This window comes from Rhizobium sp. NLR8a (assembly GCF_019685235.1).
Classification (GTDB): domain Bacteria; phylum Pseudomonadota; class Alphaproteobacteria; order Rhizobiales; family Rhizobiaceae; genus Rhizobium.
The window spans coordinates 52669-109537 of record NZ_JABDWI010000004.1; the positions used below are offsets into that span (position 1 = coordinate 52669).

Annotated in this window: 52 protein-coding genes (2 of these 52 running past the window's edge); 12 read left to right on the plus strand and 40 right to left on the minus strand. The window is 63.4% G+C overall.

Annotated elements, in window-relative coordinates; genetic code table 11:
- From guaA to HJC04_RS08525, 3 genes are all read right to left on the minus strand, one after another.
- Nucleotides 1-1105 carry the 5' portion of a glutamine-hydrolyzing GMP synthase gene (gene guaA, locus HJC04_RS08515; protein WP_210629509.1) on the minus strand. The gene continues 458 nt to the left of window position 1, outside the view, so only the first 1105 of its 1563 coding nucleotides appear in the window; the start codon lies at nt 1103-1105; its stop codon lies off the left edge, out of view.
- 112 nt (nt 1106-1217) lie between these two features.
- Nucleotides 1218-1856 (minus strand): 5'-methylthioadenosine/S-adenosylhomocysteine nucleosidase, encoded by a 639-nt coding sequence (locus HJC04_RS08520; RefSeq protein ID WP_011423682.1) that lies wholly within the window; start codon nt 1854-1856, stop codon nt 1218-1220.
- Nucleotides 1853-2302: a PaaI family thioesterase gene (locus tag HJC04_RS08525; RefSeq protein WP_064707699.1), complete on the minus strand. Its 450-nt coding sequence runs from the start codon at nt 2300-2302 to the stop codon at nt 1853-1855. The genes HJC04_RS08520 and HJC04_RS08525 overlap by 4 nt, the downstream gene beginning before the upstream one ends.
- A 241-nt stretch (nt 2303-2543) precedes the next feature.
- On the opposite strand from HJC04_RS08525, the gene HJC04_RS08530 reads away from it, so the two are divergent.
- A complete protein-coding gene (locus HJC04_RS08530) occupies nt 2544-3620 on the plus strand; it encodes a DUF2252 family protein (protein ID WP_210629508.1) in 1077 nt (358 codons plus the stop codon).
- Here HJC04_RS08530 and HJC04_RS08535 read toward each other — a convergent pair.
- The 9 genes from HJC04_RS08535 to HJC04_RS08575 form a co-directional block, all read right to left on the minus strand.
- Nucleotides 3602-4699 carry a DUF1513 domain-containing protein gene (locus HJC04_RS08535; RefSeq protein ID WP_221145745.1) on the minus strand — a complete coding sequence of 366 codons (1098 nt, stop codon included), beginning with the start codon at nt 4697-4699 and terminating at the stop codon, nt 3602-3604. The two genes, HJC04_RS08530 and HJC04_RS08535, sit on opposite strands and share 19 nt — an antisense overlap.
- 4 nt (nt 4700-4703) lie before the next feature.
- The gene (locus tag HJC04_RS08540) at nt 4704-5804 is read right to left on the minus strand and encodes an imelysin family protein (protein ID WP_221145747.1); all 1101 of its coding nucleotides are present in this window, start codon (nt 5802-5804) and stop codon (nt 4704-4706) included.
- Nucleotides 5804-7579, minus strand: coding sequence for a di-heme oxidoredictase family protein (locus tag HJC04_RS08545; RefSeq protein ID WP_259668830.1), 1776 nt, complete (start codon nt 7577-7579; stop codon nt 5804-5806). The genes HJC04_RS08540 and HJC04_RS08545 overlap by 1 nt, the downstream gene beginning before the upstream one ends.
- A gap of 43 nt (nt 7580-7622) precedes the next feature.
- Nucleotides 7623-8897 (minus strand): imelysin family protein, encoded by a 1275-nt coding sequence (locus tag HJC04_RS08550; RefSeq protein ID WP_210629505.1) that lies wholly within the window; start codon nt 8895-8897, stop codon nt 7623-7625.
- A gap of 203 nt (nt 8898-9100) precedes the next feature.
- Nucleotides 9101-10390 (minus strand): RsmB/NOP family class I SAM-dependent RNA methyltransferase, encoded by a 1290-nt coding sequence (locus HJC04_RS08555; protein WP_221145749.1) that lies wholly within the window; start codon nt 10388-10390, stop codon nt 9101-9103.
- A 143-nt stretch (nt 10391-10533) separates the two neighbouring features.
- Complete coding sequence (locus HJC04_RS08560; RefSeq protein WP_184457978.1) at nt 10534-10896, minus strand: septal ring lytic transglycosylase RlpA family protein; 363 nt, start codon at nt 10894-10896, stop codon at nt 10534-10536.
- A gap of 398 nt (nt 10897-11294) precedes the next feature.
- Complete coding sequence (locus tag HJC04_RS08565) at nt 11295-12164, minus strand: SDR family oxidoreductase (protein ID WP_221145760.1); 870 nt, start codon at nt 12162-12164, stop codon at nt 11295-11297.
- On the minus strand, nt 12164-13315 hold the full coding sequence (queG, locus tag HJC04_RS08570; RefSeq protein WP_210629502.1) for a tRNA epoxyqueuosine(34) reductase QueG: 1152 nt from the start codon (nt 13313-13315) through the stop codon (nt 12164-12166). The genes HJC04_RS08565 and queG overlap by 1 nt, the downstream gene beginning before the upstream one ends.
- 12 nt (nt 13316-13327) lie before the next feature.
- Nucleotides 13328-14020: a glutathione S-transferase family protein gene (locus tag HJC04_RS08575; RefSeq protein ID WP_210629501.1), complete on the minus strand. Its 693-nt coding sequence runs from the start codon at nt 14018-14020 to the stop codon at nt 13328-13330.
- 258 nt (nt 14021-14278) lie between these two features.
- Between HJC04_RS08575 and HJC04_RS08580 the strand changes: the two genes are divergently transcribed.
- On the plus strand, nt 14279-15076 hold the full coding sequence (locus HJC04_RS08580; protein ID WP_210629500.1) for an undecaprenyl-diphosphate phosphatase: 798 nt from the start codon (nt 14279-14281) through the stop codon (nt 15074-15076).
- A 232-nt stretch (nt 15077-15308) separates the two neighbouring features.
- Here HJC04_RS08580 and HJC04_RS08585 read toward each other — a convergent pair whose 3' ends face one another.
- The 8 genes from HJC04_RS08585 to dnaN form a co-directional block, all read right to left on the minus strand.
- A complete protein-coding gene (locus HJC04_RS08585; RefSeq protein ID WP_041678526.1) occupies nt 15309-15461 on the minus strand; it encodes a hypothetical protein in 153 nt (50 codons plus the stop codon).
- Nucleotides 15462-15789: 328 nt separating this feature from the next.
- Nucleotides 15790-16770, minus strand: coding sequence for a complex I NDUFA9 subunit family protein (locus HJC04_RS08590; protein WP_210629499.1), 981 nt, complete (start codon nt 16768-16770; stop codon nt 15790-15792).
- A 110-nt stretch (nt 16771-16880) separates the two neighbouring features.
- Nucleotides 16881-17168: a DUF1330 domain-containing protein gene (locus tag HJC04_RS08595; protein WP_221145761.1), complete on the minus strand. Its 288-nt coding sequence runs from the start codon at nt 17166-17168 to the stop codon at nt 16881-16883.
- A gap of 25 nt (nt 17169-17193) precedes the next feature.
- Nucleotides 17194-17901: an orotidine-5'-phosphate decarboxylase gene (gene pyrF, locus HJC04_RS08600; protein WP_210629497.1), complete on the minus strand. Its 708-nt coding sequence runs from the start codon at nt 17899-17901 to the stop codon at nt 17194-17196.
- A complete protein-coding gene (locus tag HJC04_RS08605; RefSeq protein ID WP_221145763.1) occupies nt 17880-18488 on the minus strand; it encodes a histidine phosphatase family protein in 609 nt (202 codons plus the stop codon). Before HJC04_RS08605 ends, pyrF begins: the two co-directional genes overlap by 22 nt.
- A gap of 1 nt (nt 18489) precedes the next feature.
- A complete protein-coding gene (gene pmtA, locus HJC04_RS08610; protein ID WP_210629495.1) occupies nt 18490-19089 on the minus strand; it encodes a phospholipid N-methyltransferase PmtA in 600 nt (199 codons plus the stop codon).
- 96 nt (nt 19090-19185) lie between these two features.
- Complete coding sequence (locus HJC04_RS08615) at nt 19186-20091, minus strand: DUF72 domain-containing protein (protein WP_221145765.1); 906 nt, start codon at nt 20089-20091, stop codon at nt 19186-19188.
- Nucleotides 20092-20147: 56 nt separating this feature from the next.
- Nucleotides 20148-21266 carry a DNA polymerase III subunit beta gene (dnaN, locus tag HJC04_RS08620; protein WP_004673935.1) on the minus strand — a complete coding sequence of 373 codons (1119 nt, stop codon included), beginning with the start codon at nt 21264-21266 and terminating at the stop codon, nt 20148-20150.
- A gap of 259 nt (nt 21267-21525) precedes the next feature.
- Here dnaN and rsmI point away from each other — a divergent pair, with 259 nt between their 5' ends.
- The 5 genes from rsmI to HJC04_RS08645 all read left to right on the plus strand — a co-directional run bounded on the left by rsmI (nt 21526) and on the right by HJC04_RS08645 (nt 26144).
- On the plus strand, nt 21526-22443 hold the full coding sequence (gene rsmI, locus HJC04_RS08625) for a 16S rRNA (cytidine(1402)-2'-O)-methyltransferase (RefSeq protein WP_210629493.1): 918 nt from the start codon (nt 21526-21528) through the stop codon (nt 22441-22443).
- The gene (locus HJC04_RS08630) at nt 22433-22801 is read left to right on the plus strand and encodes a YraN family protein (protein WP_221145767.1); all 369 of its coding nucleotides are present in this window, start codon (nt 22433-22435) and stop codon (nt 22799-22801) included. Before rsmI ends, HJC04_RS08630 begins: the two co-directional genes overlap by 11 nt.
- A gap of 117 nt (nt 22802-22918) precedes the next feature.
- On the plus strand, nt 22919-23422 hold the full coding sequence (locus tag HJC04_RS08635) for a cupin domain-containing protein (RefSeq protein ID WP_210629491.1): 504 nt from the start codon (nt 22919-22921) through the stop codon (nt 23420-23422).
- Between the two features lie 87 nt (nt 23423-23509).
- A complete protein-coding gene (gene gshB, locus HJC04_RS08640) occupies nt 23510-24457 on the plus strand; it encodes a glutathione synthase (protein ID WP_210629490.1) in 948 nt (315 codons plus the stop codon).
- 154 nt (nt 24458-24611) lie between these two features.
- Nucleotides 24612-26144: a YifB family Mg chelatase-like AAA ATPase gene (locus tag HJC04_RS08645; protein ID WP_221145769.1), complete on the plus strand. Its 1533-nt coding sequence runs from the start codon at nt 24612-24614 to the stop codon at nt 26142-26144.
- Nucleotides 26145-26253: 109 nt separating this feature from the next.
- Here the strand turns inward: HJC04_RS08645 and cysK are convergent, their stop codons facing one another.
- The 3 genes from cysK to HJC04_RS08660 form a co-directional block, all read right to left on the minus strand.
- On the minus strand, nt 26254-27216 hold the full coding sequence (gene cysK, locus HJC04_RS08650; protein ID WP_221145771.1) for a cysteine synthase A: 963 nt from the start codon (nt 27214-27216) through the stop codon (nt 26254-26256).
- Between the two features lie 144 nt (nt 27217-27360).
- Entirely contained in the window at nt 27361-27978 is a 618-nt protein-coding gene (locus HJC04_RS08655; RefSeq protein WP_210629487.1) for a LysE family translocator, read from the minus strand.
- A 114-nt stretch (nt 27979-28092) separates the two neighbouring features.
- Complete coding sequence (locus HJC04_RS08660; protein WP_221145772.1) at nt 28093-28992, minus strand: DMT family transporter; 900 nt, start codon at nt 28990-28992, stop codon at nt 28093-28095.
- A 112-nt stretch (nt 28993-29104) separates the two neighbouring features.
- Between HJC04_RS08660 and HJC04_RS08665 the strand changes: the two genes are divergently transcribed.
- Nucleotides 29105-29569, plus strand: coding sequence for an Lrp/AsnC family transcriptional regulator (locus tag HJC04_RS08665; protein ID WP_221145774.1), 465 nt, complete (start codon nt 29105-29107; stop codon nt 29567-29569).
- Nucleotides 29570-29654: 85 nt separating this feature from the next.
- Here the strand turns inward: HJC04_RS08665 and HJC04_RS08670 are convergent, their stop codons facing one another.
- Both HJC04_RS08670 and dut read right to left on the minus strand, forming a co-directional pair.
- Nucleotides 29655-30449, minus strand: a complete 795-nt coding sequence (locus HJC04_RS08670; RefSeq protein ID WP_259668831.1) for a hypothetical protein — start codon at nt 30447-30449, stop codon at nt 29655-29657.
- 32 nt (nt 30450-30481) lie between these two features.
- Nucleotides 30482-30952: a dUTP diphosphatase gene (dut, locus tag HJC04_RS08675; protein ID WP_221145776.1), complete on the minus strand. Its 471-nt coding sequence runs from the start codon at nt 30950-30952 to the stop codon at nt 30482-30484.
- A 90-nt stretch (nt 30953-31042) separates the two neighbouring features.
- Between dut and HJC04_RS08680 the strand changes: the two genes are divergently transcribed.
- Nucleotides 31043-32626, plus strand: coding sequence for a peptide chain release factor 3 (locus tag HJC04_RS08680; RefSeq protein ID WP_221145778.1), 1584 nt, complete (start codon nt 31043-31045; stop codon nt 32624-32626).
- Nucleotides 32627-32656: 30 nt separating this feature from the next.
- Here the strand turns inward: HJC04_RS08680 and HJC04_RS08685 are convergent, their stop codons facing one another.
- From HJC04_RS08685 to HJC04_RS08715, 7 genes are all read right to left on the minus strand, one after another.
- A complete protein-coding gene (locus HJC04_RS08685; RefSeq protein WP_259668832.1) occupies nt 32657-33994 on the minus strand; it encodes an HlyD family type I secretion periplasmic adaptor subunit in 1338 nt (445 codons plus the stop codon).
- An 18-nt stretch (nt 33995-34012) separates the two neighbouring features.
- Complete coding sequence (locus tag HJC04_RS08690; RefSeq protein WP_221145780.1) at nt 34013-35737, minus strand: type I secretion system permease/ATPase; 1725 nt, start codon at nt 35735-35737, stop codon at nt 34013-34015.
- 82 nt (nt 35738-35819) lie between these two features.
- On the minus strand, nt 35820-39377 hold the full coding sequence (locus HJC04_RS08695; protein WP_221145783.1) for a DUF5801 repeats-in-toxin domain-containing protein: 3558 nt from the start codon (nt 39375-39377) through the stop codon (nt 35820-35822).
- Nucleotides 39378-39992: 615 nt separating this feature from the next.
- On the minus strand, nt 39993-40388 hold the full coding sequence (locus HJC04_RS08700; protein WP_210629480.1) for a GFA family protein: 396 nt from the start codon (nt 40386-40388) through the stop codon (nt 39993-39995).
- Between the two features lie 10 nt (nt 40389-40398).
- Nucleotides 40399-41925, minus strand: coding sequence for a S10 family peptidase (locus HJC04_RS08705; RefSeq protein WP_210629479.1), 1527 nt, complete (start codon nt 41923-41925; stop codon nt 40399-40401).
- An 88-nt stretch (nt 41926-42013) separates the two neighbouring features.
- Complete coding sequence (locus HJC04_RS08710; RefSeq protein WP_221145785.1) at nt 42014-43303, minus strand: MFS transporter; 1290 nt, start codon at nt 43301-43303, stop codon at nt 42014-42016.
- The gene (locus tag HJC04_RS08715) at nt 43300-43977 is read right to left on the minus strand and encodes a FadR/GntR family transcriptional regulator (protein ID WP_210629477.1); all 678 of its coding nucleotides are present in this window, start codon (nt 43975-43977) and stop codon (nt 43300-43302) included. Before HJC04_RS08715 ends, HJC04_RS08710 begins: the two co-directional genes overlap by 4 nt.
- Before the next feature lie 506 nt (nt 43978-44483).
- Between HJC04_RS08715 and HJC04_RS08720 the strand changes: the two genes are divergently transcribed.
- Nucleotides 44484-45296, plus strand: coding sequence for a class II glutamine amidotransferase (locus HJC04_RS08720; protein ID WP_221145787.1), 813 nt, complete (start codon nt 44484-44486; stop codon nt 45294-45296).
- A 37-nt stretch (nt 45297-45333) separates the two neighbouring features.
- Here the strand turns inward: HJC04_RS08720 and coaBC are convergent, their stop codons facing one another.
- Together coaBC and HJC04_RS08730 are read right to left on the minus strand one after the other, a co-directional pair.
- The gene (coaBC, locus tag HJC04_RS08725; protein ID WP_221145789.1) at nt 45334-46542 is read right to left on the minus strand and encodes a bifunctional phosphopantothenoylcysteine decarboxylase/phosphopantothenate--cysteine ligase CoaBC; all 1209 of its coding nucleotides are present in this window, start codon (nt 46540-46542) and stop codon (nt 45334-45336) included.
- A gap of 198 nt (nt 46543-46740) precedes the next feature.
- Nucleotides 46741-47505 (minus strand): SDR family oxidoreductase, encoded by a 765-nt coding sequence (locus HJC04_RS08730; RefSeq protein ID WP_210629474.1) that lies wholly within the window; start codon nt 47503-47505, stop codon nt 46741-46743.
- 126 nt (nt 47506-47631) lie between these two features.
- Between HJC04_RS08730 and HJC04_RS08735 the strand changes: the two genes are divergently transcribed.
- On the plus strand, nt 47632-48537 hold the full coding sequence (locus tag HJC04_RS08735; protein WP_210629473.1) for a LysR family transcriptional regulator: 906 nt from the start codon (nt 47632-47634) through the stop codon (nt 48535-48537).
- A 33-nt stretch (nt 48538-48570) separates the two neighbouring features.
- Nucleotides 48571-49809 (plus strand): MFS transporter, encoded by a 1239-nt coding sequence (locus tag HJC04_RS08740; RefSeq protein WP_221146012.1) that lies wholly within the window; start codon nt 48571-48573, stop codon nt 49807-49809.
- An 80-nt stretch (nt 49810-49889) separates the two neighbouring features.
- On the opposite strand, the gene HJC04_RS08745 is transcribed toward HJC04_RS08740, so the two are convergent.
- The 6 genes from HJC04_RS08745 to HJC04_RS08770 all read right to left on the minus strand — a co-directional run.
- Nucleotides 49890-51551 (minus strand): urocanate hydratase, encoded by a 1662-nt coding sequence (locus HJC04_RS08745; RefSeq protein WP_210629472.1) that lies wholly within the window; start codon nt 51549-51551, stop codon nt 49890-49892.
- A 67-nt stretch (nt 51552-51618) separates the two neighbouring features.
- Nucleotides 51619-51948 carry a TfoX/Sxy family protein gene (locus tag HJC04_RS08750; protein WP_064800414.1) on the minus strand — a complete coding sequence of 110 codons (330 nt, stop codon included), beginning with the start codon at nt 51946-51948 and terminating at the stop codon, nt 51619-51621.
- A 3-nt stretch (nt 51949-51951) separates the two neighbouring features.
- The gene (locus HJC04_RS08755; RefSeq protein ID WP_221145791.1) at nt 51952-53049 is read right to left on the minus strand and encodes a DUF917 family protein; all 1098 of its coding nucleotides are present in this window, start codon (nt 53047-53049) and stop codon (nt 51952-51954) included.
- Nucleotides 53030-54310 (minus strand): Zn-dependent hydrolase, encoded by a 1281-nt coding sequence (locus HJC04_RS08760; RefSeq protein ID WP_210629470.1) that lies wholly within the window; start codon nt 54308-54310, stop codon nt 53030-53032. The genes HJC04_RS08755 and HJC04_RS08760 overlap by 20 nt, the downstream gene beginning before the upstream one ends.
- Nucleotides 54307-55686 (minus strand): dihydroorotase family protein, encoded by a 1380-nt coding sequence (locus tag HJC04_RS08765; protein WP_210629469.1) that lies wholly within the window; start codon nt 55684-55686, stop codon nt 54307-54309. Before HJC04_RS08765 ends, HJC04_RS08760 begins: the two co-directional genes overlap by 4 nt.
- Before the next feature lie 131 nt (nt 55687-55817).
- Nucleotides 55818-56869, minus strand: partial view of an aromatic amino acid lyase gene (locus HJC04_RS08770; protein WP_221145793.1) — the 3' portion only. 526 nt of this gene lie beyond the right edge of the window; 1052 of the gene's 1578 nt are visible here — the last part of the coding sequence; its start codon lies beyond the right edge, outside the window; its stop codon occupies nt 55818-55820.

Consider the following 56869-nt stretch of genomic DNA (forward strand, 5'->3'; position numbering starts at 1 on the left):
CGACGAGCTGCATCTTCATGCGCTCCGGCAAGCCGCCGACATTGTGATGCGACTTGATCGTCACCGACGGGCCGCCGGTGAAGGAAACGCTCTCGATGACGTCGGGATAGAGCGTGCCCTGGCCGAGGAAATCGGCGCCGCCGAGCTTCTTCGCCTCTTCCTCGAAGGTCTCGATGAAGAGCCGGCCGATGATCTTACGCTTGGTCTCCGGATCGCTGACGCCTTCGAGCTCGCCGATGAAACGGTCCGACGCATCGACATGCAGGAGGTGCAGATTGTAATGCTCGCGGAACATGGCGACGACATTGGCCGCCTCGTCCTTGCGCATCAGGCCGTGGTCGACGAGGATGCAGGTCAGCTGGTCGCCGACGGCCTCATGGATCAGCAGCGCCGCGACGGAGCTGTCGACGCCGCCCGAAAGCGCGCAGATGACGCGCTTGTCGCCCACCTGCTTGCGGATCTCTTCGACCGCCTTCTGGCGATAGGCCGACATCGACCAGTCACCCTTGATGCCCGCGACATTGTGAATGAAGTTGCCGATCAGCTTGGCGCCGTCGGGAGTATGGACGACCTCCGGATGGAACTGCACGCCGTAATATTTGCGCTTCTCGTCGGCGATGAAGGCGAAGGGCGCATTGGAAGAGGTGGCGACCACCTCGAAACCATCCGGCAGCGCCGTGACGCGGTCGCCATGGCTCATCCACACCTGATGGCGCGAACCGGAGGACCAGAGGCCTTCGAACAGCTGGCAGTCCTTGTCGACGTCGAGGAAGGCGCGGCCGAATTCGCGGTGATGGCCGCTTTCGACCTTGCCGCCGAGCTGCATGCACATCGTCTGCTGACCGTAGCAGATGCCGAAGAGCGGCAGGCCGCTGTCGAAGATGATCTGGGGTGCTCGCGGCGACCCTTCGTCGACCGTCGAAGCCGGACTGCCGGACAGAATCACCGCCTTCGGCTGCAGGCGCTTGAAGCCCTCTTCGGCGGATTGAAAGGGAACGATCTCGCAATAGACGCCGGCCTCGCGCACGCGCCGTGCGATGAGCTGGGTCACCTGGCTGCCGAAATCGACGATGAGAACGGAGTCGGGATGTGCTGTCTGGGTCATGGCGAGGCTTTAAAGAAAAGCGCTTCGCCTGGCAATCCGGGAAATCGGCGGCGTCGAGTTTTTATTGTTCCGATTGTCCCCGCGCGTCGGAGAAGACGCGCGGCGCTGAACTCTAAAACCAGAAAACCCCGTCCTCCAGCGCCGTGAACAGGCTGTCGACGCCGTAGGAGAGCTTGCGATCGACGATATGCAGATATTCTGTCCAGCCGGAGATATGCTGCAGTTCGACCGCACCGTCGGAAATGCCGCGCAGGCCGATCAGCGGCAGCTTGTAGCCCTGGCAGGCGCGCAGCACTGCATAAGTCTCCATGTCGACCATGTCGGCGTCGATGTCGCTATAGGCGGCGCCCGAGATGACGTTGCCGCCGGTGGAAAGGCTTGCTTCGGGAATGCCGGGGATGCGCAGCGGCAGCTCGAGCGCCGCGGGCAGGTCGAGAAACGGCGTCCTACCCTTTTCGAAACCGAGCGGCGAAGCGTCCATGTCGCGATAGGAGACCGAGCTCACCTGATAGACTTCGGTCTGCTCCAGTTTCGCCGAACCGGCCGAGCCAAGCGAAACCACGAGATCCGGCAGGTCGTCGGCCGCATCCAGCCGTGCCAGGGTCTTGGTCAGCGCGACCGCCGCCTCGACCGGGCCGACGCCGGTCATCAAGGGTTCGATGCGCGAACGCAGGAAGGAGCCGTATTCGGCCTCCGCCGCCATGACGAAAAGCATGGATTTTCCTGCGACCGACTTCAGCTCGAACTTCATCCTGTGATTCCTTCTCTGCCGCGGATGACCATCATCGTTCCGGTCATGGAGGCGATGAGTTTCGCCGGCCCGTCGCTGATCGCGTAGCCTCGCCCGTCGGCGACGATAATGGTGGAGCCGGGTTTGGTGATTTCGCCGCGAAACAGGAAGCGCTCGCCACGCCCCGGCGACATCAGGTTGACTTTGAACTCGATCGTCAGGATCGAGGCCTCGGGATCGATGAGGCTGTAGGCCGCAAAGCCGCAGGCCGAATCCAGCGCCGCCGAAATGATGCCCGCATGCAGGATGCCGTGCTGCTGTGTCAGTTTGACGTCGAAGGGAAGCTCGATCTCGACGACGCCGTGCTCGACGCGCGTCAGCTCCGCGCCGATCGTCTGCATCGCCGCCTGGCGCGCAAAATTGCGGCGGATTCGCGCGCGGAAATCGCCCCTGTCAGTCTCGCTCATGGCTGCCCCTCTCGAAGCCGGGAAAGTGGCATGACGGGCCGGATTCGACAAGCTGGACCTTGCCGAAATCCGTGCCGATGCCGCCGGAAACCGGAAACCGTGTCGCTGGGGCAACCTTTCGCCGTGCCGTCGCTCCACAAGCCTGCTTCATCAGCACCACCGAAACCGTGCAATGGCGATTGCAGCCTCGCGCGGAGCGCGTATTCTCGCGTCGAACTCGAAATGATGGTGCATCAGCGGCATGACGACGATATCGCAATCGGTGCGGAATTTCGAGAACTGGCTGGCTGGCGAACTCGGCAACGATCTCGTCAAGAAGGATCTGCGGGAGAAGCACAAGAAGATGCGCAGCAACGCGTTCGTCTTCCTGCGCGCCACCTATTGGCGCTGGTGCGAAACCATCCTCGATATCTGCCCGGACCTCGCAGGTGCGCCTGAAGTGCTGGCAGTCGGCGATATGCATCTAGAAAATTTCGGCACCTGGCGCGACGTCGAGGGCCGGCTTGTCTGGGGCGTCAATGATTTCGACGACGCGGCGGTCATGCCTTATGCGCTCGACCTCGTTCGTCTGGCGGCAAGCGCCATCCTGGCGCGCGGCGACAACGGCCCGTCCGTCCGCATGGTCGGCGAACTGATCCTCACCGGCTATCGCAGGGGCCTTGAGAATCCGCTGCCCGTCATCCTCGAGCGCGACTACAAATGGCTCCGCAAGGCATTGGTGCTGCCGAATGCCGAACGCCGGGAATTTTGGGAGAAATACGAGACCCTGCGTCCCGGCGAGAAACCGGCGCCTCCCGCCTATATCAAGGCGCTTACCGGTGCATTGCCATCCGGCTCAGGTCGCTTCGTGGCCAAGCCGCATCGCGCCGGCACCGGCAGTCTCGGTCGGCCACGTTTCGTCGCCTATTGCGAATGGCAGGGCGGGCCGGTTCTGCGCGAGGCGAAGGCGCTGGTGCAGTCGGCCTGGTCGCTTTGCCACGGGCCGCAGCACGGGACGATCCATGCGGACAAGATTGCCGGAGGGCGTATGCGCTCGGCCGATCCTCACTATACCGTCTCCGGGCATATCCTCCTGCGCCGGCTCTCGCCGAACAGCCGCAAGATCGAGATCGACAAGCACCCGGAAATCCTGCTTGCGCCGACGATGCTCGAGCTGATGGGCTTTGAGATCGCCAACTGCCATTCCGACGATCCGACGGCGGCGGTGGCGATCCTGGACGATCTGCGGGTGCGCGGGACCGAATGGCTGCATGAAGCGGCAAGGGCCGCGGCGTCGGCGATCAGTGCCGAGCAGAAGGCCTATGCGCGCGTCGGCTGAGAGATCCGAACGATGTGCTGATCCCAGGCGACGGCGCTGCGGGTCGACAGGAAGTCGCCATCATAGGAGGAGACGGCAAAGCCCTCTCTTGCCGGCGCGATGCCCGCGGCATCCGCAATGACCGTCTCGGCCAGCACCTTGCCGGTTTTCGCGTCGATCGTCACCGAGGCGCCGCCTTTCGGGGAGGTGATGCCGACGAGGCCTTCGCTGCGATTGACGGCGATCGCGCCGACGTAGTTGGCAAGCCTGCGCGTCGTCTCTTCCGGCAGCTCGACGAAGGAAAGATCTTCGCCCTTGGCGAAATGACCGACAAGCGGCGGCAGGTCCTTGCGGTGGCCTTCATACTGGCAGGCGAACCAGATGCGGCCGTCGCCGTCGAGGTCGACGTGGCGGGTCGACAGCTGCGACCATTCGGCCGGCAGCACATGTTTTTCGATCAACGCGCCCGTCGCCGCATCGATCAGCACAAGCGATGGCTGCATCGCCCCGAGATTGAGCTTGGTGCGGCCGAAATCCGGATGCGTCTCGATGCCGCCATTGGCAACGATGAGCAGGCGTCCGTCATCGGAAACGGTCATGTCGTGCGGGCCGATGCCGTAGGTCTCGAATTCGCCGATGCGGGTGAAGCGGTCGGTCGCATCGTAGATTCCGATCATGCCGCGGTTGGCGTCGAAATCGTTCTCGCTGGCGTAGAGAATGCGGCCGTCGGGCGAGAAGACGCCGTGGCCGTAGAAATGCCGGTCGTCCCGGGAGCTGATGACGATCGGCTGACCCTTATTCCGCGGATCGAAGATCATCGCATAGGTGCCGGGCCGGCGCGCAAAGGCGACGGTCTTGCCGGTGGCGGCGCTGAAGGCCATGCCGTGAGCCCGGGCGGGAAGCGCCACCTGATCGATGATCTCGCCGCGTTCCGTCACCGTCGCGATGGCAAAGGAGCCGTCGGCGGCGCGAATGCCCGAGGCATAGACGGCGTCCGAGCGCTCCAACGCCATCAGCGACCTTGGCGTCAAGGCCGCAAGGAAGCCGATCCCTGCCGCCTTGACGAAGCTGCGTCGATCGATCGTGGTGCTTCGTATCATCGCTTCAGTCTCCGTCCGAAAAGGAAAAGCCGGCCGACAGGCCGATGGCCGAGCCATATTCGTCGCTTATACTGGTAATCAGCTGGCGGCTGTCGGCAAGCAGCGCATCGAGCTTGGCCTTCTCGGCATCGCTCACGGCGACGGCGATGTCGGGATTGAGCTTCGGCACGCTGTCGAGCAGCGATTTGAAATCCGCGTCGATCGAGGCGGCAACCGACCGCTTGTCTGCCGGCAGAAGCTCGGCCATGCCGGCCTTCTGCCAGAGCGTGCGCAGGCCTTCCAGATTGGCAGCCATCGCTTTCCAGGTGTTCTTCGAACGCCAGTAGATGGCCATGCGCGGGCGCGGCGCGGTGTCCTTGCCCTTGTAGAACTGCTCCAGCCGCTGATCGCGGACATTCTCCGCACCGTGGACGAGAATGCCGAGCAGTGCGGTCACGGCTTCCTTGTTGTCCATGAAATCATTGCTCTGCGGGCCCGGATGTTTCCAGCTCGCCTGCACGCCATCGGGTTTTTCCCAGGCAGCGACGACTTCGCCGGCCTCACGCTGGATATTGCCGGCGACCGCTGCGCCGTAAAGGCAGCGGAAGCCGCCCTTCTGCTTGACGAGGTCCTCCGAGCCGTTGCCGTAGAGCACATATTCCAGCGCTGTCAGGCCCTGCAGCGCCACACTCTTGCCGGCGATCGCATCGACGGTCGCGTCCTTCGGATCGGCCTTGGCGATCAGCGCCTGCACCTGCCTCAAGCCGACACCCTTGCGGTCGGGATAGAACAGGATGTGCTCGAAGAGATTGTCCTGGATAACGGGCCCGGTCTGGACGATCTCGATGATCGACCAGTAGCGGATCGTGTCGTCGAAGGCCGATTTCGCTTTGTCGAGCGTTTGCTGCGTGCCGCCGTCGCAGAGATCCTTCATCGCCGTCGTCAGCCGGGCGGCCGATTGCTGCATGTTGCGATAGCCGGGGCGGATCACCTCGTCGACGGCGCGCTGCAAGACGGCGGGAACGGCATCCTCGTTCAACCCTGCCGGAGGCGCGGCGGTCTGGGCGGCCCCCGATGTGGCGAGGCCGATCAGAGTGAGGCAGAGCAAGGGGTGCCAAAGGCGCATCAAAGTGACTCCAGGAACGTAATCAGGGCCGCCCGGTCGTCTTTAGACAGGGAGGAGAAAGCGTTGCGGGCCTTTTCAGCTTCGCCGCCATGCCAGAGAATCGCCTCGGTGACGTTTCGCGCACGGCCGTCATGCAGGAAAAAGCTGTGTCCGCTGACAGTCCGGGTCAGTCCTATACCCCATAGCGGCGGCGTGCGCCATTCACGTCCACTTGCAAGCCCGACCTGTTGCCCATCAGCAAGGCGGTCGCCCATGTCGTGCAGAAGAAAATCGGAATAGGGCCAGATCAGCTGGAAGGATTGCGCCTCGTCGGGCGTATTCCGGGCGGTGACGAATTTCGGCACATGGCAGGAAATGCAGCCGGTTTCGTAAAAAATCCGCTTTCCCCGCAGCGTGTCGGGAAAGCTCGCCTTGCGCCGCGCCGGCACGGCGAGATTTTCCGAATAGAAAGTCACGAGGTCAAGAACGGGACCCGGGGCTTCTTCTGCACCCAGCCGTTTCTGCACCCCGGTCGGCATCTCAAGGCATTTCTCTTCCGCCTTGGTGCAATCGCCCTGCGCGTCCGGCTGATCGGGCGTCGAGATGCCGACATCGTTGGCGAAAGCATCGGCGCTCTGGTCGCGAACTGTAGCGTTCTGCGCTTTCCAGCCGAACCGGCCGAGCGTGATCTTGCCGCTGCGGTGGTCGCGAACGATCGCCGCCTTGCCCGAAATGCCGTCGCCGTCGGTATCGTCCGGGTCGGCGTGGGCAAGGATGTCAGCCTCGGGAATGGCCTCGATCAGCCCGAGCCCGATCATCGCAGGAGCGACACGCGCCGAGATCGTCGTTGCGGGATCGAGCGGTCCGTAGGCAAGGTTCTTCACTCCGTAAGCAGGCCGGCGCAGCGACACGGTCTCGCCATCACCGAGCGTCACTTTTTCGTCGTGATAGCTGATCGTCATCCGACCTTCGGCAGCAAGGCCCGGAACGGCAAGATCCTGCAACTGATGGCCATAGGCCGGGTCGGGGAAATTGACGACATCCGCCCGTGCTATCGCCTTCTCTTCCACCGGTGTTGCGACGGCACGGGAAAGCCGCAGGACCATCGAGACGGCGCTCGGCCCCCCCTCCGGCGGTTTGCCGCGGCCATCATTGACATGACAGCTCATGCAGGAGCGGGCGTTGAAGAGCGGTCCGAGGCCATCGGAGGCCTGCGTCGAAGAGGGAGCGGAAACCCAGAGCTTGCGGAAGAGCGCGTTGCCAAGCCTGAAATTCTGCTCTTCCTCGAAGGGGATATTGGCCGAAATATGCGAGAAGCTGTCTTCGGTGACAGGGTCGATCGAGGTCGTAGCCCCTGCCTGCATCGCTTCATATTGTTCGGCCTTGGAAAAATCCTGGGTCGGCTGCGTGATGTCGGCGACGCGTGCGAGATCGGCCTCGGAAAGGTCGGTGCGTTTCGCCGGCAGGTCGAAGCCGGAGGCGAAAGCGAGGGGCGCTCCCGCAAGGGCGGCGAAGGTGGCGATGCGGAGGGAGAGGCGGAGTTTCGAGAAGAGGCGACCTTTCCGAGCGCCAAGCTCGACGATGCTGGCGCCTGTTTCCCGCTCTACTCCCTCATTCTCTTCCTCGGGTTTAACGCGAGGGATGTCACAGGAATCCAGTGCGCCCAAGTCTTTGGGCGCGGAAGACTCTCCCCTGACCGAGTCATTCACGGCGCCGACACGCCGTGGCTGGATTCCTGTGACATCCGTCGGGCGGAGCCCTGAGGACACAGGAATGAGGGAGGTAATAGACGGCATTTCAGAGTCCGGGCCGCTCCACTGAGAGCGGCCCGCCTTTTGCTTATTTGAAGACGGCGTTAGGATTATCCAAGCTGTCGGAACCTTCAAGCTGAACCGCGCCGAGATCGAGTGCGGCAACAACGCGCTGGATCGATTTCGTCTGGTCGATCAGACCGTCGATGGCGGCCTGGACGACCGCGTTGCCTTCCTTGTTGCCCTCGGCGATCATCTGGTCGTACTTTTCGACCGTCTCGCCGCGCTTTGCCATGGCATTCATCGCATCGAGCGTCTTGTTGAGCTTGCCTTCCATCTCGGCATCGAGCGCCTTGTCCTTGGCGGCGACGAGGTCTTGCAGCGACGGGCCGCTGAGCTTGGTGCCGTCGACGCGGGTATAGTTGCCGGTATAGGCGGCAGCGATGCCGATCGCGTCGTTGAGATGCGAATTGTAGGTATTGTCGGAGAAGCAATCATGCTCTTCCTCCGGATCGTGCAGCAGCAGGCCGAGCTTCATGCGCTCGCCAGCGAGTTCGCCATAGGAGAGCGAGCCCATGCCGGTCAGGATGGCGACGAGGCCGGCCTTCGGATCTGCTTCGACGGTCTTCGTCGCCACCCCGTCCGGCTTCCAGTCATCGGTCATTTCCTTGAGGTCGGAAACGAGCAGGGTGGAGGCGGACTTCAGATATTCGGCGCGCCGGTCGCAATTGCCGTGCGTGCAGTTCTTGAGGTCGTAATCGGTGGCCGGGCGGTTGCCGGCGCCCGGACCCGTGCCGTTCAGATCCTGGCCCCAGAGCAGGAATTCGATGGCGTGGTAGCCGGTCGCGACATTGGCTTCGATGCCGCCGGCTTCGGCGAGCGTGCCGGAGAGGAATTCCGGCGTCAGCTTCGAGGCGTCAACATCCTTGCCGTCGATCTTGATCGTCTTGTTGGCGATGACGTTGGCCACATAGAGCGAGTTTTCGTCGCTCTCGGTGCCGTAGGAGGCGTCGACATAGTCGATCAGGCCCTCGTCGAGAGGCCATGCGTTGACCTTGCCTTCCCAATCGTCGACAACAGGATTGCCGAAGCGATAGACTTCGGTCTGCTGATAGGGTACGCGCGCCTTGATCCAGGCATCCCTGGCGGCCTTCAGCGTCTCGTCGGTCGGCGCCTTCAGGAAGGCGTCGATGGCGGCGTCGAGCGCCTTGGCCGTCGTCAGCGAGTCCTCATATTTGGCATGCGCCACCTCGGCATAATGTTTCACCACGGCGCCAGCATCGGTCTCGGCCTGCGCGGGAAGGGCGAGCAGGGCGGCGGGGGCAATCGCCAGCACGGCTGCGCGGAATGTATTGAGCTTCATAATCCTCTCCTGTGACGGATCTTCCGTCTAATCGGGCTCCGTCTCTTCGCGCAAAAGTAAACTGGTGTCAAACGCTCTAGTTTGGAATGATTTTAAGAATGGCGCGGGCCGGCGCACCCCGGTCTTTCAGGTGCATTTGGCTGAAGATCAGCACTTCACGTCGAAATGACGGGCCCCAGTCTGCGCATGCAGCGGGGGGGGCGTCAGCCCTTCCGCTGCATGCGGCAGAAGAAGAAGCCGTCCGTGTCGGTGGAGGCGGGCGTCAGCGTCACGGTCAGGCCATCGGAAGAGTGCGGACGCGGCGCCTGCTTTCCGAACAGGCCGTCCCAGGCGGGCAGGGCGCCGACGATCTCAAAATCAGGGTTCCCGCCCGTAAAGCGGCGCACCTGTTCCTCATTTTCCTGCGGCAGCACCGAGCAGGTGACATAGATCAGTTCGCCGCCCGGTTTGACGAAGCCGCTCGCCTGCGCCAGCGCGTCCTGCTGCTGGGCGGTGCGTTCGTCGAGGTTCTTCGCCGTCAGCCGCCATTTCGTGTCGGGGCGGCGGCGCCATGTGCCGGTGCCGGTGCAGGGCGCGTCGACCAGCACCTTGTCGCAGCGCCCGGCAAGACCCGACAGCCCCCTGGCGTCGTCATGCACCTGGACATTGCGCGTGCCTGCCCGCTTCAGCCGCTCAATGATCGGCGCCAGCCGTTTGCGGTCGGCGTCATAGGCGTGCACCTGACCCTTGTTCTGCATGGCGGCGGCCATGGCGAGCGTCTTGCCGCCGCCGCCGGCGCAATAATCGAGGATCTGTTCGCCCTCGCGCGCGAGCACCAGATCGGCGACGATCTGCGAACCTTCGTCCTGAACTTCGAACCAGCCTTTCTGGAACGAAAGCTCGGCTGTCACGTTGGGAAGACGCGAGGCGCCTTCGCCGGCGGCAATCCGGATGCCGTAGCGGGCGATCTTCGCGGCATGCGCGCCGGCTCTTTCGAGCGCCTTGACCGCCTTGTCGCGCGAAGCCTTCAGGATGTTGGCGCGTAGATCAAGCGTCGGGCGGGCGGCAAGCGCCTGTGCTTCGGCGAGCCAGCCGGCGCCGAAAGCCTGTTCGAAGGAGGATTGCACCCATTCGGGAATATCGCCGCGGATATGCGGCGGCGCGTCCTCGAGCGAGCGGCTTGCAAAGGCGGCTGCGGCCTCGGGTGAAAGCGGCGCCGGCGCGAACTTGTCGTCGGCGAGTTCGGCGGCAAGACTGTCTGGGGTGAAGCCCCATTGACGGAACATGACGGCGTGGGCAATGGCCGCAGCGCTGTCGTCATTCATCAGCCAGGCATGCGAAAGCCGCATGCGCAAGGCGTCGTAGACGATGTTGCCGATTGCCGCACGATCGCCGGAACCGGCGAAGCGATGGGCAAGGCCCCAGTCCTTGAGTGCGTCGGCGACGGGTCGCTTGCGGGCATCAATGTCCGCGAGCACAGAAATCGCCCCTTCGAGGCGGCCGCCCAGACGCATTCACATATCTCCTGTTGCCGTGCCGTGTGAACGATCCGCACACAGTGCCGGGCGGATGGTTTACAGGTTTCAACCGCGTGGTAACCGCGATTGGCGGCAAGAGCAAGCGCCGCTGACGGCGCAGGCGGTTGCAAGCTCCGGGCTTAGCTGATCACCTGGTAGCAGACCTTCGCCGTGCCGGAGCTCACCATGCCGATATTCTGTGCGGCGGCGCGCGACAGATCGAGCACACGGCCGCGGATGAACGGACCGCGATCATTGATGCGAACGACGACGGTGCGGCCATTGTTGCGGTTGGTGACCTTGACCTTGGTGCCGAATGCGAGCGAACGATGCGCGGCAGTCAAGACGGCGGGGTTCATACGTTCTCCGGAAGCAGTTTTGGAGTGAAGAGCGTACCATGAAGCACCGCCGCAGCCATTTGCAGCAAAACCTTCCGCCGGAAGCAGGGAAGAGCAGGCCGCAATAGTTGCCGCAGCGATAATAGAACGGCTGATTTTCTTCAAAACGGAGTATCCCTCAACTATTGAACACACGCCTTTGCAGGCGGCGGGGCTTAAATCCGTCGAAAAATGGCAAAAAAGTGCCGCTCACGATCACGGAATGTTGCATTCTGTAATATGTGTGATGCTATTGATAAAATTTCGGAATTTGCCCCATGCGGTCGGACGTAGAAAAAACATAATGGAATCAGCTAAAATTCAAATGAATTTTCCGACGAAGCGTTAAACTGCGCGGTCCTCACAGAAATCACGAAATTTTTTTCCCGCCTTCGCCATATTTGCTGCCACATTTGAGCAAATTCAAAGGCTGTTAACCATAAGATGCGGCGAGAATTGTTCGTAAGAGTGCCGAAAGTAGGAATTTCCTACTCATTTTGGGTGATAACTCTGGCCGACCGGATCTAACCGCGCCAGCGCCTGTCCAGCCACAATTGTGCAAGCGACATCGGATAGTTCGGGAATGAGAATTCGAAACCGGCCGCCTTCAGTTTTGCGTTGGAAACCCGCTTGTTCTCGCCGTAGAAAGAACGCGCCATCGGCGTCAGCTCGGCGGTTTCGAAGACCTGTTCCGGAGGCGGTTCGACGCCCATCAGCCGTGCCGCCTCGACGATCACGTCCTGCGGCGGCCCCGGTCGGTCGTCGGTGATATTATAGATGCCGCCGAGGCCGCGCTCCGACAGGAAGCGCGCCGCCGCGCCGATATCCTCGACGCGGATGCGGTTGAAGACCTGGTCCTTCTTGATCAGCCGCCGCGCCGTGCCCTTTTCGAGATTGCAGAAGGCGTTGCGCCCCGGCCCATAGATGCCGGAAAGACGCAGCACCGCCGCCGGCACGCCACGCTCGCGGCCCATTGCCAGCCAGCCCTCTTCGGCCTCAAGCCGCTCCTTCGACCGCCCGGAAACCGGCAGGCACGGCGTGTCTTCGCTTACCCAGGCGCCCTGGTGATCGCCATAGACGCCGACGGTGGAGAGATAGCCGATCCATTCGAGCCTCGGCAGCAGGCTCGCGCCGTTTTTATTGAGCAGTCCCAGCAACGGATCGGCCTTTCCAGGCGCGATCGACTGCACGACATGGGTGACATCGGCCAAAGCCCGGACGAGTTCCTCTTCCATCGTCTCGCCATCGAACAGGAATGCCTCGATGCCGGCGCGGCGGAGCGCTTCCATCTTCTCTGCGGAACGGGTCGTTCCGGACACCCGCACGCCGTCGCCGGCGAAGGCCTTGGCGATTGCCGTGCCGGAATAACCGCAGCCAAAGATCATCACATGCATCAGCCCACTCCCGCCAGCCGCCATTCGTTCAGCACATTTTCGTCGCTCTCGTCGGTCCTTTGTGCGGCAAAGGCGGAGAATTCGCCAGCCTCCATCAGCCGGGAAAGCGCCCAGACAGCCATGCCGCGGACCGCCGGGGCGGAATCGCCGGCGAGCGCACGACATTGCGCAATGAGCGCCGTCTCGCCGGAATTGCCGGCAGCGATCAGCACGTTGCGGATGAAACGGTCGCGACCGATCCGTTTGACCGGCGAACCACTGAAGAAGGCGCGGAAGGCGGCATCGTCCAGCGTCAGCAGAAAGGCGATCGACGGCTCCTTCAGCTCTTCGCGCGCCTGCAACTTCATTTCGGAGGCGGAGCTTGCGAACTTGTTCCAGGGACAGGCGGCGAGACAGTCGTCGCAGCCATAGATGCGGTTGCCGATCAGCACCCGCAGGTCGGGGTCGATTGGTCCCTTGTGTTCGATGGTGAGATAGGAGATGCAGCGCCGCGCGTCGATCTGGTAGGGCGCCGGGAAGGCGGCGGTCGGACAGACATCGAGACAGGCGCGGCAGGAGCCGCAATGATCGATCTCCGGCGCGTCGACGGCAAGATCGGCGGTGGTGAACATCGAGCCGAGAAACAGCCAGGAGCCTCGTGTGCGGCTGACGAGATTGGTGTGTTTGCCCTGCCAGCCGATACCGGCCGCCGCCGCCAACGGCTTTTCCATCACTGGCGCGGTGTCGACGAACACCTTCACATCGGCGCCGGCGCGTGCGGCAAAGCGTGTGGCGATCTCCTTCAGCCGGCCCTTGATGATGTCGTGATAATCGCGATTGCGGGCGTAGACGGAGATTGCCGCCCTGTCCGGCTTGCCGAGGACGTCGCGCGGGTCCTCCTCCGGAGCATAATTGAGGCCGAAGACGACGACGGACCGGACCTCGCTCCAGAGCGTCAGCGGATCGCCGCGCCGCTCGCGCGTCTCCGCCATCCACTCCATCGTCCCGTGGCGTCCGGCATCGATGAACTCACCGAGACGCTGTTTGGCTTCGGGGATCGCGTCAGGGCGGGTGATGCGGCAGAGATCGAAGCCCTTGGCGGCAGATTCCGCCCGGACGAACTCGGTCAAATTGTCGCGGCGGCGGCGCTCTTTGTCATCATTGTCGGGCATGAGGCGCCCTCGTCAGAAATCCAGATCGGCATAATGCGAAACCGGGGTCAGGCCGCGCACCCGCTCGGTCAGCATCGGCCGGAAGGAGGGGCGCGATTTCAGCCGCTGGTACCATTCCTTGACGACCGGAGCCTCGGCCCACTCGATCTCGCCGAGATAATCGAGGATCGAGATCGAGGCGGCGGCGGCAAGGTCGGCATAGCTCATCCGCTCGCCCGCCAGCCACTGACGCGAGCCGGCAAGCCAGGTGAGATAACGCATATGCTGGCGGATATTCGCGCGGGCCGTGCGCAAAATCTTCGAATCCGGCGCTCCGCCGCCCTGATCGGCGGTCATCTGCAACTTGTAGACACGCTCGCGGGCGAGCGGCTTCGTCACGTCGTTTTCCATTTTCTGCATGAACCATTCGCTCAGCCGGCGGATTTCCGCCCGCTGGAACGGATCCTCGGCGAGCAGCCGCCGGTCGCGCTTCAAGACCCCGTGCGTCTCGTCCAGATATTCGGAAATGACGCTCGCGCCACAGAGCGCACGCATGCTGTCGTCGACATAGACCGGCAGCGTACCGGCCGGATTGAGCGCCAGGAAATCGCGGCGCTTCTCCCATGTCTGCTCTTCGATCAGATCCGCCTGATAGCCGTATTCCGCCAGGATCAGCCGGACGAAGCGAGATGCGGAGGACATGGGATGATGATAAAGCGTGGGCATCGATACTCGGGCTTTATGATTGCTGTTACAGGACTGTGTGGCAGCTCGTTTATAGCGCCTTAGTCATGACTCATTGGTTGAAGCTATAGGAGTTTGGCCCGGCCAACACAAGCGAATCGGCTTTCACGCCATCTGACAAGGGACAAAACACACGTCTTGCGCACGAGGATAACGGCTGCTTGATCGGCTCAGACGCAGCTCCGAGCATTTCCCGCAGGAAGTGCTCGGTCCGAACGACCTTTAAACCGGAGACAATTTATGGACTATATCAATGCCGCCATTCTCGGTGTCATCGAGGGGATCACCGAGTTTCTGCCGATCTCCAGCACCGGCCATCTCATCATTGCGGAGCAATGGCTCGGCCACCGGTCGGACATGTTCAACATCGTCATTCAGGCGGGCGCCATCCTTGCCGTCACGATCATCTACTGGCGCCGCCTGCTGGATCTGGTGCTTGGCTGGCGCGAGCCCGAGAATCGGGACTATGCCTCCAAACTGATCGTCGCATTTCTCATCACCGCAATCCTCGGCCTCGCCGTCAAGAAGCTCGGCTTTGAACTTCCCGAGACCGCGACGCCGATCGCCTGGGCGCTCATCATCGGCGGCATCTGGATGATCTTTGCCGAATGGGCCGCCGCGCGCCGGCCGCCGCATAAGCAGATCACCTGGCTTGTCTCTATTCTGGTCGGCATCGCCCAGATCGTTGCCGGCGTCTTTCCAGGGACGTCACGCTCCGGCGCCACGATTTTCGTCGCCCTGCTGGCCGGCACCGGCAATCGCGCCGCGGCGACCGAATTTGCCTTTCTCGTCGGCATCCCTACGATGTATGCCGCAAGCGGCTATGAGTTGCTGAAGACCTTCAAGGATGGCGGCGCGGCAGGTGAAGACTGGACGGCGCTCGCCATCGCGTTCGTGGTCTCCACGATCGTCGCTTTCATCGCCGTCAAATGGCTGCTCGCCTATATAAGGAGCAACCGCTTCACGCTCTTTGCCATCTACCGCATCATTCTCGGCGTCCTGCTGCTCGGCATGGCCGCGACCGGCATGATCGCCTGAGGCAGCTGCAACTGCATTCGCGCAACTCCCGGCGCGAATGCATTGCCCTGTCGGAAGTTTGCGCACAAGGACCCGCTCGCCGGCAAACGTCGAGTTTTCAGATCTATCTTGAGGAAGGACGCTCGTCGCCGCTTTGAAGCAGGCAATATCGAGCCTTCATTGCGGAACGCCTGGTTCGGCGTTCCCGACGGCTTGTCTTCGTGGATGCCGGCGCAAGGTGCCGGCCTTTTCGTCAGTGGCTGATCGAAGCCGTCGAGCAAGGATCGACGCCGTAGGCCGGCGAGCAGTCGCCCTTGACCGCCGCGACCGAACCGGGCGCAACGAAGGAGCCTGCCATGATAATCAGCGCCGCACACGCAAAAAGGAGCGCGATTGACTTGCCCATCGATAAATGCCTTTCACAGTGATTGCCGCACGCCTTCGCAGACGTTGAGTCCGTTGGAAGACGCGGGGTTTGGTAGTCAGTGGAATGACAAATAGCAATAAACGTTCCTGCTAAATTTGGCGTTAATTCCACAAAATTTCCGCTGCGCCTTTTATGCAACGCTGCTCGATACAGCCGGCAGGAAAACAGGCCGAGCTTGCGCCGGCATCGCGGCGCCGCGCGCCGTTCAGGACGCGCAAAGGACGCCGCAACTGTTAAGGTGCTGCGGCAAAGCAAAACGCCGCACGCGGGATCGGCGGACGGCGTTATCGTTCCTCGGGAAAGATGGTCAGGCGGCCTTGCCGGAGCCGGTATACTGGCCGTGCGGACGGTACTGCACGAGATAGGAGCCGAGCACCGATGCCGGCATGGTGGGCGTAATGCCGAGTCCCTTCAATGTGCGGCCTTCCGCCTCGGCCTCTGGGGATACGACGTTGTCGCGCTTGAGCAGGCGCACCTGGTCCGGCGTGATCGGCGGTGTCACAAAGGGGATCAGCGAGGCGATGCTGCCGATCAGCGAAGCCAGGCCGAAGGGCAGGGACACCAGCGGGTTCTTGCGGCTCGTCACCTTCAGCATCATCTCGAGACATTCGCGGAAGCTCAGCACCTCGGGTCCGCCGAGCTCATAGATCTTGCCGCCGGCAACCTTGCCGTCGACGGCGCGGGCGACCGCCTCGGCGACGTCCTCGACATAAACAGGCTGGAATTTCGTCCTGCCGCCGCCGACCAGCGGCAGGACAGGCGACATGCGCGCCATGTCGGCAAACTTGTTGAAGAAGCTGTCCTCCGGTCCGAAGACGATCGACGGACGGAAGATCACCGCATCGGACTTGATGGAGAGAATGGCCGCTTCCGCGCGGCCTTTGGTGCGGCCATAATCCGAATCGGAATTGGCGTCGGCGCCGATCGCCGAAATATGGGTGAGAGTCGCGCCGGCATTGCGCGCCGCTTCTGCAACCGCGCGTCCGCCGAATTCCTGTACCGCGTCGAAAGTGTTGCGGCCGGTCTGATGCAGAATGCCGACGCAGTTGATGACGTGGCTGGCGCCCTCGACGGCACGGTCGATCGAGTTGCGATAGCGCAGGTTCGCCTGCACGAAGGAAATCTGGCCGACATTGCCGAGCGGCTGCAGGAAGCCGGCGAGATCAGGTCGGCGCACGGCGACCCGGATGCGATAGCCGCGCTTGGCGAGCGCCCGCACCACGTGCCTGCCCACGAAGCCGGAGCCTCCGAACACGGTGACGAGCGGCGGCAGGTTGGCAAGGGTCATGGCAGGCTCCTCGAAAGGCTGTGCGGGATGCTGTATCGGCTCCGTCTTAGCCGAATCCCGGCGCGACGGGAAGGCCTATCGCGCTGCGAGTTTTGCGGATGCGAAGGGACTCAGACGCCTTCGACGACCACCATTTCCGCATCCGCCACCTCCTGGCGGATTTTCGCGGCGATCTGGTATTCCGGCGAGTTGTAGCAGTCGACCGCATGCTGCATCGACGGGAATTCTATCACGACGTTGCGGGCGCGCGCCTTGCCCTCGAGCTCGGTGATGGCGCCGCCGCGCGCCAGGAAATTCGCGCCGTATTTTTCGAAGGCCGGTTTGGCCGCCGCCACGTAATCCTTGTAGCGCTCGGCGTCAAGAACGTCGACGCGGGCGATCCAATATGCCTTGGCCATGATCTTCTCCCTTGTGCTTTTGAATTCAGCGGTTTGCCGGCCAGAGCGCGCTCACCATCTCGTTGAGGACGGCGCGGGCCGCCTCTTTCGGATCGGGCGCCTTGACGATCGGCCGGCCGACGACGAGATGGGTTGATCCCGCCTTCAGCGCATCGAACGGCGTCATCACCCGCTTCTGGTCGCCCTTGTCGCTGCCGGTCGGGCGAATGCCGGGCGTGACGATCGCCATGTCGGGACCGACGACCTCCCGCACCTCGGCCGCCTCCGCCGCCGAGCAGACGATGCCGCCCATGCCGGCGACGCGCGCCTGTCCGGCGCGACTGAGCACCAGGCTGTGCGGGTCCTGGCTGTAGCCGGCCTCGGCAAGGTCCTCGGCATCCATCGAGGTCAGCACGGTGACGCCGAGCAGGCAGAGACCGGAGCCGGCCGCCGCCTCCACCGCCGCCCGCATCGCCTTCGGATAGGCATGCAGCGTCAGCATCGACATGCCCATCTTGGCGATATTCTCGACGCCTGACGCGACCGTGTTGTCGATGTCGAGCAGTTTCATGTCGAGAAAGATCTTCTTGCCGCTTGCGGCAAGGTCGCGGGCGAATTCGAGGCCGCCGGCAAAGACCAGCTGATAACCGATCTTATAGAAGAGAATGTCGTCGCCGAGCGTGGAAACCAGTCCTTCTGCCTCGCCGATCGTTGGGACATCCAGGCCGACGATCAACCGCTCGCGTGCATCCATGTGAAGTCACCCCGCCAGTTTTCGATGGACGTCCAGTCGCATGTCAGGCCGAGATCCGCAAGGCTGAAAGCATAGAGATTGCCGCCGCCGGCCGGCTGGTCGCGGTCGCGGGCGATCGGCCGTCCCGCCAGATGGCATTTCAGCAGCGTGCCGACGCCGCCATGGCCGACGAAGGCGATCGGTGCGGCCGCATCATGTGTGGCGAGAACGGCCTTGACCGCCGCGACGATGCGGGCCTGCGCGTCGACGGCGCGCTCCCAACCTTTGAAGCTTTGTTCCGGATTGGCAAAGAACCAGTTTGCCGCCTCTTCGAACTGCGGCGGCGGCAGGAAGCCGGTGGCCGAGCGGTCGTTCTCGTGCATGCCATGGACGATCTCGACGCTGATGCCGGAAGCGGCCGCCAGGCTTTCGGCCGTTTCGATCGCCTTCGTCTCGTCGCTGGAGACGATGCGGGTCAGCCGGCTGGCCCAATCGCTCTCGGCAGCTTTGCGGGCGCGGGCGGCGCCGACCTCGGAAAGGCCCCATTTCGGCACCGGAACATTCGCATCGATCTTGACCTGCGGATGGGTGATATAAAGGCCGAACATCTCAACCGCGCCGGTAGATCCAGAGCTGCGCCGGCGGGATGTTGCGCATGACGAAGTCGAAATGCTGAATGTGATAGCGGTCGGGATTGGCGGCGATCGGCGAGATCGCGCCATAGGAAATCTGCACCACCGGTCGGCCGGCGGGCAGGCGGTCGAGCAGGCTTTCGAGCAGCGAGACGCGCATCGCCATCGGGAAATTCAGCAGCGGAATGCAGGAAATGACGCAATCGAACGTCCGGTCGCCGTAGTCGCCGAGCGTGGTCTGCAGATCGAAAGCATCGCCGTTGATGAAGTGCACGCCGGGATAGGTCCGCAGCAGATGCTGGTGGAAATCCGTCGAATATTCGATTGCGATGAGATTTTCCGGTTTCACGCCGCGGCCGAGGATGGCCTTGGTGATGGCGCCCGTGCCCGGGCCGAGTTCCAGCACCGGCAGCCCCGAATGCATATCGATGACGCTGGCCATGCGCTTGGCGGTAATCGAAGAGGTCGGCACGATCGAGCCTACCGTCTTCGGCCCCTGCATCATGCCCCGGAAGAAACGGATTTCCTCATCAAATCTCTTCCCGAGGTGTTCCTTCACCTTGACCCGTAAGCGCATTCTCCACCCATCCGCACGTTGATCGACTGTCTTACATATGCTGCTTGTCGCTCCCGGGACAAGGATTTTCGCAACGAGGACATCGGCATCAACAGCTCATGCGGCCTTTCGCTGGGTATGAGGCATGAGGTCGGCAAGTCTTTCGCTCAAATGGCCAGCGTCGACAGGGGCGCGCAGTTTCTTATCGGTGTTGTCGAAATAAAGATAGACGTCGCGGCCCTTGGCGCGCGCCGGCAGCGGCGCAACTATCCGCGTCGCATTCTCCGGTTCTCCGCCCTGTGCCCAGGCGCGGATGCGCTCGGCCCATAGATCGAGCGCTTCGTCCTCATAACCGCTGACATAAAGCTGTTCGGAGCCGTGCAGGCGGCAATAGATGAAGTCGGCGGTGATATCCATCAGCAGCGGCCATTTCACCGTATCGGCGCAGACGAGCGCCGCCTTGTGTCGCCGGAGCATCTCGATGAACTCGGCTGAGCGGAAGCTGTCGTTGCGGATTTCGAACGCATGGCGGATCGGCTGGTGTCCGTCGCTTTTGAGCCAGGCCTGTTTGAGGCGCTCGTCATGCCGCTTGGCAAGCGTTATCGCCGCATCGTGATCATGCGGCAGCAACGACAGAAAATTTTCGAAGCGATCAGGATCGAAGACCATATTGGCCGGAAACTGCCAGAGGATCGGCCCGAGCTTGGGGCCGAGCCTGAGCAGGCCGGAGGCGAAGAAATTGGCAAGCGGCGCCTCGATCTCCCTCAATCGCCGCACATGGGTGAGGAAGCGCGGCCCCTTGACCGCAAAGACGAAATCGTCAGGCGTTTCATCCCGCCAGCGGCCGAAGATTTCGGGCCTCTGCAGCCCATAGAAAGTGCCGTTGATCTCGATCGAGCGGAAGTGACGGGCGGCGTAGGAAAGCTCCTGCTTCTGCGGCAGTCCCTCCGGATAGAATTGCCCGCGCCAGGGCGCATAGGTCCAGCCTGAAATGCCGATGCGCACCGCTCCGGTTTTTTTCATTCTGGAATCCTCCTGTTTGACAGGAGGAAAACCGGAAGCGGACGCCTTCGTTCCCGTCAGACGCGCATCGGCATCAAGACGTAGAGCGCGTCGTCACCGGCAGTGTCGCGGATCAGCGTCGGCGAGCCGGCATCGGCCAGCAGGAAGATCGCTTCCTCGCCGGAAAGCTGCGCGGTGATGTCGAGCAGATATTTGGCGTTGAAGCCGATTTCCATCGCATCCGTGTCGTAGCCGACGGCGACTTCTTCCGTGGCGCTGCCGGAATCCGGATTGTTGACGGTCAGCATCAGCTGACCTTCGGACAGCGCCAGCTTCACGGCGCGCCCGCGCTCGGAGGAGATCGTCGAGACGCGGTCGACGGCCTGGGCGAAGGTCGTGCAATCGACGCGCATTTCCTTGTCGTTGCCGGTGGGGATGACGCGCTGGTAATCCGGGAATGTGCCGTCGATCAGTTTCGAGGTCAGAACGATCGAGCCGATCGTCATGCGGATCTTGGCGTCGGAAACCTCGACGGTGACGATTGCTTCCGGATTGTCGACCAGCTTCTGCAGTTCGCCGACCGTCTTGCGCGGAATGATGATGCCGGGCATGCCCTCGGAGCCCGACGGCGCGTCGACATCGGCGCGGGCCAGCCGGTGGCCGTCGGTCGCGACCGCCCTGAGCTTCAGCTCACCATTGCTCTCGATCGTGTGGAAGAAGATGCCATTCAGATAATAACGTGTCTCTTCCGTCGAGATCGCGAACTGGGTGCGGTCGATCAGCATCTTCAGATCGGTCGCCTTCAGCTTGAAGGAATGCGTGAAGGTGCCGGCGGTCAGATCCGGGAAATCGGATTCCGGCAGGCACTGCAGCGAGAATTTCGAGCGGCCGGACTGGACGGTCATCGAGCCGCCATCGGTGCTGGTCGCCAGCAGCACTTCCGAGCCGTCGGAAAGCTTGCGCACGATGTCGTAGAGAAGATGGGCGGGAACGGTGGTGGCGCCTGCTTGTTCGACGCTTGCCGGCGTCGCCTCGGTGATTTCGAGGTCGAGGTCGGTCGCCTTCATGTCGAGGTTCTGGCCGTCGGCCTTGAGCAGTACGTTGGACAGGATCGGGATCGTGTTGCGACGTTCGACCACACGGTGGACGTGGTTCAGCGATTTCAGAAGGTTTGACCGCTCAATAGTAATACGCATGGGATGCTACCGCTTTCGACCGTGACTGCCCGGGCGCATCGAAGGCCCGAAGAATGCTTTCCCGATTTAGGTCGGGGGAGTGGACGGGCAAAATGGCAGACTTCAGCATTGGATGGCAAGAGGCATGGACGGCCGAGCCCTCGCATTTCAGGTTTTCCGGAGCAATCCTCACAGAAATCCCAACCCTTGCCGAAGCCGCAGCGCTCGCCCATAAAGGCCGATGAACCGGCAAGGCGCCGGCGGCACGAAGGCAAAGGGCATGAACGAGCAAACCACAGCCGAGGACGCCACGAGGCGAAGCTTCCGCCTGCACAACATGGCGGTGCCGGCGCGGCCGCTGGAGCCGGCGCTCTATCTGGTTGCCACTCCCATCGGCAATCTCGGCGACATCACGCTGCGCGCATTGGAAACGCTGGCCGGCGCCGACGTGCTGGCATGTGAGGATACGCGCGTCACCCGCGTTCTGCTCGACCGCTACGGCATCCAGAACCGCCCCTTCGCTTACCACGAGCACAATGCCGACGAAGCCGGCCCGCGGCTTATCCAGGCGCTGGAAGCCGGCCGGTCGGTAGCGCTGGTGTCCGATGCCGGCACGCCGCTCGTCTCCGATCCCGGCTACCGGCTGGCCCGGCAGGCGATTGCCGCCGGTTACCGCGTCATTCCCATTCCAGGCGCCTCGGCGCCGCTCGCCGCCCTTGTTGGTTCCGGCCTGCCGAACGACGCCTTCCTCTTCGCCGGTTTTCTGCCGCCCAAGGACAAGGCCCGCCGCGATCGTCTCGGTGAATTGGCCGCAACTCCAGCGACGCTGATCTTTTTTGAATCGCCCCATCGCATCGGCGCGACGCTGTTGGCTGCCGCCGATGTGCTCGGCCCGGAGCGGCCGGCTTGCGTCTGCCGTGAATTGACCAAGACCTATGAAGAATTCCGCCGCGGCACGCTGGCCGAACTCGCCGCCCATTACCAGCAGGTGGAAAACGTCAGGGGCGAGATCGTCCTCGTCGTCGGTCCGCCGCAGCCGGCGGAAACGTCCGAGGCCGATGTCGAGGCCGTGCTTGCCGACCTGTCGACGTCGATGCCGACGGCAAAGGCTGCGACCGAGGCCGCCCGTCTCACCGGCCTGCCGCGCAAGGCGCTCTATCAGCGCCTGCTGGAGCTGAAGGGCGGCAATGGGCGATAAAGACCCCACTGCCATCAAAAGGAAAGCGCTGCGCCGTGGCCGCATGTCGGAATATGTCGCCGCCGTCTTCCTGATGCTGAAGGGATACCGCATCCTGGCGCTGCGCCACCGCACCCGGCTCGGCGAGATCGATATCGTCGCCCGCAAGGGCGATCTCGCCGTCTTCGTCGAGGTCAAGGCCCGCCATGGCGAGGCTGCGGCCATCGACGCCGTCTCTCTCGCCGCGCAGAAGCGGATCCGGGCGGCAAGCGATCTCTGGCTCGCCCGCCAGGCCGATCACGCCCGCCTTTCCCAGCGCTACGATATCGTCGCGGTCATGCCCGGCCGGTTGCCGCGGCACTTTCCCGACGCCTTCTGAGCGCTTTGCCCGGCCGAGTTTCCGGATTGTTAAAATTTTAGTCCCGGGTTGAACGAGCTCCTTACCTCTCTCTGCTACCCACCATCGCGGTAGGGATTAAGAATTGGGGGTTGTTGCGTGGCCTGGAAGATGATGCTTGCAAGTGCGGTCGGCATGGCTGCGCGCTCGGTGCCTTATATCGCGCTGAAGCCGGCCGGGAAGTCCTTCGTCGCGCATGCGAGCGACCACCTGCCGCTGAAATCGACGCCGATCAATCCCGACTGGATCATCAGCGGCAATCCGGAAGCCCGCACCGCCGAACATTCGCGCGGCCATGACGAGGCGTCGCTGACGGCGATCTGGGACTGCACGGCGGGCGAATTCCGCTGGTATTTCGGCTGGGACGAGACCGTGATGATCCTCGAAGGCGAGGTCCATATCACCGCCGAGGACGGCACGGAACGGACCCTGTGCGCCGGCGACGTCGCCTTTTTCGCAGGTGGAACCTGGGCGAGCTGGCGGGTCGACAGTTACGTCCGCAAGGTCGCCTTCCTGCGCAAGCCTTTCCCGAAGCCTTTGGCAATCGCCTACCGTCTGCGCAACATGCTGCGCAACGGCGGCAGCCAGGGCATCGCCGCCTGAAAATGGCGACTGCCGCAAGCCTTCGATGACCGTTGCGTTTGATGCCGGGCCGACCTACATCTGTCCGGCATTCAGCGAGGGACGGAAATGGCCAAGATCACCAATGTAGCGGTCCAGATGGATCATGTCGCCGGCATCAATATCGCAGGGGACTCCACCTTCGCCATGAGCCTGGAGGCGCAGGCGCGCGGCTACAGGCTCTTCCATTATACCCCCGAGCGCCTGAGCTTCCGCGACGGCAAGCTCTTTGCCAGCGTCGAGCCGATGCTGCTGCGTGACGTCAAGGGCGATCACTTCGAACTCGGCGCGCCCGAGCGCGTCGATCTCTCGACCATGGACGTGGTGCTGCTGCGCCAGGATCCGCCCTTCGACATGGCCTATATCACCTCGACGCATCTCCTCGAGCGCATCCATCCGAAGACGCTCGTCGTCAACGATCCGGCTTGGGTGCGCAATTCACCGGAGAAGATCTTCGTCACCGAATTCGCCGATCTGATGCCGAAGACGCTGATCACCAAGGATCCCGCCGAAATCCGCCGCTTCCGCGACGAGATGGGCGACATCATCTTGAAGCCGCTCTACGGCAATGGCGGCGCCGGCGTCTTCCATTCGACCCGCGACGACCGCAACCTCTCCTCACTGCTGGAAATGTTCGGCCAACTCTTCCGCGAGCCCTTCATCGCCCAGCAATATCTGCCCGACGTGCGCAAGGGCGACAAGCGTATTATCCTTGTCGACGGCGAGTTTGCCGGTGCCATCAACCGCGTGCCGGCCGAGCATGACAGCCGCTCCAACATGCATGTCGGCGGCCGCGCCGAGGCGACCGAACTGACGCCGCGCGAAAAGGAAATCTGCGCCCGCATCGGCCCCGCGCTGAGGGAACGCGGCTTCCTGCTCGTCGGCATCGACGTGATCGGCGATTACATGACCGAGATCAACGTCACCTCGCCGACCGGCATCCGCGAGGTCAGGAAGTTCGGCGGCGCCGATATCGCGGCCCTGCTCTGGGACGCGATCGAGCGCAAGCGCGGCTGAGGCTGCGATCGGGTGCAACCGCGATTACTGCTGCTTATCCGCCTGCGTTCTTTTATTGTTCTTGTTTTAGTCCTGCTTCCGTGCCAGATTGCAACCGCTGGCTTTCAACGGCCACGGGGCGGTCTCTAAGAGTTTGCGGGACAAGGGTGGGCATATGGTCGCGCGTGTCAGTACGGTAGCATTCCAGGGCATCGAAGGCGTGCCGGTCGAGGTCCAGGTCATGATCGCGCCTGGCAAGGTCGGCATGCAGATCGTCGGCCTGCCTGACAAGGCGGTCGCTGAAAGCCGCGAGCGCGTTCAGGCCGCCCTTCACGCCTCCGGCCTGGCGCTGCCGGGCAAACGGGTGACCGTCAACTTGGCGCCCGCCGATCTGCCGAAGGAAGGCTCGCACTTCGATCTGCCGATCGCACTCGCGCTGATGGCGGCGCTCGGCGCCATTCCTGGCGACGCGCTGACCGATTATGTCGTCGTCGGCGAACTCAACCTCGACGGAACGATCGCCGCGATCGCCGGCGCGCTGCCGGCCGCGATCGGCGCCAATGCGCTCGGCAAGGGGCTGATCTGCCCGGCCGAAAGCGGCGCGGAAGCCGCCTGGGCCGGCGCCGAGGTCGATATTCTCGCACCGCGCAGCCTGATTGCCCTTGCCAATCATTTTCGCGGCACGCAGGTGCTCTCCCGGCCGGAGCCGTCGATCCGCGCCAATGCCGCCAACCTGCCGGATCTTGCCGAGATCAAGGGCCAGGAAAGCGCAAAACGTGCGCTCGAGGTGGCGGCCGCCGGCGGCCACAATCTCCTGATGGTCGGGCCTCCCGGTTCCGGCAAATCGATGCTGGCGTCGCGGCTGCCGTCGATCCTGCCGCCGCTTTCGCCCGCCGAACTGCTTGAAGTGTCGATGGTCCATTCGATCGCCGGCCAGCTCACCGGCGGCAAGCTGTCCGATCGCCGGCCCTTCCGCACCCCGCATCATTCCGCCACCATGGCCGCCCTTGTCGGCGGCGGTCTGCGCGCCCGGCCGGGCGAGGCCTCGCTCGCCCATCACGGCGTGCTCTTCCTCGACGAGTTCCCCGAGTTCACGCCGCAGGCGCTCGATGCGCTGCGCCAGCCGCTCGAAGGCGGCGAATGCGTCATTGCGCGCGCCAATCACCGCGTCTCCTATCCGGCGAAATTCCAGCTGATCGCGGCGATGAACCCCTGCCGCTGCGGCATGGCCGGTGAGCCCGGCCATACCTGCGCCCGTGGCCCGCGCTGCATGAGCGACTACCAGGCCCGCATCTCCGGGCCGCTGATGGACCGCATCGATATCCGCATCGATGTGCCGGCCGTCTCCGCCGCCGATCTGATCCGCCCGATGGCGGCCGAGGCCAGCGCCGATGTCGCCCGCCGCGTCGCCCGCGCCCGCGAGCTCCAGCAGGAGCGCTTCGCGCGCGCCGGCGCCAGGGATATCGGCACCAATGCCCGCTGCTCCACATCAATGATCGAAAAACTCGCCGAGCCCGATGCGAGCGGCCTGCAACTCCTGCGCGACGCCGCCGAGAAGATGAAATTCTCCGCCCGCGGCTACCACCGCGTCCTCAAGGTCGCCCGCACGCTCGCCGATCTCGACGACAAACCGACCGTTGGCCGTTTGCATCTGGCTGAGGCGATCTCCTACCGGATCGCCGGCGAGAGGTTGACGGCGGCCGCCTGAGCGCAAGCGAATAGGGAGTTGCGAATAGCGACTAGTTAATCGGCTTGCCCGCCGCAAAGCAGGTTACATCCTATTCGCTATTCGCTATTCGCTATTCGCTATTCGCTATTCAGCTCCCCAACCCCTCAAACAGCGCCGTCGACAAATACCGTTCCGCAAAAGACGGTATGATGATGACGATATTCTTGCCGGCATTTTCCGGCCGGCTGCCGACCTTGATCGCCGCCGTCAGCGCCGCGCCGGAGGAGATGCCGACCGGCACGCCTTCGAGCCTTGCGATGAGGCGGGCCTGTTCGAAGGCCTCGTCGTTGGTGACGGTCACGACCTCGTCATAGATGCCGGTATCGAGGATCTTCGGCGCGAAGCCGGCGCCGATTCCCTGGATCTTGTGCGGGCCGGGATTACCGCCTGAGAGCACCGGCGAATCGGCAGGCTCGACGGCGATGATCTGGATCTCGGGCTTGTGGCTCTTCAGCACCTGGCCGACGCCGGTGATCGTGCCGCCGGTGCCGATGCCCGAGACGACGATATCGACCGTGCCGTCGGTATCGTTCCAGATTTCCTCGGCCGTCGTCTTGCGGTGGATCTCGGGATTGGCCGGGTTTTCGAACTGCTGCGGAATGATGGCGTCGGGAAGGGAGGCGGCGAGCTCCTCGGCCTTGGCGATGGCGCCCTTCATGCCCTTCGACCCTTCCGTCAGCACCAGCTCGGCGCCGAGCAGCGCCAGCATCTTGCGGCGTTCGACCGACATGGTCTCGGGCATGGTGAGGATCAGCCGGTATCCCTTGGCGGCGGCGGCAAAGGCGAGTGCGATGCCGGTATTGCCCGAGGTCGGCTCGATCAGCACCGTTTTGCCTGATGTGATCTTGCCTTGCGATTCCAGGCTTTCGATCATTGCCACACCGATGCGGTCCTTGACGGATGCGATCGGATTGAAGAATTCGAGCTTGCCGATCAGGTTTGCCACCACACCCTTTTCCCGCGCCAGCTTGTCGAAGCGCACCAGCGGCGTGTCGCCGATGGTCTCGGTGATCGAGGAATAGATGCGGCCGCGGCCGGGTTTGTGCGACATGGTTCTCTCCCTTTGGACTTCATTCCCTGAAATCGAGGAGGAGAATAGGGTCAAAGACGGAATGAGACCAGAGCGCGTTCGCGCCGGGCGGGGGTGGCGGAGAGAAAATAAGCTTTGAAAACCGCCTCTTGGCGGATGTTTATTTCAGGCTGCCCGCGTCGCGATGAACGCCGCCGTGCCCGCAAGGATGCCGGCTGCAACCCGGTTCAGCGCCCGCAGGGCGCGCGGCTGTTTCAGCATCGTGCGGGCGCGCGCGGCAAGCAGCATATAGGGCACCAGCACGGTGATCAGCACCACGAAGGTGACGGCGAGCAGAAGCGCATAGTCGCGCAGGGTGATATTGCCGATATCGATCAGCGTCGGCGCCAGTGCGACATAAAACAGCATCGTCTTCGGGTTGCCCAGCGTCACCAGCAGGCCGGAGAGGAAGGACAGGCCGACATTGCCGGATTTTTTCGCGGCAATATCCTGCGGCAGCAGCCCTGCCGTCCACAGTTTCCAGGCGATGTAGCCGAGATAAAGAGCGCCGGCGACCTTGATGATGAGGAAGACTTCCGCGAAGGTCTGCGCGACGAAAGCCAGGCCCAGAATGACCGCTGTGAGATAGGTCATATCGCCGAGCACCAGGCCGAGGCCCATGAAGAAGGTCTCGCGGAAATTCGAGCCGAGCGCACGCGCTACGATGGCGGTGATGCCGGGGCCGGGAATGGCCGCGGCGATGAACAACGCTCCGGCATAGGCAAGCAAGGCGGCAAAGCTCATGGGGTGGCTCCTCTTCCCCGCCGTTTTATATCCGCTGGGCCGTGCCATCAATCCACCGGCGCTGATGGATGCATCACCAGAAGGAATGCCTGCCGCCGCGTGCCTGCCGATACCTCAGCCCTGAAGCGCCCTCGGCCGCAGCCATCTTGGGCTCCAGCCGAGGTTCATGCCGGCGGCGGCAAGCAGGATGATTGCAGCGCCTGCGATCTGCATCGGCTGCAGCGCGTGGCCGAAGGCCAGCCGGTCGACGAGGATCGCGGCGATCGGATAGAGGAAGGACAGCGCCCCGGTCAGATGAGTCGGCAGCCGCTGGATCGCACCGTAGAGCAGCACATACATCAGCCCGGTATGGACGACGCCGATCGTCACCAGGATCGCCCAGCCGCCGGCATCGCCGGGAAGCTGCGAAAACGTCGTCATCGGCGCCAGCATCAGCATGCCGGTTGCGACCTGGATCAGCGCGATCAGATGTGGCGGCGTTCCTTTCAGCCATTTCGCGGCAAGGGCTGCCAGCGCGTAGAAGAAGGCCGCACCCAGCGCCATCAGGATGCCGAGGCCGTAGCCATCCGATGCCCCGCCGGCCTCAGGTTTCGCTTCGACGATGGCCGCCATGCCGGCAAAGGCGAGCGTCAGCCAGAACAGCTTGGCGGCGGTGATCTTCTCGCCGAGGAACAGCGCCCCGAGCACCAGCAGCATGAAGGGCTGGGTGTTGTAGACGGTCGTGGCGATCGAGATCGTCGCATGCGAATAGGAGGCGAAGAGCAGCAGCCAGTTGACGACGATGGCGACGCCGCCGAAAACCGCGATGCCGAAGGCGCGCAGCGTGATGATGCCGGGCCGCAGCAGTCCGAGGGCGCCGCAGATGACGAGCAGGGTCAGCGCGCCGAACAGGCAGCGCCAGAAAACCACACCGCTGACCGGCTGGCCCGACATGACGACGAACCAGCCGATCGTCCCCGAGATCAGCATCGCTGCCGTCATTTCCACCGAACCTCTTTTGATATCGCCGCTCATGGTCGCCTCCGTTTTTGCTGAGGTGATAATATTGCGGCTGTACGCGAAATTATATAAAGATAGGAATGAATTTCCCCGATGTTGCCTAATAATAAAAGGAAAGGAAACGCTGATGCCTAACGGCGCCCAGATGCTTGATGAAATCGATCAGACCATTCTCGAAGCGCTGGCCGGCAATGCCCGCATCTCGCTGAAGGAGCTGGCACAGCAGGTGGGCCTCTCCTCGCCCAGTGCCGCCGAGCGTCTGCGCCGGCTGGAGGAGCGCGGCGTCATCAAGGCCTTCACAATCGATCTCGATCCGGCCGCCGTCGGTTATCCGCTGCAGGCGATCATCCGCGTGCGGCCGCTGCCAGGACAGCTGCACATCGTCGAGCGCCTCATTCAGGAAATTCCCGAGATCGTCGAATGCGACAAGGTGACGGGCGAGGATTGTTTCATCGCCCGTCTGGTGGTGCGCTCGATGACCGAGCTCGACGGCATCCTCGACAAGGTTGCCGAACGGGCAGAGACCAACACCTCGATGATCAAGTCGTCGCCCGTCAAACGCCGTCTGCCGCCGCTTTCACGGAAAAGGTAGATATTGGCTGAGTAGGAGCCGAAATTCGCCATCGACGCGTCTCGTGCGAAAACTCGAGGCGGCGGCATCGACCAATCCACGGTCCTTAGTTGCCTTCCTTGAGAACTCCTCTCAGGCATTTCTCAAGCTGATTTTTTTTATCAACGGCGTCCCGACATTCACGAACGGCATATGCTGCCGCCATTTCAGCGTTGATCCTGAAGCCGGGAATCCTTCCGGGACTGAAAGTCGCGGCAGCTCGACCAAAGGCATCGGTAAGTCCGATTGATTGCAGCAGTACTCCATAAAGGCAACCTACAGGATTGACGTCGCGGTCGACGATAACATTGATAACCGGGTTTCCTATTCGGCTCTCATGATAGCATGTCGACGTGTCCGGCTTGCTTCGAAGCGTGTCTATGTCGTGGACTGCTATTTGGCCCAACTTTGCCAGTTCAAGCGCATCACGATCGATGAATACGTTGAGAGTCTGGGTGTTTGGCGGCTGGTTCTGATCGTTGAACGGTGCATACGGCGTTGCAGGCGAGTAATCGATGGATCGACTAGCATCGAAATTGATACCGATTTCCGCGTAAGCCCCGATCGCAGAGAAGACGCGCAAAAGCTCAATCTGTAAGGATTGAACATCGCTCCTCTCCATACCCTTCACGTTGAGGACGATGTTCATCTCGATTGTTTTGTCGATGTCGAGAATCGGCGCTGTCGACTTCGCCATGGCAAAAGCCACGATCTCTTCCACAGACAAAGATGAGCGAATTGACTGAAGCTTTGTTGAATCGATCGCAAGCGCCGGCGTCGCAATCAGCGCTGCCGCTAGACCCATCACTACGCCCCATCGCGCTTTCTTGAATAGCATAAGCGCCCCCACAACGCTGCTCATCAACCGTTCGGCTGCTTCATTCGAACCGTTGATCAAACGCCGGTGGAGCCGAAGCCGCCTGCGCCTCGTATGGTCTCGCTCGCTTCGGTGATCTCCAAAATCCGCGCCCTTGTCACCGGCGCGATCACCATCTGGGCGATGCGCATGCCGCGCTCGATGGTGAAGGCTTCCTCGCCGAGATTGGCGAGGAGCACCTTCACCTCGCCGCGATAGTCGCTGTCGACGGTGCCGGGCGAATTCAGGCAGGTGATGCCGTGCTTGAAGGCAAGGCCGGAGCGCGGCCGCACCTGTCCTTCGAACCCTTCGGGGATTTCGAAGATGAAGCCGGTCGGCACCAGCGTCCGCTTGCCGGGCGAGAGCGTTAGCGGTTCGCCGTCGGCGACGGCGGCGCGCAGGTCCATGCCGGCCGCCCCTTTGCTTTCATAGGCGGGCAGGTCGAGGCCCTCGCCATTGGCCAGGCGGATGAGGTTCAGCGTCGGGCTGAGATCGTGATGAATGGTCATGGCCCATTACTTTGCGCGTGAGCGGCCGGGGTCAATTGCAATCGCGGCCTTTAATCGCTAGTTAAGCGGCAATTCCACAGGATTCACATCATGGCCGAAAGCCTCGCCGAGGCGGTCTCCCGCCGCCGCACATTCGCTATTATCGCCCACCCGGACGCGGGTAAGACGACGCTCACCGAGAAGCTGCTGCTGTTCGGCGGCGCCATCCAGCTTGCCGGCGAAGTCAAGGCGAAGAAGGACCGCATGCAGACGCGCTCCGACTGGATGAAGATCGAGCGTGAGCGCGGCATCTCGGTCGTCACCTCGGTGATGACCTTCGAATATAACGACAATGTCTTCAACATCCTCGACACACCAGGCCACGAGGATTTCGCCGACGACACCTATCGTACGCTGACGGCCGTCGACGCCGCCGTCATGGTCATCGATGCCGCCAAGGGTATCGAGCCGCGCACGCTAAAGCTCTTCGAAGTCTGCCGCATGCGCGATATCCCGATCATCACCTTCATCAACAAGATGGACCGCGAGAGCCGCGATCCCTTCGAGATCCTCGACGAGGTCGAAGAGAAGCTGGCGCTGGATACGGCGCCGATCACCTGGCCGATCGGCCGTTCGAAGACCTTCTGCGGTTCTTATCATCTCGCCAACAGCACCGCCCGCGGTTCCGACACCGAAGTCGAGACGACGCCGGTCAACGGCCCGCAAGCCGTCGCCGACAGGCTGCCGGAAAATGAGCGCCAGGCCTTTATCGACGAGACCGAGCTTGCCATCGAGGCCTGCCGCCCCTTCGACCGCGATTCTTTCCTCGAAGGCCATATGACGCCCGTCTTCTTCGGCTCGGCGCTGCGCAATTACGGCGTTCGCGACCTCATCAACGCGCTCGGTGAATTCGCGCCGCCGCCGCGCGACCAGATCGCCGACACCAGGACCGTGCATGCGACCGACGACAAGATGACAGCCTTCGTCTTCAAGATTCAGGCCAACATGGATCCGAACCACCGTGACCGCATCGCCTTTGCCCGCATCTGCTCGGGTAAGCTCGAACGCGGCATGAAGGCGAGGCTCGCCCGCACCGGCAAGCAGCTCGGCCTGACGGCGCCGCAATTCTTCTTCGCCTCGCAGCGCCAGCTCGCCGACACGGCCTATGCCGGCGATGTCGTCGGCATCCCCAATCACGGGACGCTGCGCATCGGCGATACGCTGACCGAAGGGGAATCGCTGGTCTTCCAAGGCGTGCCGAACTTCTCGCCGGAGATCTTGCGCCGCGTGCGCCTGGAAGACGCGATGAAGGCGAAGAAGCTCAAGGAAGCGCTGCAGCAGATGGCCGAGGAAGGCGTCGTCCAGCTGTTCTCGCCGGAAGACGGCTCGCCGGCGATCGTCGGCGTCGTCGGCGCCCTCCAGCTCGACGTCCTGAAGGAGCGGCTGATGGCCGAATACGGCCTGCCGGTCTCCTTCGAAACGTCCCGCTTCTCCGTCTGCCGCTGGATCTCGGCCGATCAGCCAGCCGATCTGGAAAAGTTCCTCACCGTCAAACGCGGCGATATCGCCCGCGATCTCGACGGCGATCCCGTCTTCCTCGCCCAGGATGCCTTCTCGCTACGCTACGAGGCGGAGCGTTACCCGGCGATCAAGATGGTCGCCATCAAGGAATATCACGCCGCCAAGGCGGCGTGATCGGGATTTTGGGAAGCGTGCGGGCTGCGGCTATTTTTCCCGCATCGCCCGGCGGAAGTTCTGTGTGATCGGCTCGGCGAGGTAAGAAAGCACGGTGCGGGCACCCGTCCGGATCATTGTCTCGCTCGACATGCCGGGCAGGAGTTTGCGGCCGTCCAGCTTGGCAAGCTCGCTCTGGTCGATCACGACGGTCGCGGCGAAATAAGGCGCGCCGCTGCGCTCCTCCACCATCCTGTCGGCCGATACGATCTCCACGACACCGTCGAGCGGCGGCAGGTTGTAACGGGCAAAGGCCGGGAAACTGACGCGCGCCGGCTGTCCGGGAGCGATCGTCTCGACGTCTTCCGGTCTGACCATGGCCTCGATGACGAGCTGCTGTCCCATCGGCACGATCGTCATCAGGGTCTCGCCGGGTTTCACCACGCCCCCGGCCGTATGGACCTTCAGGTCCATGATAATGCCGTCTACCGGCGCGACGACACTGGTGCGGGCAAGGACGTCCTTGGCGGACCGCTCCTCCTGCCTGAGGTCGAACAGTTCCGCCTCGACCTTGCTCAACTCCTCGACGGCCTCGTTCAGCTGCAACGTATTGAGGTTGACGATCTGCATGTCGATCTCGGCCATGGCGCTCTTGGCGCGAGCGATGGCTGCGACATTGGTCGCCCGCTCCCCTTCGACTTCCCGCTGTTGCCGTCTGAGCAGCAGCCAACGCTCGCGGGTGACCAGGCCGCGCTTGACGAGGCTCTCAAGATCTCTGGTTTCCCCCTCGAACACCTCGATCTGCTTGTCCTCGGTGACGATGAGTTCCTGCAGTCCCGTTATCTCTTCCTCGGTCTGGCGGCGGCGCTGGCTGAGAATTTCTCGCTCGTCCTTCAGATTGTGGTGCTTGGCCGAAAACACGTCACGTTGGGCGGCAACGGCGTCCTTTGCCGATTTGCTGGGGTTTGCAAGCAGGGCCGGATCGAACTCGATCTCGGCTTTGCCGTCACGCTCCGCCCTCAGGCGAGCGGCCAGCACCTCGCGCGTTGCGATCCGGTTCTGGACCAGATCAAGCCTCGCCTTGGCCTGCGTGTCATCGAGTTGGAGGAGGACCTTGCCCGCCCGGACGATATCGCCGTTGGCGGCGGTCAACCCGGCAATGATGCCGCCCTCGAGGTGCTGGATGAGCTTGCGGTCACCGGCGACCTTGACAAGGCCGGGCGCTACCGCGGCGCTGTCGAGCGGCGCAAGCGTCGCCCAGCCTCCGGCCATGCCGAAGAACAGGAACATGATCGCAAAGCCGGTGAAAGTTAGGCCCGTGAGACGCAGCGGGACCGGTTCCGGGGGCGGCGAAACGGGTAACGGAACGACCTTCATGTCTTTTTTCATGGCGGTTTCGTTCCCTTGCTACTTCGCCACGATCGTCGGCATTTGAGCGACCTTGCGCACGCGCGCAGCGAGTTCATTGAAGACATAGTCGCGTGGACCGAAGAGATCCTGCTGGCCCCGGTTGAGGACGAGTATCTTGTCGACCGTCTCCATGATATTCGGTCGGTGCGCGATCAGGATAACGGTCGTGCCCGCCGCCTTGATCGTGCCGAGGGCTGAGATCAATGCCTCCTCCCCGTCGCGGTCGAGGTTGGAATTGGGCTCGTCCAGGATGACGAGCGCCGGGTCGCCGTAGAGAGCCCGGGCCAATCCGATGCGCTGGCGCTGTCCGCCCGACAGGACCGCGCCGGATTCGCCGATCTCGGTGAGGTAACCTTTCGGCAGCCCCTTGATCAGGTCGTGAACGCCCGCGAGCTGCGCGGCCTTGACGACCTTGTCGAAGACAACCGGGCTGATGGTGGCGAAGCGGCAGATGTTTTCGGAGACGGTGCCGGCGAAGAGCTCGATATCCTGGGGCAAGTAACCGACATGATGACCACGGTCCTCCGCCGCCCATTGGGCGACATCCATGCCGTCAAGCAGCGCACGCCCCCCGGACGGACGCCAGGCGCCGGCCAAAATTCGCGCCAGGCTCGTCTTGCCGGCCGCGCTCTGGCCGATCAGGGCCATGGATTCACCCGGCTCGAGGTGGAAGCTGATCCCTTTCAGAATATGTTCGCCGCCCTGCCGGGAAAGCACGATGTTGTCCGCCTCGAATCGGCCCATCGGCCGCGGCAGCGCCAGAACCGGGCTTGCCTCGGGGTGCTGGCCTGCGACGGCGGTGAGGCGTCGGTAAGCGGCCCGCGCTCCGACTGTTGCCTTCCACGTGCCGATCGCCTGTTCCACAGGCGACAATGCGCGCCCCATCAGGATGGAGGCGGCAACCATGATGCCGGGGGACGCTTCGTTGCGAAGGACGAGATAGGCCCCAAGTCCCAGTATGCCCATTTGCAGGGCCAGCCGGTGACAACGAGCGATGGCGGAGATGATGCCGCCACGGTTGGCGGCAACCACCTGGCCTTTGTTAGCTTCGTCCTGCTGCAGCTTCCAGCCTTCCAGCAAGGGCTTCAACATGCCCATCGCCTGGACGACTTCCGCATTGCGGATCGCTGCCTCCGCCTGGAGATAGGCCCGCGACTGCGCGCCGGCGGCCTCGGTCAACGGCTTGCGTGTCAGCCATTCATTGAGCAGGGCCAACGCGAAAAGCACCGCTCCGCCGCATAGCGCCAGCCAGCCCAGCCAGGGGTGCATGAAGAAGATGGCGGCGAAAAACAAGGGCGCCCAAGGTGCGTCGAGGATCGGGAAGATGCTGGGGCTGGTGAAAAAATTCCGTACCTGGTCGAGGTCACGCAGCGGACGGGCGTTGGCCTGGCCGGGCGCCGAAGCGGCATATTCCACCGATGCGGTCAGCAGCACCGGGGCCAGGCGTGCGTTCATCCATGACCCGACGGTTGCCAGAAGACGCCCGCGCACCACCTCCAGCCCCGCCATTGCCACCAGTGCGCCGGCCGCCATCAGCGAGAGCATCGCCAGGGTCTCCAGGCTGTGGCTCGACAGCACGCGGTGGTAGACCTGGAGCATGTAAAGCGCTCCGGTCAGCATCAGCACGTTGATGCCCCCGCTGAACCAGAGAAGCGGCCGGATGGCGCGTCTGGCTTCTTTCATCACCACCTGCAGGGCAGGGGGCTGTTTCTTTGTTTTCATCATCATGTCTCTGGCCTACGAGATTCCATGCGCATGCAAAGACAGTAGGGGGCAGCCATGGCTGCCCCCGTCTGGGCAGATGTCAGGCGACGTCGACAAGGATGTGCTGCATCGCTGTCTGATCGCCATCGGCGTCCGCCACCTGGAAGGCGAAGTCGAGATTGGCATCCGGCGTCTGCGTCACGGTCGAGGTGAAGCCGATGTCGGTGATCTTCAGCACGTCGTTGTCGGTGGCGTCGAAATCGACCAGGCTTGACGTCGCATTGCTGCCGCCACTGGCGCCGGTCACCCTGTTGAGGTCGATCGCGGCAGCGGTGCCGGTGATCCCATTGCCCGACTGCATGATTTGCGCACCCTGCAGCACGTAGTCTTCGCCGGCGGCGTTGTAGTCGTTCTGCTCGACGATCACGAGGCCGTCATTATTGTCGAGCGTGAACTCGGTATTATAGGGCGCCGGGACCTGGCCGGTCTTGTAGATGTCGGCGTTCGACACATACATGGCCCGGGTGATCGTCGAATTGTCGTCCGCGTTGCCGGCGATGTTGTCGGCGCCGTTCTTGTCGATCAGGTTGAGGATCAGCATCAGATCCTCGCTGCTGCCGATGCCGTCGAACTTGATGGCCATCGCGCCGGCGGTCGCCGTTGGGGTGAGGGCCTCGTTGGCGATGCCGACATTGCTGTTGAAGAACCGCAAGGTCAGCAGTTCGTCTTTCTGGATCGTGTCGCCGGCAACACCGTTGGTGCTCTGCGTCGCCGACACCCAGGTTTCGTTGGTGTTGCTGACCATCTCGTGCCCGCCGGGGGTGAAGACGGTATCACTGGATGACCCCTCGCCATTGCTCGTGAGGCTGAATGGGTGGGATTTGTCGATCAGGTTGCCGGTGAACTGGACATAGAAGTCTTCGTCCGCCGTTGTGTTCGGATCATCCGCCTGCAGTTTTTCCACCACGATCTGCGGGTGGCCGGTATTGCCCGTCGGCTCCTTGGACAAGAGTTCGCTGGTGTGGAGCACGTCGAAGCTGAAGCCTTCGAGCGGGTCCGTCAGCTGGATCGTGTAGGTGTCGGCCACCTTGTCGAAGACGAGAGTGCCACCCGCCGTTCCGATCTGGTTTCCGGCCGCCGGGTCCTTGTCATAGGTGAAGGTGAAGTTGAACGTCGCGGAGCTCAGGCTCTCCGAGGCGAGCGTCACATTCGAGCTGAGGAGACTGCCGCCGCCGCCGCCAGTGATCGTGCCGGTCAGCCCGATCTGGACGCCGGCTGTCTGGGTGTCCTGGTCGACGAAGTCGGAGCCTGTGGCATAGAACGCGGCCGGATGAATGTCCGCGCCGATATCATAGCCGAAGGCGCCGCTCGCCGATGCGTTGAGTACATTGGCCAGGGTCTCATGCTCGATAGCCAGGGTAGCCGGGTTACCGTCGAACGGCTTTGTGATCGTCGGCCCGTCATCCTCGAAGTTGAGGTTCTGGCCGATATTGCGGATGGCCGAGGCCTGATCACCGTCACCGTCCGTAATGGTGGCGGTCAGGGTGACGAGGTTGGCGTTCGCCAGGGTTCGGCTGTCATCCGGGTCGCTGGCATTGGCATGGACGATTGCTCTTTGCTGGTCCAGGGTGACGACGCCTGCAGTGCTGACGCTGACGGTGAAGACGATTGCGCCGGCGGCGGATCCGGCGCGTCCGACGACATTGCCGCCTTCGAGGTAGAGCAGCACGGACTGGCCGGTTGCGGTGTCGGTGAGGCCGCTGGCACTGCCGGCCTGGCTGATGCCGAGCGCATAGATGGTGGCAGCGGCGCCATCGGCGCCCGCATTCGAGGTGAATGAGGTTGAGAAGTCACCGGTGGCGTTGGTCGTCAGGACGGTCTCGTCGACTGTCACCTGCGGTGGAGTGCCGCTCGCCGTGATGCTGGGCCCGTCATCCTCGAAGTTGAGATTCTGGCCGATATTGCGGCTGGCCGAGGCCTGATCACCGTCACGGTCGGTGATGGTGGCGGTCAGGGTGACGAGGTTGGCGGCCGCCAGGGTTCGGCTGTCATCCGGGTTAGTGGCGTCCGCATGAACGATTGCCCGTTGCTGATCGAGGGTGACGACGCCGGCAGCGCTGACGCTGACGGTGAAGACGATTGCGCCGGCGGCGGATCCGGCGCGTCCGACGACATTGCCGCCTTCGAGGTAGAGCAGCACGGACTGGCCGGTTGCGGTGTCGGTGAGGCCGCTGGCACTGCCGGCCTGGCTGATGCCGAGCGCATAAGTGATAGCGGTGGCGGCGCCGCCATCGGCCCCCGCATTCGAGGTGAAGAAGGTCGAGAAGTCGGCGCTGGCGTTGGTCGCCAGGACGGTCTCGTCCACTGTCAGTTGCGGCGGGGTGCCGGTTGCCGCGATGCTAGGCCCGTCGTCGTCGAAGTTGATGAACGATCCAACTTCTTCATTGTAGGCGTTGCCCACAGCACCGCTGAAGTGCACCTCCTTCACATCGAAGAAGTCTTTCTCGGTGTCGATATTCTTGATGGTAAATCGGTCGAAGGTTCCGCCAGCTCCGCCCGCGGTCGTGAAATCGACCGTCACGCCCTCTCCGACATTCTCGAGGATCAGTCCGGTGCCGGCGAGGTTGACCGTGATACCGAGCTCAGCGGCTGTTTTTGTGACGCCGTTCAGCTTGAATGTCACGCCGGTGATGTTGATCTCGGTATCGTTATCGTCTGTGGGGAATGCAGCGCCTTCGACATTGTCGTCATTGTTATAAGCGTGGATCTCGATATCGGCGACGGTGCCGGTTGGCGTCGACTGCGAGACCGAGAAGCCGGCGCTGAAGACGTTCTCGATGTGAGAGCCGTAGTCGGGCGCGGTTGGCGTGTCGGTGAAATCCTTGCCCGCGCTCTGGGTGCCGCCGGTGATCAGGTCGATCTGGAGCTCGCGGCCGAAACGCACGTCTTGCGATGCGACACCGAGGCCCTGCGTGCTGACGTTGACTTCCGCCTGCACGCCATTGTCGTGAGCGGTGACGAGGATCTTCTGCGGGCTGGCTGCGTCGGCGTCGAGAATATACCAGTTGTTATGTCCGGAAGGGGCATCGTCAAGCTGGCTGAAATTGACCACCGAGGTTGCCGTAACCGACGCAAACACCTTGTTGGTCAGATCGATGCGGTCGTCGGCGTTGTTCGCATCGGGATGGAGCAACGGCACGTACTGGACGGTATAGAGGTCGGCATTGGTGGCGCTGGTGCTGAGGAGTGCCAGCGAAAAGGCGAGCGGCCCAGTCTCGGCCGGCTCGGCGAGCGGATCGGAGGTGCCGATGACGCCGATCACGACGTTTGCATGCGTCGCATCCTGGAACAGCCAGACGTATTTGCCGTCGACCGTGCGAATGCCGCTGTTGACGCCATCCGTGGTGGAGTACGGGGTGCCCGAGGCGTTCTGGGTGAGAACGACCGCGCTGATGGTTTCTCCGGCGCTCGCCGAGGCCACGACGAAATTGCTCTGGTAGGCGACCTCCGGCGAGGTCAGCCCGCCGGCAGCGTCGAGGCCCAGCAGGTATTGCACCGTCGCATTGTTGTGCGGCGCAATCGCCGGGTTGACGTCGTCGTCCTGCAAACCAGTGGTTTCGTCGATGATGAGATCTTGAGTTGTAATATCGAGTGCCATGGAGCTTCTCCCTCGGCTAGCTCGCAGAGGGTCACAGAGCCCGGAAGCCGAACTGCATTCCCGGACCCACCCTCTTGCGTATTGAACTAGAGCTCTCGATCGACTGCGATTGCCGTCGATCGAGAGGGCCAGCTCATTCACAGTTGGAGGGTATTAAGACCAAAGCCCCTATACGCGTTACGGCTAAAGTCCCAATCTACGGCCGTCGCAATAGAATCTCTGAAGATTACATCCAAAGAAATGCAATACGAGGCTGCAAAATTCAGAAGAAATGCGTTGGGTATTGCGGTATCTCGCCGCGACGTATGCGCGATTCTCCCCCCGTTTCCTGTATACTATAAATTGATCTTAGATGCACTTAGCCAGTTCGAGCTAAAAGCGGAGCAATATTAACGGGTTCTCTGTGATCGCGTGACGCTCGGATTCACACTGCTCAGTTCTGGGAAGGCCAGTAGAAGTCGTGAACCGGCGCTCGAAGAGGGTGGCCTTTGGCTTGCGCTCTCGCCACAGGCGGCTCATCACCGTGGTGGGCTCGCAACTCGACATGCAGACCAAGCGGGTGTAACCGAATCCGGTCTACCGTCTCGTTCGACAGTCCTGGTCGTCCTGCTTCCGCTAGTCCTCGCCATCAATTCGCGCCAGCGGCTGAAGATTTTCCACCCACGGCAGGGCCGACCGGCACCATATCTGCTTCCTTGGCGTCAGGTCCCGCCGCTGGTCGATGCTGCCGACACGGATGCCGATCGAGCCGCCTTCGCCATCCGTGCGGTAGAGCGGTGATCCGCAATTCGCACAGAAGAATTGCCGGCTGAGGGCGCCGCTGTCGCCATGTTTCGCATAGCTGCGCGGTTCACCCGAAACAAGCGTGAAGCTTTGCGCCGGGGCGGTGACGCGGTAGGCCGAGCCCGTCAGTCGCTGGCAATCGGTGCAGTGGCAGATCGACACCCGCTCGGGATCGATCTCCGCCTGATAGCGGATCGCGCCGCAATGACATCCTCCCGTTATATGCATCGGCAACTCCTCAATCCGCCGGCTGTGCGGCCGGGCGGGCGGCATAGAAGGTCTTGGCATCCGCCGTAAAGGCGGCCCGTTCATCGGCACTTGTGTAGAACATATGGCCGCCATGGTAGAGTTTCAGCCCGACACGGACACTGGCGAGCGATGGCGGCAGGTGGTCGACCACATAGCGGCTGACGCTGTACGGCGTCACCAGATCGCTGTAGCCATGTGCGATCAGCAGATGGAAGGCCGCGTTCGAAGCGAGCAGCTGCCGGATGTCGTCGGTGGCGCTCGCCTGGAGGCGTGACCCGCCGCGGCCGCCGCCCCAGTCCCAGCGCCGGCTGATGTCGCTGTCGAGCAGCGAATAGGTCATTTCGGTTTTGAAGCCGAGCTCGTTACGGGCATAATCGGCGAAGGCGCCGCCATAGGCGCGCGTGAAGCCATCGAGGATGGCGTCATCGCCGCGGTCGTAATCGGATTCCGGATAGGGATCGGGCGCCGCGAAGGAAGCATCGTAGGGGCTTGCCACCTGGCCGCCGCCGTCCGAGTGCTTGACGAAGGAATTGCCGAGGAAACCGCGATTGCGGGCGACGATATCCTGCGGAATGCCGGTTAGCCCGGCGATTCTGCCATAGAAGGCTGCGGCATCGGCGCCCGTCGGCGGCGGGCCGGCGAGCGTCGTCAAATAGTCGCCGAGCGCGAAACGCTCCGCTTGCCTCTGCTTCTCCTCGGTAAAGCCATTTTGCCGGTCGAGTTCGGCCGCAGCCAGCGATGGTAGCTCGAGCGCCGCGCCGAGCGCGAACTGGTCGGCATTGAACATCAGCTGCCCTTCGAGCAGCGGCGAGAGCATCACGGCGCCGGCGACGACGATGCCCTGGCTTTCCTGCAGGGCGGAGGCGACCTTGGCGGCGCGGAAACCGCCATAGCTTTCGCCGAGCAGATATTTCGGCGAGTTGGAACGATTATTATGCGCGACATAGAGCGCGATCGCCTTGGCGATGCTCTGGGCATCCGAGTTGACGTTGTAATAGTTGGAGGCGTCGTCCGCCTTCGCCGTCCGGCTCCAGCCGGTCCCGATCGGATCGATCAGCACGAGATCGGTAAAATCGAGCCAGCTTTGCTCGTTATCGACGAGTTTCGCATGGGCGCCGTCACGTGCCTGCGGCCCGAAATCGAGCACTTTGGGCCCGACCAGCCCGAGATGCAGAAAGGCGGAGGCTGCGCCCGGCCCGCCGTTGAAGGCAAAGGTCAGCGGCCGATCCGACCCGCCACCGCTGGCGACATAGGCGGTGTAGAAGATCGCGCCGGTTTGCGCTCCGTCCTGACCGAAGAGATCGAGAGTGCCGGCGGTCGCGGTGTAGGCGATCTTCCGGCCGTCGACCGTCAACTCGTGCTCCGTGACGGAGTCGGCCGGCAGCAGCTTCAGCACGCCGTCGCGCGCACTGCGCTCGACATTTGCCTGGCGCCCGCCGCTTTCCTGCGCTGGGGAAAGGGCAGGCCCCAGCGACGCCATCAACGCGGTGAGCAGAAACAGGGTTCGTATGCGCACGATTTGTCCTCCGGGCGGATGCAGGCTGAGATAGCGTAGCATCCGCGGCTGACGACCGGCATCAAGAGATGGTGATGGACCGGTGTGGCTAGACTTTCTCGACCGCGTGCACATTCACCTCCAGCGCTCGGCCGGCCCTCCAGCCGTTGATCGCGGCCCCCAGCCCGAGCGCGATGAACAGAACCGCGCACCAGGAAAAGCTTCCGGTCCAGCCACGGATGAGGCCGACGATCAGCGGGCCGATTGCGGCGAGCAGATAGCCGACGCATTGCGCCATGCCGGAGAGATGGGCGGCCACATCGGGATCGCGCGAGCGCAGCACGATCGTCGTCATGGCGGCCGCGATCAGTCCGCCCTGGCCGATGCCCTGCAGCACCGCCCACAGCCAGACGCTCGAAAGCGGCGCAAAGAGCAGCCCGAGCAGAGCGGTGACGGCGACGCCGCAGAGGCCGGCATTGATCAATCGCTGATCGCGGCCGCGCACGGCGATATGCGGCACAACGAGGCAGGAGGCCGCCTGCACCATCACCGAGAGCGAAACGATCGCCCCGGCCGTGACGCCGTCGAGCCCGCGTTCGCGCAGGATGGGAACCAGCCAGCCGAAGACGCAGTAGGCAAGCGCCGATTGCAGCCCCATGAACAGCGTCACCTGCCAGGCCAGCCGGTCCCGCCAGAGTCCGTCGACGCGAAAGCCGTTTCGCCTTGCTTCGGCACCGCCGCGAAGGACCTGCGGCAACCAGATGAGGCCGACGGCGAGCGCCGGCAGCGCCCAGGCGGCGAGCGCGCCTTGGAGAGAGCCGCCGAGCGCATGTTCGATCGGCAGCGTCAGCCCGGCCGCACTGGCAGCACCTGCGCAGAGCGCCATCGTATAAAAGCCGGTCATCAGCGCGGCGCGCGTGGGGAAGTCCCGCTTCACCAGTCCCGGCAGCAACACGTTGCCGACGGCGATGCAGGCACCGGCAAGGGCCGTGCCGATAAAGAGCAGCGGCACGGAGGAAAGCCCGCGCATGGCTGTGCCGAGCGCAAGCAGCAGGACAACGCCGAGCAGTGTGCGTTCGGTTCCGATGCGCTGGGCAAGACGAGGCGCAAGCGGCGAGAAGACGCCGAGGCAGACGACCGGAAGCGTCGTCAGCAGACTGGCGCCAAGCGCGCTCAGCCCGAGTTCGGAGCGGATCTCCGGCAGCAGCGCCGAGGCGCTCGAAAAGACCGGGCGCAGGTTGAAAGCGATCAGCACGAGGCTGGCGCCGAGCAGCAAACTGTCTGCTCCATCCCGTACCGGCACTGCCTGCGGGGCGGGAAAGCTGCCTGCCTCGGCATCGATCAGCCATTCGTCGGCCACGTCAAGCGTGTTGGCGGCATTGTTGGAAGGCGTGTTCATGACAGGATCATCCGATCGAGTGCAGCAAGAACGGGCGCCATGAATCGGCGCACCGCCGCATCCGCCTGGCCGGGATCGCCGGTGTCGATCGCATCGACGATATCGACATGCGCCTGCATGTCGGGTTCGGGAATATCCTTGCCGAGCGTCGCCGCAATCGTGTCGGCGATCGAAGCCGAGAAGAAATCGTAGATCTCGATCATCGCCCGATTGCCGGAAGCAGCGATGACCGCCTTGTGGAAGGCGAGGTCCCGTTCGATGAAGGCGGCTTCATCGCCGCCGGCGTAACTGCCGCGTTCGTTCAGCAGCCGGCGCAGCTCGGCAATCGTCTCCGGCGTCTTGCGCATTGCTGTCAATCGTGCCGCCTCGACATCGAGTGCTAAGCGCGCTTCGAATTGATCGCGCAGGCTGGCGCGCCGCGCCATGGTCAGCGGCCGGCCGGCGTCGCTGGTCGAACGCACATAGGTGCCCGACCCCTGCCGGGTTTCGAGATAACCCTGGGAGACAAGAACCCGCACTGCCTCGCGCACCGTGCCGCGGCTGACGGAGAGCATGGCCGACAACGAGGCCTCGTTCGGCAGCTTGTCGCCGACTGCCCAGCGCTTGCCGACAATGTCGCTGCGGATTGCCTCGATCGCCTCATCGGCGAGATTGGTCTTGCTGAGCGCCTGCATCTTCTACTCATAAAGTCATCAGATGACTTTATGAGTAGAAGAATTCCGATCATGCGTCAATGTCGGAAACTCAGGCAACAAAAAAGGGCCGCCTCGGCGACCCTTTCCATGAGTTTGGCCTCGAACTGGCCTGGACTGTCAAAGCAGCCCCAGGAAGGCGGGTCTTAGAGCGAGGGCTGCCTCGCTTTCATCACCACTTCCATGCCCGATACGAGGTCCGAAATCTCATTAGACATTGGATCACCTTCCTTTCGTTCTGTTGCTGATAGGGAAAAGGTAGGACGATTCGCGCCAGATGCAAGAAGAAATTGCACTCGAGACATCCACCTGGGTCGGACCCGCGTTCACAAAAGAACACAGGCTTTTGCCGAATTTGAAGTTCCACTCGGTCACCAAACCGTCATGATCGGCCTGCAAATCAGTCGCGCGTTAAGCTGTTATTAGCCGTGGCGTTCGACAATTTAGAGCATGCCCGCCGATGCCGCGGGTTCCGGAGCAAAAGAGCCATGTGTCGCTGGGCAGCCTATCGCGGAGACCCTCTCTACCTTGAGGAGCTGGTATCCTCGCCCGCCCATTCGCTGATCGAGCAGTCCCATTGCGCCACCCGCGCCAAGACGGCGACCAATGGCGACGGCTTCGGCATCGCCTGGTATGGCGACAGGCCCGAGCCCGGCCGCTACCGCGATATCCTGCCGGCCTGGTCGGATTGCAATCTCAAGAGCCTGGCGCGGCAGATCCGCTCGCCGCTCTTCCTCGCCCATGTCCGCGCCGCCACCGGCGGCGGCACGCGCCGGGACAATTGCCATCCCTTTACCCACGATACTTGGTCATTCATGCACAACGGCCAGATATCGGGCTTCGAGCGCTTGCGCCGGCCGATGGAGGCGACGCTTGACGACGAGCTGTTCAATGCCCGCAGCGGCACGACCGATTCCGAGCTGATGTTCTTGCTGGCGCTGCAATTCGGCCTGCGCGAGGCGCCGATCGCCGCTATGGCTGACATGATTGGTTTCGTCGAGGATCTGGCCGAAAACACCATCGGCTCGATCCTGCTGCGCTTTACCGCCGCCTTCTCCGACGGCAAGTCGCTCTATGCGATCCGCTATGCCACGGATCGCAAGGCGCCGACGCTCTATGCCTCGCCCGTCGGTGCCGGCTACTGCCTGGTCTCCGAACCGTTGAACGACGATGTCGACGCCTGGGCGGAGATTCCTGATGGCAGCGCCGTCATCGTCGGCAAAAACAGTATCGATGTCGCGGAATTCCGGCCGGAAAAGCCGAGCAAAGCCAAATCGCAACGCATGGCTGTCTCGGCATAATCCTTTCCGAAAAACGGGATCGATTTTCGATGAGGGATTATGCGCGGAAGCGTTCGGCGATCAGCGCCGCCAGCCTTTCGGCGACCTCTTCCTTCGTCAGGTCTGGCCATTGCTCGACGCCGTCGTGGCGAATGAGTTTGACGCTGTTGCGGCTGCCGCCCATGATGCCGGTCGCAGGAGAAACGTCATTGGCGACGATCAGGTCGGCGCCCTTTCGCTCGAGCTTCGCCTTGGCATTGCTTTCCACGTCCTGCGTCTCGGCGGCAAAGCCGATCACCAGCCTCGGTCGCATCGTGTGATGTCCGAGGGTCTTCAAGATGTCTGGGTTCTCGGTCAGCGCCAGCGTCGGAATGGATTCACCCGGATGTTTCTTCAGTTTCTGGTCGGCGGCCGAGGCCACCCGCCAGTCTGCCACCGCCGCCACCATCACGGCGATATCGGCCGGCAGCGCCGCCAGCACGGCATCGCGCATCTCCTCGGCCCGCTCGACATGGACAACATTGGTGCCGATCGGGTCGGCGATCGACACCGGCCCGGAGACCAGCGTCACGTCGGCTCCGAGCTTCGCCAGGGCTGCGGCGATCGCGTGCCCCTGCCGGCCGGAGGAGCGGTTGGCGATATAGCGCACCGGATCGATCGGCTCATGGGTCGGTCCCGAGGTGACGATCGCCTTGCGTCCTTTCAGCGGCTTTTCCCCCTCCTCGAGCATGGTGTCGGCCGCCGCGACGATCGCCAGCGGCTCCGCCATCCGGCCGAGCCCCGCCTCCCGGCTCTCAGCCATCTCGCCGACCATCGGCCCGACGAAGCGCACGCCGTCGTCCCTGAGTCTCGCCGCATTGCGCCGTGTCGCCGGATGCGCCCACATTCTGGGGTTCATCGCTGGTGCGGCCAGCACCGGCCTGTCGGTCGCGAGAAGCACGGTCGAGGCGAGATCGTCGGCTAGGCCGTTCGCCATCTTCGCCATCAGGTCGGCGCTGGCGGGGGCAATCAGCACGAGGTCGCAGTCGCGCGCCAGCCTGATATGGCCGACATCCTGTTCGTCCTGCCGCGAAAACAGATCGACAAAGACGTGGTCGGCAGCCAGAGCGCCGACGGCAAGCGGCGTGACGAATTCCTGCGCCCCCTTGGTCATGACCGGACGCACGCTCGCGCCGCGCTCCCGCAGCCGGCGGATCAGATCCAGGCTCTTATAGGCGGCGATGCCGCCCGAGATGATGAGGAGGATGCGTTTGCCGCTGAGAGCCATGGTCTTGTACCCGTCGCTTTTCTGACCGGCCTCGACCCTAAGCCTTTGGCGGAGAACATGCAATCGCGCGGACGACAGGTATCGGATCTGCTCGAGACGGGCGACTGGTTGCGTCGGCGAGGACCCCTCCCCAACCCCTCCCCACAAGGGGGAGGGGTCTTTCCGCGCCCGACCCTGGTCGATGGCGGCAGCCCGGTCTCAACTGCGGGTGATCGAGATGCCGCCGTCGACCAGCGAGGCCGTACCGGTGACGAAGCTCGCATCGTCGGAGGCGAGGTAGAGTACCGAGCGGGCGACTTCATCCGGTGTCGCGACGCGTTTCAGCGCGTGCATATTGGTGATGGCGGCCTGCTTGTCGGGCGTATTGTTCACGTCGCGGTACATGTCGGTATCGACGGCGCCCGGCAGGATGGCGTTGACGCGCACGCCCTGCGGTCCGAACTCGGCGGCCAGCGCCTGCGTCAGGCCGATCAGGCCGGATTTGCTGGCGGCATAGGCGGCAATGCCGGGAAAGGCGAAGCTGTAGCCGACGAAGGTCGAGGTGAAGATCACGGAACCGCCGCCATTGTTCGTCATCGCGACGATCTGATGCTTGGCAGCGAGAAAGGAGGCGGTCAGATTGACGGCCAGTGCCTCGCTGAAGCCTGCTTCCGAGATACCGGTGCTCGGCCCAGCTTCGCCGATGATGCCGGCATTGTTGAAGGCGATATCGAGCTTGCCGTAGTTGGTGACGGCAGCCGCGACCAGCGCCTTATGATAATCTTCCGAGCGGACGTCGCCTGCAACGGCGATGGCTTTGCCGCCTTCTGCCTCGATCTCCGCGACCAGGCTGTCGAGTTCACGCTCGCGACGGGCGCCGACGACGACCTTCGCACCTTCGGCCGCAAAGAGCTTTGCCGTGACGCGGCCGATGCCGGAGCTTGCGCCGGTAACGATCGCGACCTTGTTGTTTAAGCGGTTCATGGTTCCATCTCCTGTTGTTGATCCGAGGCGGCCCCTGCCGTCCCTTTCGTTGACCAGAAGATGGCATGTTCATTTCGTTCGGGTTAGTCTCCAGATTAAGGAACTCGAATTCGGAAATACCGAACGATGATCAGGATAGAAGGCATTGCGGCTTTCGTCGCCGTGGCGGAGGCAGGCTCGGTCAGCGAGGCGGCCAGGAGGCTGCGGCTCTCCAAGTCCGTCGTCAGCGAAAGGCTGGCGGAATTGGAGAAGTCGTTGGGCGGCGTCCTGCTGCACCGAACGACCCGCAAGCTCACCTTGACGGAGGACGGATCTGCATTTCTCGAGCGCGCCGCGCGCATCGTGCGTGAGATTGACGAGGCCGCCGCCGACATGGCCGAGCGGCGCGGCACGCTGTCCGGCCCGATCCGCATCGCCGCCCCGGTCACGTTCGGCCGCATGCATCTCGGCCCGGCGCTCTACCCCTTTCTTGCCGACCATCCCGACATCGAGTTGACGCTCGACATCGATGACCGCCGCGTCGATGCGGCCTCGGACGGCTACGACGCCATCATCCGCAACGGCCCGATCGCCGACAGCCGACTGGTCGCCTGGAAGCTCACCCGCAGCCGCCGGCTTCTCTGCGCTTCGCCGGATTATCTCGCCCGCGAGGGAACGCCATCGTCGCTCGCCGATCTGAACCGCCATCGCGGCGTCTTCTATACCAATCGCGGCGTTGCCGACTGGCGCTTCGAGACCCCGGAGGGGGCGGTCGTCGTCCGCGCCAAACTGGCGCTCGGCATCAACAATGGCGACATGCTGCGCGATGCCGCGATTGCCGGCCTCGGCATCGCCCTGCTGCCGGCCTTCATCGCCGGCCCGGCCATTCGCGAGGGCCGGCTTGCCGAAATCGATGTCGGTCACAGGCCGGAGGCCGAATTCATCTATTTGGCCCATCCCGAGGGCCGAAATCCCTCGGCCAAGCTCCGCGCTATCGCCGATCACTTGAGGAAGAGCTTCGGGGATCCGCCCTATTGGGATCCAGCGGGTTAACACATGAATTCGAACGCCCACCAGAATGAAGATATGCCGCCGCCAGCGCGAACCGTGAAAACCGTGATCGCAGGAGAAAAGCATTACCTGACGCGCGGCACAGGCGCCTATCGCCGCGCCAGCCTGGCGCTCTTTCTCTCCGGTTTTTCCACCTTCTCGCTGCTCTATTGCGTGCAGCCGCTGCTGCCGGTCTTATCGCAGGAGTTTTCCGTCAGCCCGGCCGGAAGCTCGCTGTCGCTGTCGCTCTCCACCGGTTTCCTGGCGGTTGCCATCGTCTGCGCCGCCGCCGTCTCGGAAGGCCTTGGCCGCCGCAGCCTGATGTCGATATCGCTGGTCGGTGCGGCGTTGCTGACGATTGCTACGGCTTTCGCCCCGAATTGGCATCTGCTGCTCGTCATCCGCGCCCTCCAGGGTCTCGTTCTCGGCGGCGTGCCCGCCGTCGCCATGGCCTATCTTGCCGAGGAGATCGATCCCCGCGGCCTCGGCGCCACCATGGGCCTTTATGTCGGCGGCACGGCCTTCGGCGGCATGTCCGGCCGCGTGCTGACAGGCATCTTCGCCGAATATCTTGGCTGGCGCCCGGCGCTCTTCTTGATCGGCGCCATCGGACTTGCCGCGGCGATCGGCTTTATCGCCCTCCTGCCGCCGTCAAAGAATTTCGTCCGTCGGCCGGGTTTCGATCCGCGTTTTCACGCCAGAGCCTGGCTTGGCCATCTCAGAAATCCGGCGCTGCCCTTCCTCTTCGCCATCGCCTTCCTGGCGATGGGCTCCTTCGTGACGATCTACAATTACGCTGGTTTCCGCCTCATGGCGCCGCCTTACGGCCTCAATCAGACCGAACTCGGCTTGATCTTCACCGTCTATCTCTTCGGCATCGGCGCCGCCTCGATCGGCGGCCTGCTGGGAGACCGGATCGGCCACTTTCCGGTGCTTCTCTTCGGCCTCGCGCTGACGGCCGCCGGCAGCGCATTGACGCTCTTCGCGTCGCTGCCGTCGATCATCCTCGGTATCATCGTGCTGACGACCGGCTTCTTCATGAGCCATTCCATCGCCAGCGGCCTTGTCGGCAAGCTTGCCCTCGGCAACAAGGGGCACGCTTCATCGATCTACATGCTGGCCTATTATGTCGGCTCCAGCCTCATCGGCTCGGCCGGCGGCTGGTTCTTCGCGGTCGAAGGCTGGGCAGCCGTCGTCATCTTCACCCTTGCCATGCTGGCGCTCGCCTTTATGTCGGCCTGTGTCGCGCACCACTTCGCAAGGAGAAAGGCATGATCAGCATCGACCGTCTCGGCCATCTCGTGCTGACCGTCGCCGATATCGCCGTCATGCTTCAGGTAAGGCCCGCCCTTGAATCAATCTAGTCTGAGATAGGGCACGTCCTTCCTCGCCACCTCATCAAGCGCCTCGTCATATCCGGCATCGGCATAGCGCATCACGCCGAGCGCCGTGTCGTTGGTGAGCGCGTGGTCGAGCCGTTCTTCGGCGGCATCGGTGCCATCGGCGATCACGGTGACGCCGCAGCTCGTCATGTAGCCGGCATAGCCGCCGCCGCCGGAATGGACGACGACGAGATCGGCCATCGAGGAGCAGAGCATCATCGCATCGATCAGCGGCCAGTCGGCGATCGCGTCGGACCCGTCCTTCATCCGCTCGGTCATGATATTCGGATGCGCCATGGCGCCGGCATCGAGATGGTCGCGGGAGAAGGCGACGGGACCTTTCAGCACACCGCTCGCCACCAGCGCATTGACGCGAAGAGCAAGCGCCGTACGTTCCCCATGTCCGAGCCAGGCGATGCGTGCCGGCAGCCCCTCGAAGGGCACGTGCTCGCGCGCCAGCCGGATCCAATTGGTGATGATCTTGTTGTCGGGAAACATCTCGATGAGCAGGTCGTCAATCCGGGCGATATCGCTCTCCTCGCCCGACAGCGCCATCCAGCGGAACGGCCCGATCGCCCGGGCAAAGAGCGGCCTGAGATAGGCCTCGGTGAAGATCGGAATATCGAAGGCGTTGGCGACACCGCCCTCTTTCGCCTGCGTGCGGATGAGGTTGCCATTGTCGAAGACTTCGGAGCCCTTCTTCTGGAACTCCAGCATCGCGGTGACATGATCAACGATCGAGGCGCGGCTTGCCGCCATCAATTGCCCCTGGCCGTCGTCGCGCAGGCCTCTGACCTGATCAAGGCTCATGCCCTTCGGTACGTAGCCATAGACGAGGTCATGCGCCGAGGTCTGATCGGTGACGATATCGGGCACGATGCCGCGCCGAGCGATCTCGGGATAAACCTCCGCCGCATTGCCGACGAGGCCGACGGACAGCGCCCGCTTCTCCTTCGCCGCCGCATCGATCATTTCAAGCGCGGTATCGAGATCGGGAGCGATTTTCTGGAGATAGCCGATCTGCTGGCGTTTTCGCGCCCGCTCCGGATCGATGTCGACGCAGAGGATCGCCGCGCCTGCCATGCGGCCGGCGAGCGGCTGCGCCCCGCCCATGCCGCCGAGGCCGGCCGTCAGCACGAATCGGCCATGGAGATCGCCGCCGAAGCGGCGTTCGGCGATGCGCATGAAAATCTCGTAAGTGCCCTGGATGACGCCCTGACTGCCGATATATTGCCAGGCGCCGGCCGTCAGCCCGCCCCAGCAGATCAGCCCTTTGCGCTGCAGCTCGTAGAACACTTCGGCCTTTGCCCATTGCCCGACGATGTTGCAGTTCGCCATGATGACGAGCGGCGCCTTTGCATGGGTCTTTACGACCCCGATCGGCTTGCCTGACTGGATGAGCAGCGTCTGGTCCTCATCCATCTCCGTCAGCGCCTTGACGATGCCCTTGTGCGCCGGCCAGTTGCGCGCTGCCTTGCCGAGCGCGGCATAGACGATCAGATTGTCGGGATCCTCGCCGACGGCGAGCACGTTTTCGAGGAGCCGCAGCAGCGCCTCCTGTCGCCAGCCCTTGGCACGCAACTCCGGTCCGCCGGGAATTGGAAATTTCGGATGGCGTGGATTGGCCTTCGGCATCACGGGTTCCTCGCTTGGTTCTCTGCTTTTTCCTTCTCCCCGCTGGGGAGAAGGGGAAGCTAATTGGTCACTTGCCCGGCAGCGATTCCACATAGGCAAGCGCCGCATCGAGCAGACGCCGTCTCAGGGCATCGTCGCCGTAAGCCTCGGCGGAGGCGCGCAGCCAGCCGTGCATGACCCGCTCGCCCATCAGCATCCGGATTACGCCGGGCAGAGCCAGCGCCCAATCATCATTGCCCTTGCCGAGACGGATCAACATGCCGTCACTGCGCGCGCCGCAGAGAAGATTGCCGTTCAGCAGGAAGGCGCGGCCGCCGAACATGGATTTTTCGCTGAGGCCAGGGCGATCGCCGAGTTCCTCACGCAGCAGTTCTTCAAGGCCGGGATCGCGTGCCATGGCTCAGGCCTTCGCCGCCAGTGCATAACGCGCGATCTCGATGCCCATAGCCTTTTCGACGACGGGATAAACTGTCGGATCGAGCACGCTAGCCGACAGCGGAATGATATCCATCGGCACATGCAGGATGAAGACATGCATGCCCGCCTGCAACTGCCCGACGCTCAGCGGCTCGCCCTCAGACGACAGCGTAGTGATCACGGCGGGGAAGGTCGCAAGCCGCCCGCCGCCCGCATCGTCCACGGCCATGTATTCGTTCATCACATGCAGCGTCACCGATTTATCACCCGAGCCGACGGCGATGGTGCCGATATCGAAGGCTTCCTTGGTATAGACGACGTCCTTCCGGCTGATGACGCCTTCGGCGAGGACATGCCCGCCCGTCGTCCTGCAGATCGCATCGATGACCGCTGGCCCGCCCCGCTTCTCCGCCGCAATGATCGCTTCTCCGAGCGCAAGCGCCATCGAGATGCCGCCGAGGGCCGCATGCGCCCTGATATAGGAGGCCCGGAGCGGATTGCGGCAGCTGGCGATGAAACCGCCGGACTGATCGGCGGCGGCGCGCAACACCGGCGAGATCTTTGCCGTCGCGCCCTTCACCACCAGCTCGATGTAACGGTTTTCGGCCCTGTTGCCGCCGACGGCGGTCTGGATCATCGGCTCGGGTGAGGCGGCCATGCCGATCGAGCCCATGTCGCCGGTCGGGTGGGCGCGGATATCGCCGACGGCATCGACCACCTTGGTGCCGAGGATCGCCGACGGCAGCCAGCCGTTCAGCGTCGAGGATTTGCCGTTCTGGCCGATGATCAGCCCGGAGAGCCTTTCGCCGAGCGCCTCCTGCAGCAATTGCACCGCCTTCACATAATCGACGCCCTGCATTTCCCAGGGCGTCGTGGAGGCCGGCGCGCCGATCGCGGCCGCAGTGGCGATCCAGTCGTCATCCTTCAATTCGTCGACCGATACCAACTCCGGTTTGCCGATGGTGACGGCCGCAAGCCCAAGCATCCGCCCGTGATCGGCCCAGCCGCCGCCGCCGGCGGCATAGACGGAGCCGCCTTTGACGGCGGCTTCGACATCCTTCTCAACCAGTATGCGTCCCATCGGCCTTCTCCCGCTTCGAATCCTTGTCCATCTCGCGCACCGCTTGGAAAAGCACGGCTGCGCCGAGCGCGATATCGTCATTGTCGGCCCATTCGTCGGGGCAGTGGCTGCGACCTCCCCGGCAGGGCACGAAGATCATTGCCGCCGGTGCCACCTTGGCGATCCAGGCGGTATCGTGCCCTGCGCCGGAGGCCATGCGCCGGTATTTTGCGCCGACGCGTTCGCAGGCGGCCTCCAGCGTCGAAAGCAGCGCGGCATCGCTGGGCGTCGGCAGATTGTCGGAAACCCGATTCGGCGCCTCGATCGTCACGCCGTAAGCGGTCGCCAGCTTTTCGACATGGCCGTCGAGCCAGCGGCAGAAGGCCTCCATATCTGCGCGGATTTCCGCGCGCCCGTCGATCAGCAGCACGACCTTGGAGGGCACGACATTGGCCGCATTCGGCTCGATCCTGAACTCGCCAACTGTCGCCGCGAAATGCCCCGGCGTTCTGGCAAGCTCGGCGGCGGCGTTGCGGATGTCGAGCACCAGCTCCGAAGCCGCGACCAGCGCATCCGCCCGCCTGTCCATCGGCGTCGTGCCGGCGTGGTCGGCCCGCCCCTCGATGGTGATCTCGATACGGGTGATGCCCGATATTGCGGTGACGATGCCGATATCCTCCCTTTCGGCTTCGAGCACCGGCCCCTGCTCGATATGGAGCTCCAGGAAGCCTGCCAAATCGGGCCGCTTCTGCCGTCCCAGCACGCCAGGCTCGCCGCCCACCTGGGCGATGCCGCCGGCAAGATCGAGGCCGCCGCTTGCCCGCGACAGCCAGGCTTCCGGCAATTGCCCGGTCATGCCGCGGCTGCCGATGCAGGAGACACCGAAGATGCTGACCTCCTCGGCAAGAAAATCGATGATCTCGAGATCGTGGTCCAGTTCCATGCCGTGGTCACGAAGCGCCCGCGCCACCTCAAGCGCCGAGACCACGCCGGCAATGCCGTCGAAGCGGCCGCCGTCCGGCACCGTGTCGGAATGCGAGCCAAGCATGATCGTGCCGAGCCAGGGTTTCCTGCCGGTGCGCCGGCCGATCAGATTGCCGGCGGCATCGATCCGCGTTTCCAGCCCTGCCGCCTTCATCCGCGCCTCGATATAGGCCCGGCCTTCCAGAAAGACCGGCGTGAAAGCCCGCCGTGTCCAGGCGCGCGCCGGCTCGGTAATATCGGCAAGCGCCTCAATATCTTCAGCGATCCGGCCGGCATTCACGGGAAGATTGCGGCTCATGCGGCTGCTCCCGAAATGACCTGGCGCGACGGCGGCCGGACGAATCGGCCGGTGCCGGGCGCGGCCAGCACCTTGCCGCCCTCGGCGATCCTTTCGCCGCGCAGATAGGTGGCGGAGACGGTCCAGGGCAGGCGAATGCCATTATACGGGCTCCAGTCGACGACGTTGTTGCCGCTCGCAGCCGCATCATAGGTGCTTTCGCGCGGCTCCAGCACGGTGATGTCGGCGTCCTTGCCTGGTGTCAGCGCCCCCTTGATGTGGTCGAGCCGGAAATGTTTCGCCGGATTCTCCGCCATCAGCCGCGCCGCCCAGGTCAGGGGAATGCCGCGCTCGAGAGCGCCTTTGACGAATAGCGGCACCATAACCTCGAGGCCGGGAACACCGGATGCATTGGCGAGCATGTCGGGATTGGTCTTGCGGTTCTCCGACCAGCTGACGTGATCGGTCGAGACCAGCCAGACGTCGCCCTCGGCCACTTTCCGCCAGAGCCGCTCCACTTCGGCGCGCGGCCGAACCGGCGGATTGATCTTCGCCTTGCCGCCGAGGCGCCTCACGTCGTTTTCCTCGTCCAGCGTCAGGTAATGGATGCAGCACTCGACAGTCGCGGCAAAACCGTCGCGGCGGTAGGCGCGCGCGATGTCATAGCCGCGCCCGAGCGAGCAGTGCACCACATGTGCGGGGCAGCCGGTATCTGCCCCGGTCTCGAAGATCGTGTGCATCGCCAGGAGCTCGGTAATCGCCGGCCGAGACAGGCCGTGCGCCCGCCAGTCGGTGATGCCGCTTGCCTTCACCTGCTCCATATAGCTGCGCACGGCCTCGTCATCCTCATTATGCACGCCTGCCGTCAGCCCAGTCGGCGCGATTGCCGCGAAGCAGGCCTCGAGCAGGGCAGGCGGAATGCGCGGAAATCGTCTGGGATCGGTACCGAAGGTCGAAAACTTGAAGGCGGCGACGCCGGCCTCGACCATCTCCGGGATTCGCGCCGGGCCTTCTTGCGGATCGATGGTGCCGTAAAGCGCGAAATCGACACGCGCCTGCGGGGCGGCATGGTCGATCTTTCGCTTGACCGCCGCCGCCGAGCAGACGAGATTGCCCTCGTCATAAGGCATGTCGACGATCGTGGTCACGCCGCCGGCCGCTGCCGACCGCGTCGACCAGACGAAATCCTCCTGATCCTTCTGGGACAGCGAATGCACCTGCGCATCGATGGCGCCGGGCAGGATCAGCGCTCTTCCGAGCAGATGCCGTTCGCGCGCCGCGGGCGGCACGCCGAGGCCGACTTCGGCGATCTTGCCGGCGTACACGGCGACATAACCCGCTTCGACGATGCGGTCCGGCAGCACCACCGTGCCCTGCAGAACGAGATCGAAGTCCATGCCGCTTCCTCCTAGACTGACGTCGGAACCGTTGCCGGCTGGAGCGTGATGCCAAGGCTTGAACGCCTTTCGGATGGATCACGCACCGGTTAATGTAGAGCAGGATTGAGATTTTGGGCCTCGGCCCACAATCATCCTGCTCGGCTGGCCAGGCGCCCTTCGATGGGCTCCGGCGAACCGAGAGCGAAGAAATCGTCGAAGGAGGCGATCGGAACCTGCTCGGTCAGCTTCGCGAGAAAATCGTCCGATCCGAGCTCTTCCTCGATCGCCTCCACCTCAGCTGAAAGCGGCCGGTCGACGGTGTAAAAAGCCGCATGTTTGCGCACGACCTCATAGAGCATGCCGGCCACACCCTTCGGTTCATCGCCGAGAATGTCGATCGCCTGGGCAGACAAGAGCGCCTCGAGAGCGGCGAGGCGCTTCAGCGCCTGCATCTGCCGCTCGAAGCGCTCGATGACCAGCGGCAGGAAGGCGGCCTCGTCCTCCAGGCCGGCCGCAACGACCAGCGACTGCGCCGAAACGGGACCGGACATCGACAGGACACGCGAGAAGATTTCGCCGGCAAGCTTGATGATCGGCCCGAAGCCGGTGGCGATCCGTCCCGGCGGCACGAGGTTGACCGGCAGGTCGCGCCGCTGGCCGTTGCCGAGAATGACGCAGCGGTTGAAGGCGTTGCGCGCCGCATGCGCCATGCAGAGTGCGGCCGATTCGAGCAGGATCGTCACATCGAGCGGAAGCGAACCGCCTGATGTCATCACCCGGCCCTCGACGACGACAGGATTGTCGTCCGAGCGTCCGGTGGCGGCAAGGATCTTGTGACCGGTCGAAAGCAGATTTTCGATGACGGCGCCGAACACCTGGGCGATCATGCGCAGGCTGAGCGGATCCTGCACATGCGTTGCAACCGGCCAGTCCCATTCGTCCGAGGCGTTGCAGAGCCAGGCGCCGATCAGCGCCTCGCGCGCTGTGCCGACATGGCGCACTGCCTTCCAGGGATCGCGGGAGGCGCCGAGCGCGCCGGCCGCCATCATCCCGGTGGCGAGCAGGATGCGGATCGAGGCCGCGGCATTGCGCGTCGTCTCCGCTGCCGCCGCAAAGCTCACCGCATTGACGCTCAGCGAAGCGAGGCTGTCGCGCGGCGCCATCCGCACCGGTTCCAGCCCCGCTGCCCGGAAAGCGTCGG

Coding starts and splice junctions, on each gene's coding strand:
- HJC04_RS08520 (WP_011423682.1), bottom strand. CDS start 1,856: ATGAAGTTCGAGCTGAAGTCGGTCGCAGGAAAATCCATGCTTTTCGTC.
- HJC04_RS08525 (WP_064707699.1), bottom strand. CDS start 2,302: ATGAGCGAGACTGACAGGGGCGATTTCCGCGCGCGAATCCGCCGCAAT.
- HJC04_RS08530 (WP_210629508.1), top strand. CDS start 2,544: ATGACGACGATATCGCAATCGGTGCGGAATTTCGAGAACTGGCTGGCT.
- HJC04_RS08535 (WP_221145745.1), bottom strand. CDS start 4,699: ATGATACGAAGCACCACGATCGATCGACGCAGCTTCGTCAAGGCGGCA.
- HJC04_RS08540 (WP_221145747.1), bottom strand. CDS start 5,804: ATGCGCCTTTGGCACCCCTTGCTCTGCCTCACTCTGATCGGCCTCGCC.
- HJC04_RS08545 (WP_259668830.1), bottom strand. CDS start 7,579: ATGCCGTCTATTACCTCCCTCATTCCTGTGTCCTCAGGGCTCCGCCCG.
- HJC04_RS08550 (WP_210629505.1), bottom strand. CDS start 8,897: ATGAAGCTCAATACATTCCGCGCAGCCGTGCTGGCGATTGCCCCCGCC.
- HJC04_RS08555 (WP_221145749.1), bottom strand. CDS start 10,390: ATGCGTCTGGGCGGCCGCCTCGAAGGGGCGATTTCTGTGCTCGCGGAC.
- HJC04_RS08565 (WP_221145760.1), bottom strand. CDS start 12,164: ATGCATGTGATGATCTTTGGCTGCGGTTATTCCGGCACGGCAATCGCC.
- queG (WP_210629502.1), bottom strand. CDS start 13,315: ATGCCCGACAATGATGACAAAGAGCGCCGCCGCCGCGACAATTTGACC.
- HJC04_RS08575 (WP_210629501.1), bottom strand. CDS start 14,020: ATGCCCACGCTTTATCATCATCCCATGTCCTCCGCATCTCGCTTCGTC.
- HJC04_RS08580 (WP_210629500.1), top strand. CDS start 14,279: ATGGACTATATCAATGCCGCCATTCTCGGTGTCATCGAGGGGATCACC.
- HJC04_RS08585 (WP_041678526.1), bottom strand. CDS start 15,461: ATGGGCAAGTCAATCGCGCTCCTTTTTGCGTGTGCGGCGCTGATTATC.
- HJC04_RS08590 (WP_210629499.1), bottom strand. CDS start 16,770: ATGACCCTTGCCAACCTGCCGCCGCTCGTCACCGTGTTCGGAGGCTCC.
- HJC04_RS08595 (WP_221145761.1), bottom strand. CDS start 17,168: ATGGCCAAGGCATATTGGATCGCCCGCGTCGACGTTCTTGACGCCGAG.
- pyrF (WP_210629497.1), bottom strand. CDS start 17,901: ATGGATGCACGCGAGCGGTTGATCGTCGGCCTGGATGTCCCAACGATC.
- HJC04_RS08605 (WP_221145763.1), bottom strand. CDS start 18,488: ATGTTCGGCCTTTATATCACCCATCCGCAGGTCAAGATCGATGCGAAT.
- pmtA (WP_210629495.1), bottom strand. CDS start 19,089: ATGCGCTTACGGGTCAAGGTGAAGGAACACCTCGGGAAGAGATTTGAT.
- HJC04_RS08615 (WP_221145765.1), bottom strand. CDS start 20,091: ATGAAAAAAACCGGAGCGGTGCGCATCGGCATTTCAGGCTGGACCTAT.
- dnaN (WP_004673935.1), bottom strand. CDS start 21,266: ATGCGTATTACTATTGAGCGGTCAAACCTTCTGAAATCGCTGAACCAC.
- rsmI (WP_210629493.1), top strand. CDS start 21,526: ATGAACGAGCAAACCACAGCCGAGGACGCCACGAGGCGAAGCTTCCGC.
- HJC04_RS08630 (WP_221145767.1), top strand. CDS start 22,433: ATGGGCGATAAAGACCCCACTGCCATCAAAAGGAAAGCGCTGCGCCGT.
- gshB (WP_210629490.1), top strand. CDS start 23,510: ATGGCCAAGATCACCAATGTAGCGGTCCAGATGGATCATGTCGCCGGC.
- HJC04_RS08645 (WP_221145769.1), top strand. CDS start 24,612: ATGGTCGCGCGTGTCAGTACGGTAGCATTCCAGGGCATCGAAGGCGTG.
- cysK (WP_221145771.1), bottom strand. CDS start 27,216: ATGTCGCACAAACCCGGCCGCGGCCGCATCTATTCCTCGATCACCGAG.
- HJC04_RS08655 (WP_210629487.1), bottom strand. CDS start 27,978: ATGAGCTTTGCCGCCTTGCTTGCCTATGCCGGAGCGTTGTTCATCGCC.
- HJC04_RS08660 (WP_221145772.1), bottom strand. CDS start 28,992: ATGAGCGGCGATATCAAAAGAGGTTCGGTGGAAATGACGGCAGCGATG.
- HJC04_RS08665 (WP_221145774.1), top strand. CDS start 29,105: ATGCCTAACGGCGCCCAGATGCTTGATGAAATCGATCAGACCATTCTC.
- HJC04_RS08670 (WP_259668831.1), bottom strand. CDS start 30,449: ATGAGCAGCGTTGTGGGGGCGCTTATGCTATTCAAGAAAGCGCGATGG.
- dut (WP_221145776.1), bottom strand. CDS start 30,952: ATGACCATTCATCACGATCTCAGCCCGACGCTGAACCTCATCCGCCTG.
- HJC04_RS08680 (WP_221145778.1), top strand. CDS start 31,043: ATGGCCGAAAGCCTCGCCGAGGCGGTCTCCCGCCGCCGCACATTCGCT.
- HJC04_RS08685 (WP_259668832.1), bottom strand. CDS start 33,994: ATGAAAAAAGACATGAAGGTCGTTCCGTTACCCGTTTCGCCGCCCCCG.
- HJC04_RS08690 (WP_221145780.1), bottom strand. CDS start 35,737: ATGAAAACAAAGAAACAGCCCCCTGCCCTGCAGGTGGTGATGAAAGAA.
- HJC04_RS08695 (WP_221145783.1), bottom strand. CDS start 39,377: ATGGCACTCGATATTACAACTCAAGATCTCATCATCGACGAAACCACT.
- HJC04_RS08700 (WP_210629480.1), bottom strand. CDS start 40,388: ATGCATATAACGGGAGGATGTCATTGCGGCGCGATCCGCTATCAGGCG.
- HJC04_RS08710 (WP_221145785.1), bottom strand. CDS start 43,303: ATGAACACGCCTTCCAACAATGCCGCCAACACGCTTGACGTGGCCGAC.
- HJC04_RS08715 (WP_210629477.1), bottom strand. CDS start 43,977: ATGCAGGCGCTCAGCAAGACCAATCTCGCCGATGAGGCGATCGAGGCA.
- HJC04_RS08720 (WP_221145787.1), top strand. CDS start 44,484: ATGTGTCGCTGGGCAGCCTATCGCGGAGACCCTCTCTACCTTGAGGAG.
- coaBC (WP_221145789.1), bottom strand. CDS start 46,542: ATGGCTCTCAGCGGCAAACGCATCCTCCTCATCATCTCGGGCGGCATC.
- HJC04_RS08730 (WP_210629474.1), bottom strand. CDS start 47,505: ATGAACCGCTTAAACAACAAGGTCGCGATCGTTACCGGCGCAAGCTCC.
- HJC04_RS08735 (WP_210629473.1), top strand. CDS start 47,632: ATGATCAGGATAGAAGGCATTGCGGCTTTCGTCGCCGTGGCGGAGGCA.
- HJC04_RS08740 (WP_221146012.1), top strand. CDS start 48,571: ATGCCGCCGCCAGCGCGAACCGTGAAAACCGTGATCGCAGGAGAAAAG.
- HJC04_RS08745 (WP_210629472.1), bottom strand. CDS start 51,551: ATGCCGAAGGCCAATCCACGCCATCCGAAATTTCCAATTCCCGGCGGA.
- HJC04_RS08750 (WP_064800414.1), bottom strand. CDS start 51,948: ATGGCACGCGATCCCGGCCTTGAAGAACTGCTGCGTGAGGAACTCGGC.
- HJC04_RS08755 (WP_221145791.1), bottom strand. CDS start 53,049: ATGGGACGCATACTGGTTGAGAAGGATGTCGAAGCCGCCGTCAAAGGC.
- HJC04_RS08760 (WP_210629470.1), bottom strand. CDS start 54,310: ATGAGCCGCAATCTTCCCGTGAATGCCGGCCGGATCGCTGAAGATATT.
- HJC04_RS08765 (WP_210629469.1), bottom strand. CDS start 55,686: ATGGACTTCGATCTCGTTCTGCAGGGCACGGTGGTGCTGCCGGACCGC.